The following is a 55,094-nucleotide window of genomic DNA, read 5'->3' as shown; positions in this document are numbered from 1 at the left end:
GTTATAACTATTTTCATTACTACCGTTATATAAACCCCCTGATGAGAAGTTACCGATTGCACTGTTAAAAATACCCTCAGCCGTACCTGAGAAAACGTTCTCGTCATTGGTTATGGTGTTATACAGACTGTAGTTCAAAATAGCCGCGTTTAAGGGTTTCATTCTTAGCAAATTGGGGCTAGTGATCTGCTGGCCACTTAAGTCGACTGAGTAACCCGTTAACATGTTCGATGGAACTTTTAAGTTTAAAGACTGCTCATTTTCGAGATATTTAAACTGGATTCCGTTTAGATCATTGATACACACCCACTGGTTATCTGGGATATGTTCATCTATTTTCAGTCTTAAAGTTCTTAAGTCACGAAAGCGGATATATAATTTTCTATCTTGCTCTTGCCGTACAGATATTAAGTCTTTTGAAACATTTGAATTAACAGAAATATTTAAAAATAGCTGTATATATCCTTTATCAGAACCAAATGCATGATAAGAAGAGTCCGTGATTTCTGGAATACTTGGCAAAACAGCATTGGTACTATCTTGTAAAGATTCAGCAAAAGCATGAGTCGGCAAGTATGTAAGACATAAGGCACTTACGAGATATTTCATGTGTGCCTCTTTAAAGAGATGCTTGCTTACCGTTAATATTCAAGGAAATATTATATTTATGTTCCGCTTGAAATTTAAAATCAGGACTAATATTAAAATTTCTTGCTTTGCCAGCAAGAATATAACCATTCACAGTATTTACTTTAATCGGATAACTTTTATTCGCTGTTGTATCAACAAGCATTAAATTATTTAAAAGCGCATGTCGATTACCAATGTTACTAATCGTCAGATAAGCATTATTTTGCTCTTGTTGTATTGACCAATTCAGTTTAGTAATCGCATCTTTATTCACTACAAATACAGGTAATGATGAGCGTAGAAGTACGTTTACTCCTTGAGATGCTTTACGACTATCAACAGGTTTTGGTAACTCATCAATAATAATACGATAAGTTTTTTCACCAGAAATAGGTTCTGGATTAATCCTAACTACACGCAAGTTATAAGAATCATTAGGTTGTAGTTTTAAAAATGGTGGACTAATGACAATCTCATCCGTAGGGACTAATTGATCTTGTCCAGCATTTTGCCTCCACTCAAATACACGCACCTGTAAATCAGCACTTTCATTTGACTGGTTATATAAACTAATTGAGGATGCGCTTTGATCATTTAACATCTCAACACTTACAGGTGAAAGGCGAATTGATGCAGCATTTAGCATACTAGGCAAAAACAACAATAAACTTGTAGCAACAAAGATATTTTTTTTCATGATTTGCCCAACAATACTTTTCTCAAATTGGGCTAGCTCTATTAAACAAGAGCTAGCAATGACACAATAAAACTTATTAAAAATTAGTAAGTCACTGTTACTGTCACAGTATCAAGATAGCTGCCTGCACTTGGTAAAGTTGTTCCTGCAGGAATACGACCATACACATTTACAGTTTGAACATTACCCGTTCCAGTTCCACTGTAAGCGGACGTTGCAATACCAATTGCTGTGGCACGCCCTGTGTCAGAAAAAAGGTTGTAAGGAATATATTCGTTGCTTGTTGCCCCACCAATCATACGGCGTTGTGTCGATTGCGCATTTTTCCCAGCATCGAAGGCTAAAGTCCATGGCACAGTGTTATTACATAACACTTTAATTGCCGTACCACCTGTCGTTGTGGTGTCTGCATCGACATTGCTAGCAAGAGAACTCAATGTCCCAAAATCCAGAACTGCATTAGCTGTTGTGCCTGTAGCTGACGTATTAAGTACGCAACTATTTGTGATTGTTGCTTTAACAGTTAATGTGCCTGTAGCTGTAGCTGCATTTGCAGCATTGATCGACATTAACCCCATAGCAACTGCTGATAAACAAATGAGAGACTTATTCATGGTTAAAAAAACCTTTTTACATTACGCCAATAAAATTAATAGATGTAAAAACTAGCCTTCCCCAATCCAATCACTAGCTTTTTTGACTGTTTTTTCAAAGCGTTATTTTTTTACTCTACTAGTCGCGCATAATACAAAAAAACAACAAAAATACTAATATTGATTTCATTCTAAATATCAATTAATAATTCAAGTTCTGATGAATTTCTCAATTATAGAAATTTTTATGATTTGCCTCCTTGTTAAATGTTTTTTTGATAATTTCTTTTCCATTTTTATTAGTTTTTCTAAAAAAATAATATTTTTTCATTAGTTAAAATTTACCATAGACTCTCATATTTTATATTTTTTTAAAGTTTGGTCAAAAAAATAAGTACAAAAAAGTAAGCTATTAATTGCTCTATATATTTTAAATGAATAAGAAAATAATATTTTATGAATAAGAAATCTAAGCTTTCTATCACATTTTCCTTTTTTCTTAGAAATTTCAGTGATTAGAGACGAATCTTTATAAATAACACCATGTATCTCTAACTCAACTATTTCTAAAAATTAAATGAAAAATCAAACCCAATAATCTTTGGATTTTGTTATACCGTCCTTAAGCTAACAATTCCATACTTGTGGTTTTAGTTCCTTCTTGGCAATGTATGTACCAGTAAAACATTAGGAATTTGTTCCAATATGGCGAGTCCAGCACAAATCATTCGACATAAATTTCTCAATACATTCTTTTCGCGCCATTCTCTCTGGTTTTTATGTATTCTTACCGCGCTCAGCATCACATGGTTTCGAACTGTATATACCCCTCATAGTATCTATTATTTTATTTCTGATACTCTCCTTAATGGTTTATGGGTAGTTACAGGTGCGCTAAGCTTATTAGGCCTCTATGATGTTTTGCAGAATAAACACTCTATTTTAAAAAATTACCCAATCATGGGACATTTCCGTTTTTTGTTTGAAGATATACGCCCCGAAATTCGTCAATACTTTATTGAAGCAGATCAAGATGCTCTACCTTTTTCTCGCATGCAACGAAGCTTAGTTTATCAACGCGCTAAAAACGAAAATGCAGATAAGCCTTTTGGTTCAATCATTGATGTCTATCAAGAGAATTACCGCTTTATTGTCCACTCAATAAGCCCTTGTCCACCAGCTGATCCAAAAAGCTTCCGCATTCAGGTGGGTAATGCGCAATGCCTTCAACCCTATAGCGCATCCATTATGAATATCTCCGCCATGAGCTTTGGTAGTTTAAGTGCCAATGCAATTCGTGCACTCAATAAAGGAGCACAATTAGGTGGGTTTTATCACGATACTGGTGAAGGTAGTTTAAGCCCTTATCATCTCGAAAATGGTGGAGATATTGTTTGGCAAATTGCCAGTGGTTATTTTGGTTGTCGTACCCTAGATGGGAAATTTGACGAGCAAAAATTTACTAAACAATCTCAATTGCCACAGATCAAAATGATCGAATTAAAGCTTTCACAAGGTGCAAAACCGGGCCATGGCGGTATCTTACCTAAGCATAAAATTACCGAAGAAATTGCCCAAATCCGTGGCGTTTCACGCGACCATGATTGTATTTCTCCTGCTAAGCATTCAAGTTTTTCTACCCCAATTGAAATGATGCATTTCTTACAGAAGTTGAGAACATTATCTGGCGGGAAGCCTGTTGGTTTTAAACTGTGTATTGGCCAACCTTGGCAATTTATGAGTATTGTTAAAGCAATGCTTGAAACAAAAATTGTTCCTGACTTTATTGTAGTTGATGGTTCTGAAGGTGGTACAGGTGCAGCACCAATTGAGTTTAGTGACAATATTGGCACCCCATTACGAGAGGGCTTACGCTTTGTCCATAACACTCTTGTCGGTGCAGGGCTGAGAGATCAAGTTAAAATTGGTGCTAGTGGTAAAATCATTAGTGCTTTTGATATTGCTAGTACTTTTGCCCTAGGTGCAGACTGGGTTAACTCCGCACGTGGTTTCATGTTTGCGGTTGGATGTATTCAGGCACAAAGTTGCCATACAAATCAATGCCCTGTAGGGGTAGCGACTCAAGACAAAGATCGTCAAAAAGCAATTGATGTACCGACTAAATCAGAACGAGTGTTTAATTTTCATAAAAATACTTTGCATGCGTTATCAGAAATGATTGCTGCTGCTGGTTTACGTCATCCTTCTGATATTAAAGCTCATCATTTGGCTCAGCGAGTGAATGATCGCGAAATTAAGAACTATGCTCAATTGCATTTTTTCTTGAAAGAAGGTGAGCTTTTACAATCTGAACTTAATAATGACGATGATAATTTTTATTATCGAATGTGGAACATGGCCGATGCCAATCATTTTTAATTTATATTAATTTTTATAAGTTGAGCATTACATTTATAATGTGATGCTCTTCCATATTTAAACCTAATATGTGATTTTTGCTTAAATTCCACTCCCCTTTTAATTTGTATTTAATAGATTTTTCACCTAATATAAAAGTATAAATAACGTACACATTTTAATTTTATTTAATAAAAATTTTTTTAATGCTTATAACAAGAAGGTACCTCATCATGTTGAAAAAAACATTCATCTCTTCTTTTGTTGCAATCGCTATAGGCTTAAGTAGCTATGCTGTTGCTTGTACACGCGCTGTCTATTTAGGTAATAACCAACATATTATTACCGCTCGCTCAATGGACTGGAAAGTTGATACGGGTACAAACTTATGGATTATGCCAAGCGGAGTTAGCCGTGATGGTAGTGCAGGCCCAAATTCAATAAAATGGACATCTAAATATGGAAGCGTGATTGCCACAGGCTATGAAGTTTCCACAACAGATGGAATGAATGAAGCAGGTTTAGTTGCTAATATTTTATGGTTAGTAGAATCTGAATACCCAGATGCAAAAAAGACGGATAAACCTTTATTAAGTATTGCAGCATGGGCTCAATATGTACTTGATAATTTTGCAACTGTAGATGAGGCCGTCAAGGCCTTAGAAAAAGAACCTTACACTATTATTACCGACAATGTTCCCGGCGAAACACGCTTGACTACCTTACATTTATCTATTTCTGATAAAACAGGTGATAGTGCAATTATTGAATATATTGGTGGAAAACAAGTGATTCACCACAGCAGAAGCTATCAGGTCATGACTAACTCGCCTACTTTCGATAAACAACTCGCACTTACTGAATATTGGAAGCAAATTGGCGGAACGATTATGCTACCCGGTACTAACAGAGCATCTGATCGCTTTGCACGGGCATCTTTTTACATTAACGCTATTCCTAAAAACGATAATACAAAACAAGCACAAGCCTCTGTATTTAGTGTGATTCGCAATGCATCTGTTCCTTACGGATTGAATACTCAAGAAGAACCTAATATCTCTTCAACTCGCTGGCGAACTGTTGCCGATCACAAACAAATGCTTTACTTTTTTGAATCTGCCCTCTCACCAAATGTATTTTGGGTCGACTTGAAAAAGATTAACTTTAAAGATGGTAAAACACGCAGACTTGATTTAGGACCCGATCAAAGCCATATCTATGCAGGTGATGCCACCTCTTCCTTTAAAATTGCAAAACCATTTGTATTTTTAGGTCCAACTACGCGTTAATTTATGTCAAAATTTATTACTCTTAGCATAAATAATATTAAACATACTATTTTGGAATTTATATGATGAAGAAATCTCTACTCTTATTGGGTTCATGTCTACTTACTGCGGCTTGTAGCACCACACAGCTTAGTACACCAGCTCCTAAAGAGGTAAAGACAGCTGGTCAACTAAACTGCTCACCAACTGAACTATGCCCAAGCTTATTGGTTAAATGGAACGAAAATCAAAAAAATCAGCTTCGAGTAGATGTTCATTTAAGTAGTAGTTATAACTTTTATGATATTAACGCTTTGACTTTTGATATTGATGGCAAACGATTCAATTATGAACCAGCTCAAGCCACTGAAAAAACCAATGTGAGCCGATTAGTGCCTAAACATTCAACCACTTACTTTGTTATTCCAAGTCAATTCTTGCAAGAATTTAAAAATGCTCAAAATGTGAATGTTTTAATCAAAACAGATAAAGGGACCATCGAGCGCAATATGTATAGTCCACAAAAGCAATCTTCGGTTTATAAAAACTTTATGCAGCTTTATCAAAATTCAAAATAAAATACAAAGATTAAGTCATGCATCTATCTAGAATTACTGGATAGATGCATTATTTTTAATAATAAAAATGTTTTGGCTTTGCATGCAAAAAAGCAGGAATCAACCCCGTTAAAGCCGCACGTATATCCGCACGCTCATTAATTAATTGATGAGATCCTTCTTCAAGCATTAACAATGTTTGGAGTCTAAATTTACGACGAATAAATTCAATGTTGTAACGCCAATCAACTGTCTGATCGAGAGCACCTTGTGCAAGCCAGACCGGGATACGGCAAGCAGGTCGCTCTTCCATTTCTTGCATCCATTTTGACATTGCCAAAATCCAATCCATGCCCATCATTCGAGGTTGCAAAGGATCCTTTAAACGAATAAAACGCAAAAATTCAGGATTATGATTATTACGTCTAAAATGCCTTGGTACCTGACGTTTAATACGGCGAATAATGCCTAATCCAACGGGGTTATGCCACCACGCGGTTTTTGCAGGGCGAATTAACGGAGAAAGCAAAAGTACTCGATCTACAATCGGATCTTGGCGTTTTTCAGCATATTCTAATAAGTGATGCATCCAAATTGCTCCACCCGTACTTTGACCAATACCGACCCATGGTTTAGGTAACTGATCTGCATGTTTCACATATTGATAAACAGCCATCAAAACTTGCTGGTAATGATCAAAGTTTTTAATGCTGGCTGGTGAACCATCACTTAATCCATGCCCCGGCAAATCATAAGTAATGATACTAAAGCCCTGCTCAAGAATTTCACGAATGATTGGCTGGTAAATACCACTATGCTCAAGATAACCATGCAATAGACAAACTGTACCTTGTATTTTTTCTACTTTAGGTTTGAAAACTTGCACATGCAAACGGAATAACGGCATTTGAACATAGCCTTGCCAATGGTCACATTCAAGTAAATGTAAACCATACAATTTGCGATAGGCCAGCAAATCACGAGAAGGTTCTTCTAATGTATTTAAATTGAGTGGACTCAAAACCTGCGGCGTAAGATCACGATTAGGAACCGGTAAATCTAATTGTTTTAATACGGCAGGATTGAGAAATGGAATATCTGACATTAAGGAACCTCTCGACAATCACTTGAGCCAAACAACATGTCACGAATTGTCGCAAGTAATTCATAATTTGCACGGCGGCTATGATCGTAATTTTGTACACTTGGTTGCCAACGTGTCAGTGGAGTTGGCATTGGAGCTACAACAGGAATAGTTTCTATACCATTTAAAGCAAACAGTCGGCGTGTACGCGGCATATGATATTCATCTGTAACCAACATGACCGTAGGTGCACCACCTTTTTTCTGAAGCAATAAAGAGCTAAAACGGGTATTTTCACAGGTATTCATACTACGCTTTTCTAATAGCTTTGCATCAACACCGCGCGCTTTTAACCAAGCTTGCATATAAGGTGCTTCTACACCGCTAAGCACAATAGGCAGATGATTTTGTTTTTCAACTTCTAAAGTTTTTTCTAATCGCAAACGCGTATAGCCATTAACTACAATATCCTTACCATTTTTATCTAAGGTTAATCCGCCCCCCAACACAACAATTGCATAAGGTTCTGATAACTTTTTAGGTTGTACAGGCAATGGATTTTTACGCACATACTCGACTTTTTGTTCAGGTTCACTGACAGCGTCTTGATGCTCTGGCACCACAGGTTTTCTGGCTAAAAACTCGGTATATTGTTCAGTAAGCGCTTTATTTTCAGAACTATTAATAAAGAGTGCTTCATCAACCGGACTACTCGCTTCGTCTGCAGCATCAATTTCTGAGTTTTTAGCGACTAAAGGAACCGTTACAGAGGCTGCTTGTTCTTCTGAATCCTGTTCCTTTTCTTCTAAAAGAATAATTTGCTGTAAGGCTTTATAATTCTCTTGAATATAGGTCAGATCAGATGTCTTTTTTTCACGTAACGCTTGCTCTGTCAGTTTTAAATAAGCCTGACGAGCAATCCATAAATTCGAACCCGGCTCTAAATTATCATGCTCACTTAATGCGGCTTGTCTCTGGCTTTCAGCTGCGACTTGATTAACATCAACAGGTACAAAATAGTTAAGCCCAGCTACAATAAGTTTTGAATAAAATGGTGAATATAAAAAAACCACGAAACAGCCTAATAGTACAAATAGTACGGTGACTACTTGTACTAAACGTACCATTAAGTGTACTTTTGGCATAAAATTATTCCGTATGATTTTCAATTAAACCTAAACTGTTATAAAGCACAGGCTCTGGTTCTAACATAATATGGAAACGCTGATCAACATCATGTTGAACAGCTTGATAAGTTTTCCTTACATCAGCTAGAGATGCATTGGCATAATTCACCAGAACTAATGCCTGTTTATGGAACATCCCTACCATATCGAGTTGCTTCCCTTTCCAACCCGCCTGATCAATTAACCATCCTGCTGCAATTTTAACGTTTCCGTTAGCTTGAGGATAATGTGGAATTGTTGAGAATTGTGTGATTAAACGTTCAAACTCTTGAGGTTTAACAATCGGATTTTTAAAGAAACTCCCGACATTTGGATATTCTTTTGGATCAGGGAGTTTACTTTGGCGGATATGGATGACCTGATTTTGTAAATTTTCGGCAGTCTGATTGTCTCCAACTGCTTGTTTCAAATCGCCGTAGTTTAGTTTTAAGTGAGGCTGTTTAAGCAATTTAAAAGTGACATGCGTGATAATGTAACGGTTCGGATCATCTTTAAAAATACTATGGCGGTAAGCAAAATGGCAGTCAGCCGCTAAAATTGTCTTAGTTTGCTTCAATTTACGGTCATACACTTGTACTGACTCAATAAACTCGCCTACCTCTACCCCATACGCCCCAATGTTTTGTACGGGTGAAGCACCGACTAAGCCTGGAATAAGGGCTAAATTTTGCAGACCAAACCAGTTCTGTTCAGTGCTGTATAAAACAAAATCATGCCAGACTTGGCCTGCGCCTACTTTAACTCGCACAAAATCATGATCGTTTGATAAAACTTCAATTCCCTGAATATCAAGATGAATCACCAAAGCATTGATCTGCTGCGGCAATAACATATTACTACCGCCCGATAGTACAAGTACATTTAACTGATGCTGCTCAGCAAACTCTAAAGCTGCTTCAATATCTTGAATATTGCCAACTTTAGTATAGTGAGAAACAGTTGCATCTAAACTTAAAGTATTGAATGGCTTAAGCTGTACTTGATTCTGAATTTGCATTGTATTGAAAAACCTATTCTTAAACATTCAATTGTTTTTTTAAAATATTAACCCACGCCAAACTACTGGACTCACATTGATTGAGTACACGTTCAAAACCATCAGCACCGCCATAATAAGGATCAGGCAACGCTTGTTGTGGATATTCAGGATCATGCTCACTCATTAAAGCTACTTTTGCACGAATTTGGTCTGCGCCAAATTGAGAAACGGCTCTTTGCAACACATCATGAATATCTTCAAAATTTTGATGATCCATTGCCAAAATCAAATCAAACTCTAAAAAGTCTTGGGTTGAAAGTTGTCTTGCACGTAAAGATGATAGGTCATAGCCCCTTTTCTGAGCATGCAACTGACTACGCTGATCTGGCGATTTATTTGGATGATAATTACTCGTTCCAGCTGAATCGACAACCACATTGAGTTGATGTGCGTCACAATAATGTCTGAAAACCACCTCAGCCGTGGGAGAACGGCAAATATTTCCTAAACAGACACATAACACCTTATATTGTGTTTCCATTAGAAATTACTTCCAAACATTTGAATTACATAAAAATAAACAGGATCATGCACAATCTTAACAGACTATAAGTTTGTGAGAACTGAATTGACCATTGTGACTTGTTGCATTTTGTCAAAACTCACTTGGGTTGAAAAGGAAAATAATGTTTATCAATAGATTAAAAGTTGATAAATCAGGCGATAAATTAGCTAATTTTGTATTTTTTTTAGTAATTAAATAAAGCTATCTAAACAGTGTTCTTTTGATTGCAACCTAAAGTTCATTAGACTGGATAAATTAAACAAATGTCTGTTAAATAAAAATGAAGCCCTAATTTATAGGGCTTTACATCACTTAGATGCGGTGATTAATTCTATCATTTCCTTCGTAGGCCTTAAGCTACCTAGTTGCCAATGCTCAGGAGGATGTTCGTCAATTCTGATCCATACATGTTCTCGAAAAGCAGGATTTCCCTTTCCTTCAATTTCTACAAATAAATCTGTTATTCGCTTAAAAAGCTCAGCCTTGCTATCTTTATCTAGTAAACCTTCTATAGTTTGTATATTTATAAATGGCATAATGCTACCTGAATTAATGCTAGGTCTAAATTATAGACTCATACTAATTGGAGCTCCCTCTGATGTCAAATCAAATTATTCCGGATCATAAATTTCCAGTAGATGTATGCGGGATCTTTAAAATTACAGAAATATTGAATGACAGATGGACGATCCTCTTGTTAAGAGAAGCCTTCTATGGGGTAACAAAATTTAATGATTTTCTAGAAAATACAGGTATATCAAAGCAAATTTTATCTAATCGTCTAAAGCACCTCATCCAATTAGAAATATTTGAACTGTCAATTTATAAAGAAGTTGGTGTGAGAGAGCGTAAAGAATACTTACTTACTAAAAAAGGCAAAAGTCTAAATATTGTTTTACTCGCCATGCTTGAATCTGGCGGTAATTTTATTGAAGCTGGTAAAGATGTGGTGAAAGTTTTTAATAAGAGTACTGATGATGAACTTAAATTAAAACTTGTTGATTCTTCTAATCAAGTTATAGATTTTAAGAATTTGGAACTTAAGCTCATTCATTGCAAAAAATAAATTTTTATAACTTAGCTACACTGATCATAAAGTCCTCAGCATGCTTTTAAAGTCCTCAGCATGCTTTTATAGATAAATAAAAAAAGCCTACTCTTTCAAGTAGGCTTTCCCCTTATGACTTTTGCGCTGATCATTAAGGTTTATTGTTGTTTAAAGCAACGGAAGGATCTTACAGAAATACTTAAGAATAAAAAAGCTTATTTACTTAACTGAATGTAAGTACTCATAGGCTCCTTTTTCATTACTTTCCAGCTTAATGACTGCATCTGTTTCATCATTTAGTGTCAGGTTAAATACTTTTTCACCATCATATGAAATTTGATGGCCCATACGAAACTCTGAATCAAGTGACTCAAGAATAATAAAATTTCCTTCGTTGTTCGAAGCAATATAGTAAGTGTTGTTCCGATGAACATATCTAATTGTGTACATCACTATTTAAATTCCACCTCAAAAATTATGTTTTTTCTTAATGATAAAAAGATCCTTTTTACCTTCTCAATCAGAAAAGGTTCTAGTGAAAAAAGGCATCTAACTGTAAAACTGGAAATATATATGCAGTCATATTTCCAACTTTATGATTGGATAACGCCTATACCTCTCAATATAAATAAAATTTAAAAACACATTAATTCAATAATTTAAAAGCTAAGAATCCCTTTAAAATATGTGCATTCAAAAAAACTAAACTCTCCCTTATTAATTGTTTACCCCGATAATTCAGCATTTTTATGCTTATACTATTAAATTGATATTACAGAAATACTTAATAATAAAAAACCCCGCCATTAGTCGATAGTTAGCGGGGGCTTTTGGGATTTAATTTTACTTTTATAGACTCATCTATCAGAGATATTTACCTCATTTCTGCAATAGAAAAATTATTTATTTTTAAAAAGCTTATCTGTCATAGTTCTATCAATTTTACTGCGATGCCCATTCTCAAAGTAGCGATCAACATGGCATAGTTTTGTTTTAGTATCACAGAACACACCATTTGAGAGCGTAAACGCGGATGTATCAAAATCACCTTGGGAGAATGCTCTATTCGCTTTATAAGTGCCTAAGTATTTAGCTGTAAGTTTTTTAGATACACCTTTTTTGTCAGCACAAATATATTTGTCACAAATTACGCCCTTTTTAGGCGAATAGATGCTAGAGCTAGTTTTCGCCATTGCTGCCGAACTAACCATGAAGCAAGCAAATCCAACAACACTGAGTAAAGTTTTAGAAATTTTCACTTTTTAGAACCGAATAAAATTATAAATTGTTAAAGTATTATATAAATTAGAGGCTTCACGGAAAATCTGTAGAGCCCTATAAATAACAAAAAGCCCACCTTTCAAACAGAGTTTTAATATCTTGACGGCCTTACTTACATTTCGAATCCTACAATCTAAAGAAGTTTATTTTGCACAGCACGAAGCATCAAGGAAAACATAATCACTTCAGAACTACTTTATTTTGAGGTGTCTTATGCTAAGTTATTTGAAGATCGAATCTTATAGAACCATTCAACAATAATGTTCAAAAATAAGGAAATAATGTATATGAGCCATTTTCAATTTCAAACCGTTCCAAATATCATCTCTGGCTTAGGCTCTATACAAGAATTACAAAATGTTTTGTCGTCAAAAGCTTACCGTAAGTTATTGCTAGTCACCGATGCAGGCATGGTTAAAAATCAATTACACCGTCCCATTCTTCAAATTTTAGATAACCTCAATATTGAATATGTCATCTATGCCGATGTGCAAGCTGATCCGCCTGAACAAGTAGTACTAGATGCAGCCAATTATGCAAAACAGCAAAATGTTGATGCCATTATTGGTTTTGGTGGTGGTAGTTCTCTAGATGTTGCAAAAGTTATTGCTTTACTCGCCCACCCTAACCAAACCCAAAATTTGCAAGAGATGTACGGCGTGAATCAGGTCACTACAGCTCGTCTTCCGCTTATTTTAATTCCAACAACAGCCGGAACAGGCTCAGAAGTAACACCTATCTCGATTGTCACCACAGGTGAAACGACAAAGATGGGGATTGTCTCTCCAGTACTGTACGCCGACACTGCAATTCTCGATGCTACTTTTACTCAAAATCTTCCATCACATATTACCGCCGCCACAGGTATTGATGCGATGGTACATGCCATTGAGGCATATACCTCTAAACATAAAAAAAATGTTTATACGGATATTTTAGCTAAGCATGCTTTGAAGTTGTTAAATCATAACTTACCAAAAGTTCTTAAAGATGGTAACGATTTAGAAGCACGTCAAAACATGCTTTTTGGTTCAATGCTCGCGGGACAAGCGTTTGCAAACTCGCCAGTTGCCGCGGTGCATGCTTTAGCTTACCCACTAGGTGGTCATTTTCATTTGTCGCACGGACATGCTAATGCCTTAGTGCTGGTTGAAGTATTAAAGTTTAATGCACCAAATGCAAAAAAATACTATGCAGAGCTTATGCAATGGCTTGATCCATATAGTAATGGCAGCACCGATGGTTTATGCGATCTGTTTATTGACCATATGCAGAATCATTTAGACCGTAGTGGTTTGACTTTAAGACTTAGTGATTTGGGTATTGAAGAGTCTAGCTTACCAAGGCTTGCTCAAGATGCCATGTTGCAAACCCGTTTACTACAAAATAACCCACGAGACATGACAGAAGCCGCTGCTTTGGCAATTTATCAGGCGATTCATTAATGACTAAACCAGTTTTAAAAACCCGTGATCAATTTAAGTTCTTTTTAGACATCCAAACTCGCTGGGCAGATAACGATATTTATGGTCATGTTAACAATGTGACTTACTATAGCTACTTCGATACAGCCGCCAATGCTTTGCTTATTCAAAAAACAGGTTTTGATATTCATGAAGCAAAATCAATTGGCTTAGTGGTCGATTCAGCTTGTAGTTTTTTTCAGGAATTATCATTTCCAGAAATTATTCAGGTAGGTGTTGCGATTGGTAAAATCGGTACCACTTCATTGCGCTATGAATTGGCAATCTTCAAACAAGGTCAGGACCAAGCCTCAGCTCAAGGACATTTTGTACATGTTTTTGTTGATCGCGAAACGCGTAAGACAGTGCCAATTTCCGAGACAGTTCGTGAGGTTTTAGAGAGTTATTTATTATAAAAAATGAGGCAAAAAGAAAATACACAGCTCTTTTTGCCTCGTCTTAGCTTACATCATTGCAGGATCACTAAAGGAATCTTTACCTGTTTCGACTCGGCCAGCAAAACGTCGGTAATAATATGGATCACTCTGACTGGTGATTTCAAAATCATACCAATGCCCAACATCAGCCAAAGCCCAATGTTGCTTAACAACCTGTCCCGCTTTTACGGTAATTTGTAACGGCGCATCTTGTCGATAGGCACAAGGTTTTACTGTCAATATTGCATCCTTAGTCCCTTCATTCATGAGTTCGACATAAACATCACCGTTCGCAATGTCATAGCACACTCGAATTTCAGGTTTAATACCACTATCGATAATACGTTGAATATCCCCTTTAAAATGGCGGTGGTAGCCATTTGGACCAAGTACCCATAGGTCATAACGGCCTAAGTTATCGTTTAAAGCATCCCATCCATCATCTAAAGTTTTATTCGGCTCGACAATATAACGCTTTGGAATACGGTCTAAATTGAGCTTGTCATATACATGAAAAACCGCTGCTTGCTGACCTGTATTAGAGAATATCAATTGTACTTTGCCGTCGGCTTTACAGCGTGCACTGGTATGCAACTCGTAAGGTAGCGCACGCGAAAGACGTATACCACTTTGCTGGATCGGTAACTTTACATCCGTGGGTACAGGAACAGCTGGCAGAGCTTCTTGATTTTCTCTTAGTGTATCTGCCTGCACACGTGTTTGTTTACCATTGAGTTGAGGTAAAACATCTGCATTTGGTGTTTTAAAGTTAAATGCACTGGTTAAATCGCCACATACTGCGCGGCGGTATGGACTGATATTCGGCTCTTTCACACCGAAACGTTTTTCTAAAAACATGAGCACGGAAGTATGGTCAAACACTTGTGAGTTCACCCAACCACCACGACTCCATGGAGAAATCACATATAAAGGAACACGAGGACCCGGACCATAAACGCGTCCATCAGGTGTAGGCTGAGAATGGCTTCCTTCAGGTGCAGCATGATCGAAATATTCGTCCTGCATATCGGCTCTACTTAATGTCGATTTACCCGCGTACTGGCCATTTTTGAGTCGAGATGGAGCTGATGGCGACGGTACATGGTCAAAGTAACCATCATTTTCATCGAAATTGATAATAAGTGCTGTTTTACTCCAAACCTCTGGCACGGCAGTTAAAGCATCAATAATTTCTTGAATAAACCATGCCCCTTGAACGGGGCTTGAAGGGTCTGGATGTTCGCAATAAATCGATGGCGCGTTAATCCAAGAGACTTGAGGTAACTTCCCTTCACGAATGTCGCGTTTAAAAGCGTCAAGATACTCTTCTGGTTTATTGCCCGGCAGCGTATTTGCAATGCCCTTATATAATGGATTTTTGGCATTATCCATTTCAGCATCATAGGCTTTATACGGTAGTTTTTGACCCGTATCCGCATACGGTTTATTCGGTTCGCCGCCACTTGCAACCGGATAACCAGATGCAATGTTGGCCTTTCTAAATGAACGAAATGCCCCAAGCATGTTATCGCCCCATTCATCCGGCATATTTTGATAACAAATCCAACTTACTCCTGCTTCTTCTAAGCGCTCAGCGTAAGTCTTCCATGTATAACCCCGGTCTGCCGTCGCTGGGTTACCATCAATCCAGTCCCACTCATTGTTTACAAATGAACGCTTGGTCGGTGTTGCACCATTTGTACCCGTTAAATGATAAGAACGGTTTGCATCTGTTCCAGTGTGCATAGAGCAATGGTAGGCATCACAAATCGTAAAAGCATTCGCAAGTGCAAACTGATATGGAATTTCTTTTTCTTTAAAATAACCCATAGATATATCAGTTTTGTGGGTTGGCCAGTTCGCCATACGCCCATTGTCCCAAGCCAGCTGACTGTCATCCCATGTGTGAGGCGTACCCTCTGCACGCTGTGCATTATTGGCTGTACCATCTAAGTGAAAAGGCGTTAGAACTTGCCCATTACTTCTAAGCTGCTCCCAAACACGGCGGCCACTTGGCAAAGGAATCGTAAAACGATCAGCAAACCCTCGAACGCCTTTTAATGTTCCGAAGTAATGGTCAAAAGATCGGTTTTCCTGCATTAAAATAATAACGTGTTCAACATCCTGAATGGTCCCAGTTTTATTATTTGCAGGAATTGCTAAAGCTTTTTGAATACTAGATGGGAACGCTGCCAATGCCGCAGCACCAAAACCCATATTTAAAGAGTAATTTAAAAATTTACGACGTGTAATCATGATTAGGTTCTTTTTATTATTTAAGTTTATGGAGCACAGCGCATCACAGGTTTTTTCCCTGTATCTGGTGTATTTGAATTATCATTTGCCGAGTCGTTACAACCACTCAGCAGAATCGCGCCGATTAATAAAAAATATGAATATTTAAAGGAAGTTATTCCTGAGCATTGCCTTTTCATGACGATATATAGTCCATTTAAAATCTAAAATGGCTAACATAGAAAAGTACAATGACAGTGACATGACCCCAATATTTCAATCCAGTGAAAAATATGAAAAGTCTATTATTTTCATATTCTGCACCAGATCAAAAATCAGATGAATTTAAGGCTTTAATTGAATATTTTGTAGTTCGCCATCAAAAATTTCTATGAGACTCTTAATAACTGGCTGTTGCTGTAATAGCTCAGCTGCTCTATGAAAGGCTTTTTCTTTACGTGCACTTTGAATGGTATAGGGAGTAGATGTATTTAAAGCACCATATTCAACTGTAAACTGAGTATTCGGCCATTGCTCATTTAATGCATCAATAAGGCCTTGTTGTAATTGGGTCAGCATATTTTCATATTCTTGAGGAATATGGAAAATAGTATTGCCACCAATTTCACCAGTCATCACACCATGTTGAGCAAGTTCTTGAACGGCTGGAGAAAGCTGACTGTTTCTAAACCAGTATTCCCATTTTTCAAGTGTCCACTCACCTTCTAAAACTTGAGGAGCCAGCTTCAAGATATCTTGAGGCATCAACTGACCGTGATCAGTTGCACTAGACTCTTCTACAACGGCAACTGTTTCAACAACAACTTCAGCCTGCACCAATGACTGCTGCTCAATAACAGGTTCAGAAGACAAATCAGGAGTTATAGGCGCATCTTGATCAAGAGAAAATTCAGCGCTAGATGTCTCAAACAAACCTTGAGGCTCAGTAGCAAAAGCTGGTTCTGGTTCAATTTGTTTTGCTTGGGTTTCTGCCTGAGCTTGTACTAACTTTTGTTCTGGTACCGGAATGAAATCTTCTTCCAGAACACTAACAGTCTCTTGAACAACTGCTGACTCAAGCCCAATCAACTCATGATGATTTGGGTCAAATACCATTAAATCCTGATTAGACTGCGGTTCAGGTTCAGGTTCAGGTTCAGGTTCAGGTTCAGGTTCAGGTTCAGGTTCAGGTTCAGGTTCAGGTTCAGGTTCAGGTTCAGGTTCAGGTTCAGGTTCAGGTTCAGGTTCAGGTTCAACCATAGCGGGCTGGTTAATAACTTCAACAGGTTGAACCGTATTTACTGGAGTAATCTCTTGGACCGTTGGCTGAGCTTGTGAATTTAGACCTACTTCTGCTTGTCCATTTTGTTGAACAGGATCTGACACCACAACTTCATTAGGCGCTAAAGGACGGAATGCCAATAAGCGTAAAACGCACATCTCAAAACCTTGCTCTTGCGTCACGGCAAGTTGCAAGTCTGAACGACCTTTACATGCGATTTGGTAATATAGCTGTAAATCTTGAGCAGAAATCAGCTTAGACAGTTGCATGATCTTGCGATTGATTTCATCGCTATATTTCAAACTCAAATCAGGTAGATATTGCAAAATTGCCAATTCATGCAATGTCGAAATCAACTGATCAAGCACAAGTGAAACATCTAGCGCTTGGTGTCTAAATTGTAATAAAAGCTGACTAACTTTCTCACGTTGGTTTTGATGAATCGCCAAAATCAAATCATAAATGATCGTACGGTCGATTAGACCAAGCATTTCTTTAACATCTTGGTGATGTACAGAACCCTGCCCGTAAGCAATGGCTTGATCAGTTAAAGATAATGCATCACGCAGTGAACCTTGAGCAGATTCAGCAATTTGCCAAATTGCATCTTGATCAGCATTAATTTGCTCTTTTTCAAGAATAGCGCCAAGATGCTTGGTAATTTCATCAACGGCTAAAGGTCGTAGAGTAAATTGCAAACAACGTGAAATGACCGTAATCGGTAGCTTTTGTGGGTCAGTCGTTGCAAACAGAAACTTAACGTGTTCTGGTGGTTCTTCTAGTGTTTTTAATAACGCATTAAAAGAATGCGTCGATAGCATATGTACTTCGTCAATCAGATAAACTTTAAAACGACCTTGCGTTGGCGCATAAGGAACGTTGTCTAAAAGTTCACGCGTATCTTCTACTTTGGTTCTTGAAGCAGCATCGATTTCAATTAGGTCAATAAAACGGCCTTCATTTACCGCTTTACATGTTGCACAGACTTCACATGGTGTGGAGGTCACACCCGTTTCGCAGTTCAAACACTTGGCTAAAATACGTGCAATTGTAGTTTTACCTACACCACGCGTTCCTGTAAATAAATAAGCATGGTGAAGACGACCGCGTTCCAATGCACTGCTTAATGCACGAGAAACGTGGTTTTGCCCCACTAACTCATTGAAATTACGTGGACGGTATTTTCTAGCAAGTACTTGATACATGTATGCTCCTTGTTACAGGCATAAGCATACTTTGTTTTTAAAAGAGTGTGAACGCATAAAGCTCATATCCGTACAGATAAACTGCGAACTGGCTTCTTTTCTCTACCAGAACCGTTTATTTGTCTAAGGATGATCATGGTGTAACTCCTGATCTGTAACACCCTCATCCATCGTTTGCACGAGCCCCACACCATCCTTAATTTCAGCCGAATAATTTCCCTTCTCGGTAAAAATTTGCATGATTGTATAGTGGTCTTTTTGACTTTGAGTAATGGTAAAGAAATTCTGATTCGGATCGCCCTGATCAAATTTACCGGTCCACCGAACAATATCTTGGTCAACGGGTTCAATCTCTACAATTTTGCCAGTGCGATTAATGCCATATTCCAACATTTGGAACTTAACAGTGTCACCCACTTTTTTAAGTTCAATCACATTTGGATCATATTTAATGACCATACCTTCTGCATTTTTAATTAGTGGAAAATTAACATTAGAAGGCAGTTGATCCTTTTCTATTTCATTAAAAATAATCTGTTGCTGAGACAATCTTTCTTTTTCGGACGGACTCAAATTCAGTATATTTTGACGAGCAAATTCATTCTGATTATCTGCCAGTTTTTGCCCAGTCCCTTGCCCATTTTCTGAAGACGACGTTAAAGCAGAAGAGCTTTGCTGTGAAAAGGCAAACCAGATTAAAACTGCTAACGCCACACAAGCGATAGCAGTTCCTATTAACAATTTATTTTTCTTCATTATTTACAGCTAAAAATAGAAATTAGTTATATAGAGAAATTTTCAGTGCATTCAGGTTAATAACACTGACCGCATCAATTTTTCCTTCTACACCTAAACGTACGCCATATTTCGGGTTGTATAGATATGGACTCGAATAGAAATTAATATTATTGCCACCCATTGCAGTACTTCCTAACGGATGGGCAAAACCTGAGCCAATATTAGTTGAACCATTATGGTACAGACCAAGATTGTGCCCGACTTCATGACGCATGGCCGCGAAAGAACAACCTGCAATATCATTTGCGCCAATCATGTTATAAGCAGAAGCATTAATCCAAGCCCAACCGCAACCACCATCACCTGGTTCATTACCTTGATAATAGACACCATCTGCCAATACACGTTTTCGCTCATTTTGTACCGTCGTGTCATCTCGTCCAGTAGAGATTGCTTCTTTTAACGTGGCAGCAGGAATTTTGTAAGTTAGGTAACCTACATCTCTTAAGTAAAAACGTGCATTCGAATTTTCAGCAGTTAAATTCGTTAAATTTACGCCTTCAATCATTCTAAGTTTTGCAGCGCTTTCTCCTAAAATTGAGTTTACCTCTGGGCTAGAAACCAACAACATATCGATTGTATAACTATCTACTGTCCAGCCTTGAGCGGTATATATAAAACGGCGATTTTCACCATTTTTAATTGCAGTAGACAAGCCATTAGCGGCATTAATATAGGTGTCTGCCGATGCATTAGACACAATAACAACTTTATCGCCGACTTGAGCTTTAGCAGGTAGTTGTAAGGTTGGCTGCCAATTTGATGTAGACAGTTTCACCTTTAAAGTGGGCTGAGTCATATTCGGTAAAGTTGCAGGGATTGTTGCTGTAGAATCAATCACCTTTGTTGGTGAAGAGATCAGCTGCCAATATCCTTTGTCACTTACATACATAAACTCATATTGATCACCTGTTTTAAGCGTTAAAGTCGCTTGGCTATTAATATTGGTATTATTAATTTTTGCAGACCAAGTCGCTGTAGACTTGATAATAATTCTATCCCTATCACTTGCAGTGGTCGGCAAAGTGAAATTGGAAACCCAATTTCCATCTCCAAATGAAACTTCGGTAAGTGGACTATTAACTGTCGCTAATGACGTTCCAATTTGCTGAACATTTAGCTTCTGAGGCTTTATATATTCTGGAACCCATTTTCCTAAAGCAGAATAATATTTAAACCAATATTCAGATCCATTTTTTAATGAGAAACTGCTCGGAAATAGTAAATTTGTTTTATCGATGTCCGAGCTTATACTTGCTGTAGAAACAACTTGTACGGTTGTTCCGTCACGTACGTCACTCGGTAAAGCAATGGTTTGTGCCCATTTGTCATTTTGAATGATTACTTTTTGCATAGATGCAGTTGTTAATGGAACGACTTCATAGGTCGCACCATTAGTAGGACTCACAGTCGCTAACTGAGCGATCCATTTATTTTGACTGCTATTAAAGATGAATTGATAAACATCTCCACTATTTATCTTTAATACTTCTAACGGAATATTGGTATTAGAAGTATCTAAATAACTACTATAAGCAGCACTAGAACGAATTGTAATTTTGTCCAAATTATTAGCGCTTGTTGGTAAAGTGAGGTTTTTGACCCAATTCCCATTTGCTAAAGAAAATTCTAAATCTGAATAACCAGATGGAATTGATCCACTATTATTATTCTGATTTGGTGAAAGTACAGTTGCGGCATATACAAGTGAAGACGCAACAATTGCTCCAATAATGAGTGATGTTTTTAATTTAAAATTCACAGCAGCCTCTTTTATTTGTTTTTAGATTTTTCGAATAGCAGGTTAGCAAACCATTTTTACGCAGTCAATTTCACAACAATTAATTTTTTATTAAATTTCAATTACATGACTACTGAATCATTTTGAAATAAAAATATGAACCTTTTTAAAGAATAGTTTGTTTATGAGAATTAAATAACCAATTTTTAATATGTAGAAAATATTAAAAAGATATTTAAGGATAAAAGAAAGGTGGTCTCTCTTTTTATCCTTTAGTTTTAATTTACTTTCTTTGGAAAGCTAAACCAGACAAATACAGTTAAAAGGAAGAAACAAATAGCTGAGATAGTAAGCACCCAACTATGCGCATAGCTAAAAGCTTGCTGCGCAACTACAATTAATTGCCCTCCCAAAGGCCTTTCAAGGTTAGAAGCTAATTGCATGGTTTCACCAATCGAGATACTCGCTTTTTCAATTAAGTTCGATGGAAGCTCTGCTGGTAAAATAATTGAGCGGCTATAAAACCAAGACAACATTAACCCGAAAATAGCGACGCCTAAACCAGCTCCAAGCTCATAGGCCATACCTTCAATCGCACCTGCTGCACTCGCCTTTTGCGGAGGTACAGATGACATAATCGCAGCAGTTGAAGCAAGTAAGGCAATCTCAATGCTAAAGCCTAAAAAGACCATACACGTCCATGCTAAAAAGTGATCGGTCGAAAAGTTAAGCTGGGCAAGCCCCCAGAGACTGAATCCACTTATTAAAATACCAACAGTAGATACAAGTCTAAGCCCCCATTTATTTAAACAAATTCCGGCTAATGGACCACCTAAACTAATCGCAATCATGAATGGAATAATAAACATGGCTGCCTGTAATGGTGAAAACCCATGTACAAACTGCAACTCTTGAGACAAGAGTAATTCAAAGCCAACCAAAGCAATCATGGAAACAACAGCCATAACAATGCTGGTAGAAATCACTGGATGTTTAAACAATTCCAAATCAATCATTGGCGTCGTAGCTCTTTTTTGGCTTCGAATGAAGTGGATTAAAGTACTTATGCCTACCACAAACATCACGACTGTAAGTACCGAGAAGTTATACATCGCCGATTTAATTGAATAGATCAGGCTTAAAATGGCTACAACCAAGATTAAAGCTTGTCCTAAATTAATTGGCTGATCAGTCTTCTCTTGTTGTTTAGGAATGATCATTACAATCATAACCAGAACCACTAAAATAATCGGGATATTGATGAGGAATACAGCTCCCCAATGGAAGTGTTCCAACACAAACCCACCCACTAATGGACCAAAAGCTGCTCCGCCACCACCCACTGTAGACCAAAGACCAAGTGCAAAATTTCTCTGCTTTTCTTCGGTAAAGGCATTACGGATGCCGGATAAAGTAGCAGGAATAAGCATCGCTGCCCCTAGCCCTAAGACAGCACGAGAAGCAATTAAGGCATAGGCAGTTGGAGAAAAAGCCGCAGCTAACGAACCAACACCAAAAACTGCGGTCCCAATAAATAATAATTTTTTAAAGCCAATACGATCACCGAGTGCACCCATCGGTAAAATCAAACCCGCCATAATCAGTGAATAAATATCAATGACCCATAAAAGCTGATTGGCAGTTAAATTCAATGCTGCACTTAAAGATGGTGTTGCAACATGCATCACCGTTGCATCAATCGTAACAGGTAAATAAATAAGGACGATAATTGTCAGGATTAACCATTTTTTTTGCATAACGCTCTTCAATATCCAAAACTTGGACATGTGTTCAAATTGTGGTTATTATATACACAATTGGACACTTGTCCAACTTTTAGTTTTAATGTAATTTGTGTCGAATTCAGTCAGGTGAAAGAAACATGGCCTATCTTAATCGCGATCAACGCAGAGAAATGATTCTGCAAGCTGCCATGCAAGTTGCTTTGGCTGAAGGTTTTACTGCCATGACGGTACGTAGAATCGCAACGGAGGCACAAACCTCAACCGGACAAGTTCATCACCATTTCTCTTCGGCATCTCATTTAAAAGCTGAAGCTTTTTTAAATCTCATGGAACAGCTTGATGAAATTGAAAAAACCCTAGAAACAACTAGCCAATTTCAAAGGGTCTTCATCCTATTGGGCGCAGAAAACATCGATAGACTTCAGCCCTACTTACGTTTATGGAATGAAGCTGAACTCTTGATTGAACAAGATGTTGAAATACGAAACGCTTATAACCTTGCCATGCAAAGTTGGCATGAAACAATTGTGCAAGCGATTGAATCTGGTAAAGAAGAAGGTGAATTTAAAAATAGATCAAATTCCACAGACATTGCATGGCGACTCATTGCCTTTGTTTGCGGCTTAGAAGGTATTTATAAACTTGGTTTACAAGGTTTAGCTGAGGATGATTTCAAGCGCCATACCGAAGCGATTATTCGCCTAGAATTGTTATAAATGTATAAGCTGGCATTGATTAGAATGCCAGCTTTAAAATACTAAAATTAGAACCAGCCTTTACGACCTTTTAAAATTTGATCGGTACAACGTAAGGCTTCTTGAGTCAGCCCCCACAAACGATAATCGCCTGTGATTGAACCAATTTGGAAGTTATGGGTGTAAGCAAAGCTGAGGTCGCGCTCAGGGTCACACCATGCGCCTGAACCATTGTAACCAATGTGTCCAAAGCCATTTTTAGCGCGTTTACCCATGGTAATAATGCGGTGATAGCCTAAACGCCAATTCATCGGAATTGGCATAACACGATCACGTGCATAACTTTGAATGGTACTAAGCTCTTTAAATACTTCTGGGCGAATGATTTGCTGTCCGTCCCATTCACCTTGATTTGCCAGCATCGCATAAATTTTAGCAAGACTATTTGCAGTAAATGTGCCGTTTGCTGCTGGAATGACTGCTTGCAACCCCTCGTCACTAAAGAAACTAAGATGTTTCATTCCTTTTGGAATCATTGCATCTTGAAAATCTTGAGGGTCTTGTCCAGTCCAAGTAATCATTTTTTCAGAGAGTGAGCTCTTGCGTGTCTGTGGCTTTTTAGGTTTTTCAACTTGAGTAGACGCTGGTTTTTCTGGTTTTGATTGAACTATTAAACGTGCTACACGATCCAACTCATTTGCAGGCGTTCCAAAATATGCTCCATCTAACTGTAACGGTTCAACAAGATAATTGCGCATGAGTTGATCTAAAGATTGACCAGTTGCTTTTTCAAGTACACCACCCACAAGCCAACCAAATGTTAAAGCTTGATAAGCATTACCCTCTCCTGCAAGGAATCTTGGCTTAGTCGCCGCGACCACATCTAACATATGTGACCAGTCGAGCATTTCTCGCGCACTTTCGATGATATTTCGCACATCAAACATGCCGCTTTGATGGCTTAGCACATGACGCAGTGTCATTTGCTCTTTTCCATTTTGAGCAAACTCAGGCCAATAAGTCGAAATTGGTTTGTCGTATTCTAAAAAACCTTCACTTACTAAAATATGCGCTAAAGTTGCAAATATACCCTTACCTGTAGAATAGCAAACTGCCAATGTGTCAGGTTGCCAAGCTTCAGTTTGTGATTTTAGACCAGTGTAGATATCTACAACTTTCTGACCTCTAAAATAAACCGCTAAAGCAGCTCCACCTTGTCCCGTTCTAGCATCTTGAAGACGGCTAAACTGGTGAGCTAAATCAATAAAACGTTCATCTAAAATACCGTGATAGTTATGGGTATCGGCCAGTAAAATTTCTTTAATCACATGAAGTTCCTTGCATTTTTTGTTATTTTGCTCAAAAGCAGCCCAAACCTCTGTTCAGGCTGCTGATATTTTTATAACTCTTTTACAGTTCCTGCAACATGCGGTTTTTGTGATTTGGCATTACGAATTAAGAAATCAGTCTTTTTATCTGTATTGGCAGTTAAAAACTCAACTTTTGATGGCAAGAACATTGGCAGCTTAAACCACACATCTGCTTCATAAGCATTTGGTAATTCAAGGTTTGCTAATGCTTTAGCTTTGCTCCACATACCATGTGCAATTGCTTGCTTAAAGCCAAATGCTTTTGCAGTAATGGCATGAATATGAATTAAGTTAAAATCACCAGACACTTTCGCATAACGGCGACCTGTGTTTTCTAAAATATTCCACTCTGCCTTTGGAACATAAGCTGGTGCTTGTTCTTCTTTGGCTTTCTCACCGACTCTTTTCTCGACTTTTTGGCGAGATAAATAAGTCGTTAAACCTTCCATCACCACTTCATTGCCAACTTTTGCCGTGGTAATAAAGTCAAACTGAACACCTTTATCATGCGGTTTTAGTTCCCCAAATTTACATGACAGAGTGAGTTTTTCAGTTACACCAATTGGTCTGGTTTGTTTAATCTGGTTACGGATATGCACTAAACCTAAAATTGGAAATGGAAAGGCTTCTGCTGTCATCATGTGCATTTGCAAACTTTGAGAAAGCACAGCCAAATAAATTGCAGGTACAAAGCCATTATTTTGAAAGCCACATACTTCGTTATAAGCTTTGAGGTGATTCTGATCAATTTCTAAAGTATCTACCACATATTCAACTTGCGGTAATATTTTTGGACCTTTCGGCTTTTTAAAAATTAAACCTTGCACAACTTTTGGATAAGCCAATGCCGCTTTTGGTAGCTGGCTAAAATGACGAGTATTCATACCTAACCTTTATAATTTATAGATTCTTGAATAAAAAAGGGATGCACAAGCACCCCTATTTTGCTAAAAGTGCTTAAGCGCCCAACAAGCTTTGACCACATACACGCACAACGTTGCCATTTACCCCTGTAGAAGCAGTTGATGCAAACCATGCAATCGTTTCTGCTACATCAACAGGTAAACCACCTTGTTGCATTGAGTTCATACGGCGACCAGCTTCGCGAATTGCAAATGGAATCGCAGCAGTCATTTGAGTCTCGATAAAACCAGGTGCTACTGCGTTAATAGTAATACCATTTTTTAAGATAGGCGCAGTAAATTTCACTAGACCAATCACACCAGCTTTTGACGCAGCATAGTTCGTTTGACCAAGGTTACCAGCAATACCACTAATTGATGATACACAAACAATACGGCCATTTGCATTTAGACCATCGTTTTCTAACAAGTAGTCATTTACACGTTCAGCAGCAGACAAGTTAATGTTAATTACCAAGTCCCAAAGCTCTGGCTTCATGTTTGCCAAAGTTTTGTCACGTGTAATACCTGCGTTATGAACGATAATATCTAAACCGCCTTGTTTTGCTGCAGCAGCTTTAATTTTTTCACCTGCATCGGCAGCTGTAATGTCAATTGCCAATGTAGAACCACCAATGTCAGCAGCTACACGGTCAAGGTCAGCTTGTTGTTGTGGTACGTCTAGACAAATAACATGCGCACCGTCACGCGCCAACACATGTGCAATTGCCTCACCAATACCTCGGCTTGCACCAGTTACTAACGCAGTTTTACCAGCAAGCGGTTTTGCCCAATCAATATCAACTACATCTGCTTTAGATACACGAATCACTTGACCAGATACATAAGCCGAACGTGGAGAAAGCAAGAAACGTAAAGTTGATTCAAGGTTTGCAGCAGCACCTTCATCTACATAAACAACTTGAGCGGTAATACCCTTTTTAAATTCTTTACCTACAGATTTAATAAAGCCTTCAAGTGCGCGCTGAGCAATCGCTTGTTTTACAGTTTTTGCAGTTTCAGGAGTTGTACCAATCACAATCACTCGACCAGAAGTCGCAACTTGACGTGCAATTGGGTTAAAGAATTTATAAAGTTCGTTTAACTGTTCTGAGTTTTGAATACCAGATGCATCAAATACAACTGCTTTGAATTTTGATTCTTTGTCGCCTGCATTGAACGGACGTAAATTTAAACCAACTTTTGCAGCTTCTTGTTGCAAAGCAACGTTATTGCCTACATAGCTATCTGCATGAACATTGCTAAGTACTTGTGCAATCGCACCAGACAATACACTTGACGGCGCTGCGCCAACCAATACTGCACCATTCACTACTGGCTGAGCACTTTCAAAACGCTCTAATACAACTGGCGATGGTAAACCCAGATTTTTAACAACGAATTTACCAATAGGAGATTGTGTAAATGCTTGGTATTGATCAGTCATGATTATTATCTCTCAAAGAAATGAATTTTCTACGACAGGCTTCATTATGTTATGAGATGGATAGAAACAATATGAAAGCAGTCGTTCATTAGAGTTACTCCAAATCATACTTGACTTCATCTTTGGATGTCTTGACCTGAATGCTATCTACAATGTCATTCTAGTCAATACAGGTCTATTTGAATTGTGTTAAGGTAGCTTACAAGAATATCGTTATTATGCTTGGAAAAGCCTTATGAGCAAAACAACTCAAGAAAATCCAGCAGTCGAGAATTCTGCTCAGGAAAAAGTGTCAAATACATCAAAGTCGGCTTCTAACACGGCTAAGCGTAACAGCACTACTCCTAAAGCAGCAACTAATACATCAAAAACGACACGTACTCGTTCAACGACTGCACCTGCACGTAGCCCTCGTACCAAGAGCGCTGCTTCAGAAACCTCGTCTACATCTTCAAATGTAGCTGCAGCACCAAAAGCAACAAAAACCAAAACTTCTGTTCAACAGGATAAAACCATGAGCCAAAACACTGTTCGCCGCGTTGCAATTATTGGTGGCAACCGTATTCCATTTGCACGTTCAAATACTGCTTATTTCAAAGCGTCAAATTCTGACATGCTGACAGCAGCATTGAATGGTTTGGTTGAACGCTTTAACTTACAAGGTAAGCGTATTGGTGAAGTCGTTGCTGGTGCTGTTTTAAAACACAGCCGTGACTTTAATATGACTCGTGAAGTTGTATTGAGCACAGATCTTGCTCCTGAAACCCCTGCTTATGACATTCAAATTGCTTGTGGTACAGGTTTACAAGCAGCTTTTGTTGTTGCAAACAAAATTGCACTTGGTCAAATCGACGTAGGTATTGCAGGTGGTGTAGATACAACTTCTGACGCGCCGATTGCTGTAGGTGATGGCTTACGTAAAGTTTTACTTGAGCTCAATGTTGCTAAGACTGGTAAAGACCGTCTTAAAGCATTAACAAAAATTGATTTTAAAAAGCTTCTTGATGCACCAAGCAATGGTGAACCACGTACTGGCCTTTCAATGGGTGAGCACCAAGCCATCACTGCTTTAGAATGGGGTATCACTCGCGAAGCACAAGATGAGTTAGCTGCTAGCAGCCATCAAAAACTTGCTGCTGCTTATGAACGTGGTTTCTTTGATGACTTAATGACTCCATTCTTAGGTCTTAACCGTGACAACAACTTACGCGCAGACAGCACAGTTGAAAAACTTGCTAAATTGAAGCCAGTTTTCGGTAAAGGCGAAACTGCAACAATGACAGCAGGTAACTCAACTCCGTTGACTGATGGCGCTTCTGTGGTATTGCTTGCTTCTGAAGAGTGGGCAAAAGAAAACGGTCATGAAGTTTTAGCTTACCTTTCTTTCTCTGAGACAGCAGCTGTTGACTTTATTGGTAAGAACGGTCCTAAAGAAGGTTTGTTAATGGCCCCTGCTTATGCGGTGCCTCGTATGCTTAAGCGTGCAAACCTTAAACTTCAAGACTTCGATTTCTACGAAATCCATGAAGCATTTGCATCCCAAGTGTTGTCTACTTTGAAAGCTTGGGAAGATGAAAAATTCTGTAAAGAACGTCTTGGTTTAGATGCACCTTTAGGTTCAATTGACCGCTCTAAACTAAACGTAAATGGTTCATCTTTAGGTGCAGGCCATCCATTTGCTGCAACTGGTGGTCGTATCTTAGCAACTGCTGCTAAATTGATTAATGAAAAAGGTTCAGGCCGTGCATTAATCTCGATCTGTACAGCAGGTGGTGAAGGTGTGGTTGCGATTGTAGAAAAATAATTTCTATTTATCGACCTAATAAAATAAGCACCCATTTGGGTGCTTATTTTCATTTCAATATATTAGCTTAATGAAGTGATGCAGCTTTTGCATCTGGGAAAAATTTATCTTCAATATGGTCATAGCACCACTGGAAAATAAAGGTATAAACCAAAATACATAAAGTTAAGCCAATGTCTAAAATAAATGCATCAATGACACTCATCTGGAGCATATAGGCAATCATCGGTACTGTTGCAAGCAACAACCCACCTTCAAAACCAATCGCATGTAAAATCCGTACAGGGATCGTTCTTTCCCAATTATATTTATGCTCTACTTTTTCAAAATAGTGGTTAAAAATCATATTCCAGAAAACTGAAACCACTGCCATAAACACGCCGAGTGTTCCGGTCACTTCCATCGGCATATCAAAAATAAAACTTAATGCAATCGCAATGATGACCAATAAAATTCCTTCATAACTGATTGCATGAATGAGTCTTCTCTTGGAAATCAACATTTTTAAATACTCAATAATAACTTGGATAATGTGCATTTTATTTTTATAATATTGATTAATCCAATCAGGTTCTTTCAGTTTTTTTGACAGATGAATATTAATCAAGAACAACTACTCATGTTTCAAGCCGTGATTGAGACTGGCTCTTTTTCTGCAGCAGCACGTAAACTTGGAAAAGTTCCTTCGGCTGTAAGCATGTCTATTGCCAACTTAGAAATTGATCTGAACCTGACTTTATTTGACCGTAAAGGCCGTGAACCCATCCCTACTGACGAGGCTCGGGTCTTATACGAAAAGACATCTCAGCTTTTGATTGAGATGAATCAATGGAAACAGCATGCTCACGCCTTAAGTACAGGGTTAGAAGCTAATTTAACTATTGTGATTGTGTCTGAACTTTTACACACCAATTGGACCGACTACATTTGTCTTTTAGAGAGTCGTTTCCCTGACCTACAAATCAATATTGTGTCTGCTCCACAAGAAGATGCTCTGCAAATGTTATTAGATGGGTCTGCTCAACTTGCACTCATGTTTGAACGCGAGCACCTAGACAACAGAGAACAATTTGTAGAACTTAAACGTGAGGCTCTAATTCCGGTTATTTCAAATAGCCATCCCCTCGCAAGCCAAAATCAGGTTACTTATGAACAAATTCTCACTACACGACAAATAGTAGTTGCAAGCCGAGATGAGACTTTAAAACCTGAATTGCTATTTTCAAAACACTATTGGCGCACCGATAACCACCACTCTGCTTGTTTAATGATCTTGCGCAATTTGGGTTGGGGTGTACTTCCTCAAGAAATGTTTAAAGAAAATCCTGAATTGAAAAATAAACTTAAAATATTGGATTTATTAGATTTCACTCCCCGATTTGAATATTATGTCGACTTGGTATGGAGTCGAGAAAGTGAACTCGGTGCCGCTGCTAGATTTTTGATTGAACATATCCGTAAGCAACGAATGCAACCACTACCTTAAAAATATTTCAAATTAGATGCAGAACCTAAACGTTTTTCTTTGAAATATAACAATTAATATATCGACAGCATGAATAGACTTTGTGCTATAAAGAAAAGATAAGATTTATTACCGAAGATGTTGAATATCAATGACTCATACAGCACTTGACCAATTAAAAACATTAACGACCGTTGTTGCCGACAGTAGTGACCTTGATGCAATTCGTAAATTCCGTCCATTAGACGCAACGACTAATCCTTCATTGATTACGGCAGCAGCAGAACAACCAGAAAGTAAAGAGCTCATTGAAGATGCTTATTATCAAGCCAAAGAAGAAGGCTATAGCAACGATGAGTTAATCGAAAGAACCATTGATATTTTAACTGTAAAATTTGGTGTAGAAATTTTAAAACTGATTGAAGGCCGTGTTTCAACTGAAGTTGATGCTGCTCTTTCATATGACACTGACGCAACCATTCAAAAAGCCCATGAATTATGTGAACTTTACAAAGGTTATGGTATTGATCAGTCTCGCATTCTGATTAAAATCGCGTCGACTTGGGAAGGTATTCAAGCTGCCAAAGTGCTCGAAGCTGAAGGAATTGCTTGTAACCTCACTCTCCTTTTCGGTTTGCATCAAGCCCAAGCGTGTGCAGATGCAAAAGTGACTTTAATCTCACCATTCGTAGGCCGTATCTTAGACTGGTACAAAAAAGCTGAAGGTGTAGACGCTTACCCAATCGAAAAAGACCCAGGTGTCGTTTCAGTTAAGAAAATCTACACTTACTACAAGCAGCAAAATATTCCAACTCAAGTGATGGGTGCGAGCTTCCGTAGTATAGATCAAGTGCTTGGTCTAGCTGGATGTGATTTGCTAACCATCTCACCAAGCTTACTTACCCAGCTTGAACAAGATAACCGTACAGTCGAGGCGGCACTTGATGCATCTCAAGCAAAACAAGCAGAAGCCATCGTTAGACCAGCTCAAGATGAACAAAGTTTTAAAGATGAACTTAACCATGACTTAATGGCATTCCAGCTTCTACAAGGCGGTGTTGATGGATTCATTAAAGCACGTGACCAATTAAGCCTTTTGTTACGTCAGTCTTTTGGAATTGATGCGGAAATAAAATCTTAAAAAACTGCACTTTTCATACAAAATTGCCGATTTTTGTTATCATGATAAAAATCGGTTTTTTATTGGGTTTCTCGTGTTCGGCATAACAGATTTAACAACATATATTATTGGTACATTCCTAATTGTGTTATTGCCGGGGCCCAATTCTCTTTATGTGATGTCAATCGCTTCGCGCTATGGTATTAAAACCGGATATATGGGTGCATTCGGTATTTTTACCGGTGACCTTATTTTAATGCTATGTACAGTACTCGGAGCTGCGTCTCTTCTTAAGGCATTCCCATGGGTATTTGTCATTCTTAAATTAACAGGTGCACTTTATTTATCTTATTTAGGTTTTAAACTGTTGCAAGGCAGTATTCAACGCTGGAAACAACGTAATCAAACTCAACCAGAAATGGCTGATTTACCTGCTTTAGATAAAGTTCATCCTTATAAAACAGCACTCAGTATTAGTTTACTCAACCCTAAAGCGATTTTATTTTTCCTCTCTTTCTTTGTTCAATTTGTTGAACCAGATTATGCTTATCCTGCTCTGAGCTTTTTAATTTTAGCAATTATTTTACAGATCATTAGCTTTAGTTATTTAACTGCATTAATCTTCTCTGGAATTAAACTCTCGGCATTTTTTAAAGAGAACCATAAAATTGCAGCAAGCGGTATCTTTTTAGTAGGAATTCTATTTTTTGGATTTGGTTTAAAACTAGCAACCTCAACGATTTAATTATTTTTACTCTAATAAGCTTTTGCATAGGAAAGTTAAAACATCATGAACTGCTAAAAGTCCAGCATGCCATCTGTTTTAACTTCATTAAGTACAAAAAAAGTTCTGACTTGTCTTACTCCAGGTAAGGCAATAATCTTTTCACTATGAAATCGGTTAAACGCAGCTAAATCTTTAACACGAATTTTTAGAAAATAATCGACTTCTCCCGCCACCAGATAACACTCTAAAACATTTTCCAAATCACCCGATGCTTGTTCAAATGCTTGAAAGCTGTCAGGGGTTGAACGGTCCAAAACCACACCAACTAACACCACAGTACCACGTTGAACCGTATTAGGATTGATCCGAGCACGGACATCTAAGATTGCTCCAATCTTAAAAAGACGCTGAGTATGATTCCAACAAGATGATGTACTAATACCTACAAGTTTTGCCAATTCAGCATTACTTAAACGCCCATTTTCCTGTAAGGCGCGCATAATTTTCAGTTCTAATGGTGTTAAATTTTCGGCTTTCTCTTCCATAAAATAATATTCTTGATTCATTGTTATTCATGAAATAAATAATAGCATTATTTGATAATTTTAAAAGATTATTTATTTTTTAACCTAAAAATAGAAAGCACCTTCTTAAAAAAAATTGTTAAATTCACCCCAACTGGAAGCAATGGCAGAAGCCTATTAATTTTTCTTGGATTTAGAACACGTATCATGCAAAAAATTCTTCAAGATTTTTCAATTCCAGCAGTATTTGCTGGTTTTATTACCTTTCTCATTGGTATTAGTGTTTCGGCCGTTTTAGTGATTCAGGCGGCTCAAGCTTTAGGTGCTTCACCTGAACAAATCACTTCATGGTTTTGGGCTTTGGGTTTGGGTATTGGCTTATCAGGACTCATTCTTTCTTGGAAATTTGAATATCCTGTAGCGACGGCGTGGTCAACCGCTGGTCTTGCTTTAATTATGGCAACAGGTAGTGGATATAGTTTAAATGAAGCGATTGGTGCTTTTTTAGTTGGTGGTTTACTAACAGCTATTTTAGGCTTTTCAGGTATTTTTCAAAAAGCGCTGTCATACATCCCTCAAAGTTTAACAAGTGCCATGCTTGCAGGCGTCCTCCTCAAATTTGGTATTTCACTTTTCGCAAGTTTACAAAATGATTGGGCATTTGTTTTGTCCTTACTTTGCATTTATGTCATTACAAAAAGATTATGGCCGCGTTATAGCATTGTATTTACCGTAATTGCAGGTATTGCCCTGTGCCCTATCTTTTTAGAATTTCATATGCCTACAGTTCAGTGGTCTTTAGCAAAACCTGTTTGGATTAGTCCTGACTTTAGCTGGTCAGCACTTTTGGGCTTAGCATTGCCACTGTTTGTGATTAGTATGGCTTCTCAATATTTACCGGGTATTGCCATGATCAAAAGTTATGGCTACAAACCACACGTGAATCAACTCATTGGCTGGACAGGTTTAACCCAAGTTGTGCTTGCACCGTTTGGCTGTTATAGCGTCAATATTGCTGCGATTAGTGCTGCCGTAAGCTTAGATGATCAAGTTCATCCTGACCCAAGCAAACGCTATATTGCAGGTATAAGCTGTGGTTTTTTCTACATCTTAATGGGTTTGTTTGCTGCAACACTCACAAGTTTATTGATGTCTTTTCCTCATATTTTTATTGTAGCTTTGGCTGGTATTGCATTACTTGGTACGATCAGCCACAACATTGCGATTGCTTTTGCTCAAATTGAAGAACGTGAAGCAGCGTTATTTACCTTTTTATGTAGTGCTTCGGGTATTCAATTCTTTGGGATCGGCTCAGCATTTTGGGGATTGGTTGTCGGAATTATTGTATTTATTATTCTCAAATTTAAAGCCAAAAAAAGCGAATAAAAAAAGCGTTCATAGCTCCATATTTTGAATGCTATGAACGCCTTTTATGATTTCTTATAATTCTCTTACTACAACTGTTTTTGCCATTTTGTCGTGCCAGCCTTGTTTTTTAGTGTCAAATGCCACCCAAAAAAGGCCAATACCAAATACTAAAATTGATGGAATATAGCCAATATATCGAATAATGCTCTGCATGACTGTGAGCTTATTACCTGTTTTTTCATCTAAAACTTTTAATCGCATCAAACGTTTGCCGGGTGTACCTGCAAAATACAACCAACATAAAATTGAATATAAAAAAGGAAATGCATAGTTCACAATTAAGTCGAACCAATAATTTTGTGGCTTACTACTTAAGCCAGTAGCAAATACTAAGTCATAATCTCCCCGATAAAAAATCCATGCGGCTGGAATAATTGCTAAACAAAGAATAAGACTATCAATAATCATTGCGCCAAATCTTAACCAGAATCCTGCATACTCATACTTATAAGTCATGCCTACCTCACTTTGTTATTGTTTAATAGCTAAAATGGTCTTACTACTTTACTTTTATCCTAAATGAAACTTTTTTATTTTTAAACACTTAAATGAAATTAAAATATTCTAATCAGACTTTTTTTGTAATTATTTTGATCAAATAATGGCTATTAAATATTCTATTAGGATAAAAAATAATTTAACTTTTAAAACTGACATTTCTTTATGTCAGTTATATTTAAATAATTTTATAAATAGACTAAATTACAAATAAATATTATATTTATTTCCAAAATAAAACATCTATTTTAAACTCTTTTTTTAATAAAAGTGCTGCAAATAACAGACCTAATCCAATAATAATTAAAAAAACACTTAAACTGATTACTCCACCAATAATAGCTAGTGTGCCTAATATAGCTAAAATATAAAATATAATTACACTGAATGTTGGCATTTCAATTTATTCCACTACTTAAAATAAAAGCAATTTATTCTATCGAGTTTATAAACGATTGCTGTTTTCAAATGTTGATTACACTATTAATTTGTATCTTCATACAATAATCATGTTATTAAACTTATTTAATGTTACTTTAGTTTAATAAACAGTGATGGAATTCACATAACTTTTATTTGATTTCAAAGTAATGCTTTTCAGTCACAAGTTTAATTTTTAGGTTTTTATATAAGCGTTCTTTTGAATCTTCTAGTGAAGGTACAACTTTTTCTGCAAATTTATCTTCAGTCATAAGTCTAGCATATGTTTTGTAACCAATAATTAACTTTTGGGGTTCGTTACCTGTTTGACGGAATTCTTCAATGAGTTTATTGACTTTCTTTGCTGTTAAATCTGCCATCTTCCTTAGTTCCCTTAATTTACTATTTTGTTATACGGCTTCTATGTGACAGAAATATGAACCGTAATTTTTTGTAATTTGCATGTAAATATTAACAATTATAGGTCTATAGCACACTCACTAGTTCACAAATAGCAAAGCAATCAACTCATTTACTTGATTTATATTTATTTTATTTAATTTCAATTACTTTTAATTGAATAGATGTCTCCAAAGAATGAAATATGTTAATCTTTAATTAATAAAGCTTCATACATATAACAACTGTAAATAAGAGGAATAAGATCATGAATTACCAACATATTATTGTACCAGTAGATGGTTCTGAGATTTCTTTAGCAGCAGCTCGACAAGCAGCTCATATTGCAAAGGCATTTGGTAGTAAATTGACCGCCATTAGCTTGGTTGCGGTAGATCCTTTTAGTGGCGTAGATTTTTATTACATCTCACCTGTTGTAAAAGATTATTTTGTTGAAGCACGTGCTAACGCAGAAAAAACACTCGCAAAAGTTAAAGCTTTATGTGCTGAAGAAGGTATTGATGCAGAGACTCAAATCATTCAAGGTGAAATTTCTTCAGATGGTATTTTGAAAGCCGTAGAAGACTTAGGTTCTGATTTGATTGTGATTGGTTCGCATGGCCGTAAAGGTTTCCAAAAACTAATTTTGGGAAGCTTTGCTCAAGATGTTTTAAATAGCACCAAGATTCAAGTTTTAGTCGTAAAAGAGTAAAACTCTTCAAAGATAAAAGCCCAATCTAATGTTTGGGCTTTTTAATAAAATAGCTTATAGAAATTTTACACCCACTAAAAAACTCTATAGAATAGTTCACTATTCCATCAATTTCGTGAGTCACGCCAATGAAGTAAGTCTTTTTTCTCATCAATTTTTTCTTTTTTTGATGTGCAAAATAGACTATTTTTGTGATTTACTGTCTCTATTAAAAATTATTATTCTCCTATTTTGTACATCCTGTATTTATGAGGTTTTTTATGACTCAGCAGGCATGTGTAATATCACAACTTACCTTAGAGTTCCCTTCAAAGGTAATGTTTAAGCATCTAAATTTTAGTCTTGAATCGAATCAGGTATCTGCCCTAATTGGTCGTAATGGTCAAGGCAAATCTTTGCTTATGCAACTGTTAAATCAAACGTTTAAATCAGATTCAGTTGTTACATCAGGGCAAATATCGTGGCATGTAAAACATGCTTATTTACCACAATTACATCGTTTGACAGCACTGACGATTGCTGAAGCCTTAGATATCTTAGATATTTACGACGCTTTTAAAAGAGTTGAACAAGGTAATGCCAACTTCGATGATTACGATTTATTGGAAGGTAAATGGGACCTACCCGCTTTATGGAACAACCTCTTAGAATCTGCTGGCCTACCAACAGATTTAGATTTCCCAGTTAAAAATTTAAGTGAAGGTCAAAAAACCAAGTTGGCTTTAAGCTGTTTATTTTTAAAATCAGACCACTATCTATTACTTGACGAGCCTAGTAATCATCTAGATCAGCAGTCTAGACAATGGTTAATTGATCATTTAAAAAAACACCCAGCAGGTAGTCTTCTCATTAGCCATGATCGGGCTTTATTAAATGAAGTTGACCATATTTATCATTTAAATGAACATGGCCTCCATCACACTACCGGAAGCTATGAAAAATTTTATGGGCAGTATCAAACAAATATTGCAGCTCTAGAACAATCTATTCAACAGAATCAACGTGAAGTTAAACACATGAAGCAAAAGCAACATGATGTATTAATGAAAGCTCAAAAACGTGAGCGTGCTGGCAATAAATTAAGAGAATCAAATTCTCAAGCCAAAGTTTTGCTCGACTTTAAAAAGGAACAAGCAGGCCAAAGCATTGCTACTATACAGTCTCAACATCAACGTCAAATTTCGAACAGTCAAAATGATTTAAAAGATAAGAAATTGCTTCTCGAAACGGTTAAATATCAACAGTTTTTCTTCCCTTCTTTTCATAAGAAATCTGGTGAAATTCTGCGGATTAAAAAATTGAAACTGAAACATGGTACTCAAAACCCCATCGATCTAGCTGTACAAGCAGCTCAAAAAATTCACATAAAAGGACAAAATGGTATTGGAAAATCAACTTTACTTAAGGCAATTCATGCACAGAACAATCAACTCTGTGACAGCATTCACCTATCTGTAGAATGTTTCTATCTAGACCAAAACTTTAGCTTTTTATGCGATGAAATGACTGTTATTGAAAATTTAACTCACATGAATAACGAGCTTTCAGAACTCGAATGGAGAAATTTGCTAGGTCAACTTCGAATCCGCGGTGATAAAGGCACTCAACTATTGTTTCAGTTAAGTGGTGGTGAAAAATTAAAAGTAGCTTTATTGGCCCTTAGCCAGATAAAACCAACACCAGAACTTCTGTTATTAGATGAACCCGAAAATCATTTGGATATTGAATCTAGAGAGTTACTTGCTAATGCTCTTCAAAGTTATGAAGGTGCGATATTGCTCGTTTCACACGATCAACTGTTTGTTGAAAGCTCGGGCATTAATGAGTCATTTTCCTTAACGAAATAGTTAGTAATATACCAGTTTTCAAATTTACTAGTTCTCATTTGAGAGCTAGTAAATTTCATCAGTTATTATTTTTTTACGTTATTTAATAATTCGAGATCTAAATTATATTTGACAGTTTTATTTTTACGAGCACTATTACGCATTTGATAAACCTGAATAATATAATCACCATCGGTTGGTAAAATAAGTTCTCCTTTAAAACCTACGGTTGAGCCAATCAATAATGCATTATCTTTACCAGGCTTTGTACCAGGTGCAAAAATATTAATGTATGCTAAATTACCAAGGCTATTAATATTAAATTTTAATATTTGGCCCTTTTTTGCATAAATTCTATACCGCACATCATTGTAGCCCTGAAATTGCCCAGTTAAAGTGGTATGCGGTGTACCTTGTAAAAAATTAACTTTTTGCTCAATATTTTTTGCGTAGATAGTAAATGAAGTAGCTGAAATGAGCGTGGATAGTAATAATGTTTTAATGATTTCTCTCAATTTCTTGACCCTCAAAATTATTTTTAAATAATTATATTAAAAACAATTTTCATAAAATTTTACTTTATGTATGAGTTTGATGAGTAATAGTTGCTTTTTATAACCAGTAACAAATAAAGTATGTTCAAAATCTAAATTACCTTTCTCTTTTAGAATAAGAATTTAAAAGTTAAAGCGTATGGTTAATCCATAAATCTGGAAGAATTTTTAATGGATATTATTATTCGTGATGAGCAAATTGAAGATATAGAAGCTATCGAAAAGCTAACTAAAGCAGCTTTCCAAAATGCTGAGCACACAAGTCATACAGAACATTTTATTGTTAATAGTTTAAGAAACCACGGACAACTCACCATTTCTCTAGTGGCAGTTGAAGATAGCTCTATTATTGGACATATTGCTATTTCTCCAGTTGAAATTAGCTCAGGTGAAATAGGTTGGTATGGTTTAGGCCCTATTTCAGTTCACCCAGATAAACAAGGATATGGTATTGGTTCCCTTCTGATGAAGGAATCACTAGAAAAGTTAAAGCAATTCGGAGCACAAGGATGCGTTCTATTAGGTGATCCACGCTATTACAGCCGATTTGGTTTTAAAAATTATCCTGAGCTGATTTTGCCTGATGTACCGAGTGAGTATTTTCAGGCTCTAACTTTCTCGGGCAATATTCCAAAAGCGAATGTCAAATACCATGAGGCTTTTAATGCGATGCAATAATAAAAACTTACTATCTTCAAAAGAAAACTCCTAAAAATAGGAGTTTTCTTTTTCATTGGTTTTTAAAATATCAGCTTTTATTTAACACACTCAATTTGGAAAACTTCAATATCGGTAGGCTTAACTCTATGCTTATCTACCTCACCAACAACACGTACTTTATCACCTGCTTTTAGTTCGAGAGGCTTCCATAAGTCATCATCAATATCAATTACGATTGAGCCTGTTGCATCTTTAAACTCAAAATGATCACCAGTAATATGCTTTACGATTGTACCCGTCAAAGTTACTCCAGATTCATCATCTAAAGTTTTTGCTTTAGACACTGTGACTACATTTTTTGTGGCTTCTTTTATTAATGTAGCATCGGCTTTAGCCATCACGGCACCACTACCTAACAAGGCAAATCCAGTGAATGCTACAAAGAATATTTTTTTCATTACTGTGACCTAATTTAATGTTCAATGTTCTTAGTTATATAAACAAATTCTTTTAAAGTTATAGATTTGGCTTTTGTGGTTTTTTGTATCTTATTAGAGTCTTTATTTAATGAAAATTAATGAGATATCAAATAATTTGTAGTTCTCTTTTCCAATAACTATTTTATTGCCTTTATTTTCGTGAATTTACTTAAGAAAGCTTTTTTCTTAAGTAAATTAAACTCAGCATTAAAATAACACGTAATTGTTAAGCAACGAGTTGTCCTAAATTCAATAAAATATTTATGGCTTCCGCCTCATCTGTTGTTTGCGTAACAATCATTCTGTCATATGAAATTCCACCAATCTGAATATAGATTTTCGGATGTGGAAGCTGTGGGATATAGACTTTTAGCGGCTGATAAAGAGCAAGAAGATAACCAAATGAATCATATGGATAATGATCATCTTTTAATGTCTTCTTTATGACGACATAATTGTTCAATATATTTAAAATAAAACCATATTCATTTTCAGAATGAAATTTAGCGTCCATACCTACCTCCTTGATTAATTAATATTTTTATAATCAAATTTAAAGGTTAAATTTCTGATCTGACGATATTTGAACCAATTCACTTTAAATATAGGGTTCTATTTAAAATAATTAGTGTCGAATTTTAATATATTTAAAACCTAGTGTATTAGTCAACATATTTTGAACAGTTCCATTAAAAATAAATATTTCGAGTTACAAATCACACTTTAAGATTAAAATAAAAAGATATAAAAAAAGCCCATCTTACGACAGGCTTTAACATTCATCTAGATTATGAGTCTTTATCCATTGAATGAGGAGTTGTGGTTTTATCTTGCTGCTTTGTGTCGTTTTCACCTTGGCAAGCACTCACACCTAAAGAAATAAAGGCGGCTAATCCCAAGGTCACTATAATTTTTGTCATGTTTCACCTCATGAATTGTTCAGATTGATGAGTTAATAAATACTTATTATTAGTTTTACGATCAGCATAAGTTTCTAGGCTTTTTTGTAGATTTAGCGCAAGAATGTAAAGCTATTTATTTTTACATTTAAATATTAGCTCACATCTAACTCGCAAATATCAAAGTTTCCTATATTAAGTAAATTAAACATTAACTGAATGTCTGAGCGTTTTAATGAGTAAATCATATAAGTGATCTACAGCTTTAGATTCTAATGATACCCTACTCCGATATACAGCAGCCTCCATCGGTTCTAAAGGTCCAAGACCATGATCAGCACCTAAAATAGTTAAATGCTCAGGTGCACTGCACTGCGTGAACACTGCAATTGCTAAACCACTTTCCACTGCTGCTATTTGACCCGCTAAACTTGAACTGTTGTATACCACACGATAACGGCGTCCTTGTAATGCTAAAGAATGGATAGCACTTTTTTTGGCTTGGCTGGTACTTTCATAAACTGCAATTGGGAGTGGATCTTCTCGCCAGAGTTCAAACTGTGGAGAACCCACCCATACCATTGGCTCATGGAATAAAAGTGTTCCTTGACGAGCGTTATCTCTCGAAATTAATGCCAGGTCTATATCCCCACTTTCTACGCGTGGTATTAACGAAGTAGACTGCTCACAGATTAATTCAATTTCAACACCTCCATAACGTGGAGCAAATCGCTTAAGCACAGGTGTTAAATATTTGGCAGCATAATCATCAGGTACTCCGAGACGTATACGCCCCTTCAGTTCATCTCCATGAAATGCCATTTGCGCCTCTGCATGCAAGTCAAGAATACGGCGTGCGTAGCCTAAAAGTAGTTGCCCTTGAGACGTTAATTCAATTTGCCGATGAGTTCGTATTAAAAGTTGGCAATGTAGCGCTTCTTCTAGTTTTTTTAATTGCATGCTAACAGCAGATTGTGAACGGTATAGCTCAGGTGCTGCGTTTGATAGCGAGCCTGTATCTACTACTGTGACAAAACACTTTAACCAGTCAATCTGTAGGTTTTTTAAATTCATTAGGATTTATCTATTCGATTTTCAAATAGTATATAAAAGAATTATGCGCTTTTCTTTATTTATTGTCTCTCTCATACTGAAAATAGAAGAAGTTAAAACAATTCATTTTTCTAAAAGAAGTTATCCGTGAATTGATTAATGTCTGAATAACACGTTAATAGCAATACTTACTAACAATTTCACCACTTCGTATTTCTTAGGTATTACGCACTAGGAGGAGGTTTTATGCGCCTAAATAAACAGATGCTTGCATCACAAAGTGCGACATCCATTTTCGTTTTACTTTGGGGAAGTGCTGCGATTTTTACTCGATGGGGACTCGATAATGCATCACCCATAGCATTATTGATGCTGCGTTTTGCCATAGCTTTGTTTGTTTTATTGTTAATTGCTATTTTTAGAAAAAGACTCTTACCTAAGCATGGAACTCGAAAGCAAGTTTTATTAGCTGGACTCCTCATTATTGCAGGTTATTCAATCTGTTATTTTAAAGCCATGGCTCACGGAGTCACCCCTGGTTTAATGGCCACAATCATGGGAATACAGCCAATCTTGACGCTTTGTCTTTTAGAAAAGAATTTACAAAAAGAAAGGCTATTCGGTTTACTCATTGCTTTAGCTGGACTCATACTTTTAGTGTGGAAAAGTCTGACCATGTCTTTTATCGCTCCAATCGGTATATTCTTTGCCTTGACCGCCCTAATCTGTATAACCTTCGGGGCCATAATGCAAAAGAACATCCAACAGGCCCCGACAGATGTCTTGCCATTACAATATATAGTCAGTCTTGTGGTCTGCTTGTTTATAGTTCCCTTTGAACATTTTGAAATAGCATGGAATTCACAACTGATCATTTCGGTCTTATTTCTTGGAGTTTTAATTTCTGTAGTTGCACAGCTTTTACTTTATCGGCTTTTAAATCAGGGCAATCTTGTAAATGTGACAAGCCTATTCTATTTAGTGCCTGTCGTTACTGCACTTTTAGATTTTTTAATTTTGAAAAACAAGCTGCCGCTTGCAGGCTTAATTGGAATGCTTGCAATTTTACTAGGCTTATTGCTTGTATTTAAAAAGAAATAACTCATACAAATAATATAATACCCTCAAATGAGGGTATTATATTGAGTGAAAATTTAATCTAAATTTTTCCATTCTGTACCAATTTGAGCTAATGCTGGAAGCTCATCGCTATTAAAAACATTAGAATTACGATCAATAGCAAATCGATAGACGGGCATAGAATCAGCTTCAGTTTTCTTAAAAAAACTGAAGTTTTCATTAAGATGATAATTACCACCCTCTGTAGATTTTATTGCTGTTCCTGAAGGTATATGAATATAACTTTCACATTCCACTTCAATATTATTTCCGGCAAGATCTTGGTAGGAAAATTTCATGTTTTAATCCTTTCTAAATTTTTATGATTGAGAAAAACTTAGCATGCTATCCGGATAGCTTATGGAGTTTTTTTTCAACTAATTGTTTAAGTGTGTATATTTAGTTAACACTAGAAAAATTTATAAAATAAAGCTGATTTCTGAAATGGATATATTTACAAATTTGCCTTACATCTAAACTAAATAGGATCTTTTATGCTGAGTAAAACAGCATTACTCGGAATACTTTTAAGTATTTTCTTTTGTTCTTTACGCCATTCTTTATAAAATTTTTTATCAGATTGTTCTGAAAAACTATCTCTCTGCTTGTGAGAGCAAGCATCGTCTGTATTTGCTGATTGAACAGATGGCCAATTATTTAATTGAGGTGTCAAAACAGCATTACTCATCAATGAAAGTTCTTTTAATCTAATCAAATTCATATCTACTTCCTTGCTTACATTCAGCACCAGACTCTTCAATATGTTCGTTCAAAACTTTATCTTGAATAATTTAGAGGCGGCTATTGTTCTATTTTCAAAGCCAATCCAATCAGGCCTACACACAAATACCACATACTTAAGAATGCAAAGTGCAAGTTTTGTGTCTTGATTTACCAATGATGTAACTTACTACATGCTTGAATAAATTAAGTTTAGGTAGAATAAGAAAGGTATTTTTACCCTTTCCTTCTCTGTTGCTCCAATTTCAGATATACTGACCTGAGTATGAGATGAGCCTTATATAGTTCATTGGTAGATCAATGAATGACTAAGCCCTTCGCTTTCGAGCAAGGGCTTTTTTAATGCGTATGATTTGGAAAAATTACTTTTATCTGACTCAGCAATTCAGCCCTCGGTTTGCCTTTACTGAGCAGGTCTGTTAGATTGGTCTTGTTCACCAACTCCTATTGTTGATGAATACTGAAGCCTGATTCGTAGCATCAGGCTTTTTTATGCCTAGATTTTATTAAAGATCGGAATGGCTTTTCTGATAAAACCCTATAAAGAATTAAAAAAACTACGAAGCTAAAAACAATTTCTTTTCAATTGCTCGGCGTCTAACCAATCCAGGCAGACGATTACCCCCTGCGTTTATCCATACATCAAACTGGTTCGCAGCCCCTTTATAATCTCCTGAATTTAACATTTTTAGTAAAGTCGAGTTTTTAAAAGCACTAACCCCTATATTATAAGTCAGAGAAACCAAGGCATCGAATTGATTCTGTTTTAAAGGAACTTTTACAGCGCTGTTGACTGCACGCTCAAATATTTTCAAATCATGTTTCATATATGCCTGTGCCTGCTCAAGAGTACATGTATCGCCTTTTTGAACCCTCGACCCATTTGGGTATCTGGTTGTACCATAACCAATACTCCAGACACCTACGCCATCATCATAAGCACTGAGCCTTAAATCTTCAAAATTACAGATTTGATTTAAGCCAACTTGACTGAGAGACAACTCATCAATTGCAAAACCAATTTCCTCATCGCTATTGTCTATTGCTGTAGCAATCGAGCTATTTGTCGCAACAGTTGACCTAGATTTGGCACTAAAAATCTTGCGGAGATAATCCAATATTTTTTGCATTTAATGCCCTACTATTTTATTTTTTCGGTAATACAAAGCGTATATCCTCTTGAAATAGGGAGTGTACATCCGCTCTATAGACAGCATAATTTACACTCATACCGTTAGGTAACTATTTAAGACACTAAAGATTAAAATGCCCAATATAAAATTGGGCTATGAATTATTCTTCAATTTCTATGGGATCACCATCCTCAGGGCGAATGTGTCGCTCACCATCATCGGCAGGATCTACGCTGGAACCATCTTTGGTAATGCTGTTATATAACTCATCCTCTTTTTTATCATCGATAAATTCTTCATCTGAAAAATCAAGAGGCTCTTCATCATCGTCAAAATTTAAGGTTTTTTCTTCATCTATCATGAGATTCATCCTTTATTTATTAACTAGTGTTATTCTATGCTCAGATAATTAGCAGATACATTCAACACGAAACAATCATCATTTATGTAACAGACATTTTAAGTTACATATCACTAAAAAAACCGCCTTTATAAGGCGGTTTTTTATTTCTAACCAGTTAGAAATAAAAGTACAGTGAACTTATAACTGGTTATATTTTAAGAAAGTAATTTATTATTTTTAATGTAGTCATCTGATTTAAAATAATTAACAATCATTTCTGCATTTTCTTCTTTTGCGGGTAAAGGATTTACTGGAATGCTTTCACTCCCCATACTAAAACCTTGAGGAATCAACTGAGAAATGGGAGGAAGATGAGCTTTACCTCCATCAGTGATTCTTTCAATAAATCCAGCAAGCCACAAAATAAACTCACCTTCATTTTCAAACTTAGGCATAAGGCTAAAATCAATTTTGACCGATGATTGCTCAAGGGGTTTGGTTAAGCAATCTTCAAAATTGATAAAATTATACTTTAATTTAAATTCAGTACCTTTTATCGCATTACGAATAAGACCAACTAAACAATTTAAATTTTCTATCACATCATCAGAAAACAAGTTGTCATTTTTAATTTTTTTATAAACCTTATCCGCTATAGCTAGATATTTTGGCATCATAACCTCCTATCTTCTCATGCGTATATTCATATACTTTTTTAATCTATTATTTTTTTATGTAATATAGGGTAAAACTCATAAACTAAATGTAAGAAGTACAAGGTTTTTGAAATTACATAATGAAGCACATCACACTTAACCCAATAAATGCCAATCAATTATCTTTATTTTACAAAATAGAAAGAGTTATTGAAAAATTTACTTTCAATTTTTATACCATTTAAAAATATTTCAAATAAAATCAGAGCACTACTTAATATAGATACTGATTTTGTTCAAAAATTTTATCTTTTATTATTTTCAAGATGGTACAAAATACTACTAATTTTTAAAAGTAAATAACCGAACAGTAAGCCATTAAATATAATAAAAAGCCCTATTGTTACCATTTGCGTAGACCAAACTTGAATAATGTCTAAATTATCATTTCTTGTTTCGACTTGCCCATACGATAAAATAAAGGCTATTCCCAAAACAATTCCAAATAAAATTACACACCACGCTACAACCTTTGCAGCTTTACTTTCATTATGAGGTTTCTTTGATTCACTCATATTTTTCTTAAAACTCTTATTGAATTATTTATTTTCTATAATAACTTCATAGTCTGTTAAAGTTTTATTTATGTTACCTTTTGATATTAATGTAACAAACTTTTATATTTTTTTAATTTATAAATAAAATGTCATACTCTATTTCTAGACTGAAATGTTGCCTTTTTCGGAGGGAGGAAAAATTTTCTTTTTAGGCTTTCTAGCCCATACTAATCCACTATTTCAATACTAAAAAGCTTCTAAAGAGCAAATTTAATTTCCATTAAAATTATAAATTTGCTCTTAGCATTTAAAAAGAACTCATTTATTTTACTTGAAATTTCATATTAAATTTCCTTGCTTGCTTTATTGCCTCAGGATTAGAAGGTAAATCAAATGGACTTGCACGCCATATTGCTTTTTCAATAGTAGTTTTAAATTTTTGTTCTTCTTTATCTAAAAAGATGATTTGCTCAATTTCACCACGATCACTTAAAAATATTTTAACACTCGCACTCATCCCTGAAGAAGATGTTGGAATCTCCCATAGTTTATAAATTTTCTTTTGATATTGTTTTTTATACTTTTCAGCTTCTGAAGCAATTTTATTTTCAGTCACTTGCACAGGAGTGATTTGTTTGTGACTAGTAGTACACCCAACCAATAAAAATAAAGAAGCAATAATAGTGAAGTTTTTCATTTAAAATACCTTGTTTTCAATAACTAAAATTTAACAGTTTAAAATTTAAAAAACCACCCAAAAGGTTGTATTAATCATTGATTATTATGAGTTAGCAAAGGTGTTAAGCCACCTTTGCTCCATCCTTTTTGGTTAATATTTTATTTTTCTTTAAAAAGGAACTTCATAACGAAAATTTAGATTCGAATTTTCTGATATATTTATATTATAGACATCTCGATCAGTAAAAATCCCGTGTTCAGGTGTTTTAAAACTATTAAAAGCTTTATTCTCTGGAACTATTGGAGGTTTATTCAAATAATTTTCTTGAGAATTATATGGAGATGAAGCACAACCAATCAGCCCAAAACCCAATAAAGATATAACTAAAAATGTCTTCATAAATTTTGTCCACTTTGATAAAAGCTACACAATTTAACAAATTGAACTGCTATTGTCACACCAGAATAATTTAGTTTAACTTAACAATAAATATATCGCATGTATTTTAAAAACAAATAATTAATTTCAACTTCGATAAAAACAAATAAAGCTGGCCCATATAAGTTTTCAAAACTGGATGTATTAAAGGCCCTATTCTACTTTTAATATTTTCTTGATTTTTAACCAATGATCTACCTATTAATGTTTAGATTTTAAGGATTGTTATGCGGTTACATTTTATTGTTCATGAAGATTTTGAAGCGCCTGGCGCATATGAAATTTGGGGCAAAATGAATAACTTCAAAATTACCTATTCAAGAGTGTATTTAAATGAAGTTTTGCCAACTTCTGTTGAAGACATCGACTTTCTTATTGTAATGGGTGGCCCACAAAGTCCCGATACTACATTAGATATGTGCCCTCACTTTAATTCATTAGCTGAACAAGCAATGCTTAAAAAAGCAATTGAAGCAAATAAAGTGGTTATTGGGGTATGCCTAGGATCTCAATTGATCGGTGAAGCTTTAGGTGCCAAATTTGAACATAGCCCTGAGCGAGAAATTGGTAAGTTTCCAATTATGCTTACAGAATACGGAATAACACATTCTAAGTTTTCTCACTTAGGAAAAATGACCGAAGTTGGCCATTGGCATAATGACATGCCGGGTTTAATTCCCAACGCAAAAATTATTGCTTTTAGTGCAGGCTGTCCAAGACAGATTATTGAATATTCCAAATTAGTTTATGGCCTACAATGTCATATGGAATTAACTTCAGAAGTAGTTGAATTGCTGATTCAACATTCAGAAGTCGAGTTAAATGACGCTCACAATTATAAATTTGTGAATACTCGTGAAGAATTACGAAATCACGACTATCAAGAAATGAATCAAAACCTCTTTATTTTTCTGGATAAATTGAAAGAAGAATATTCAAAACGACATTAAAAAAACGAGTGTAAAAAGCCTTTTAAATTGGCTTTTACGCTCCGCTACAGATCTTATTATTTACCAGTTGATCAAGCAGTTTTGAAGTCAAACCTTCAAAAAAATAAATTTTAATTTTATAATACAGTGATTTACTCAATTTCAATTGGACTTCCAAAGAAATGAATAGATTTTTATTAACTTTTTTATTTTTAAATATTGGGCTTTTTTCTTCTTCCGCATTTGCTGAAACAAACACATTTCAAATGAAACAAGAATATAACCGCCCTAAATTTAATCAGCATAAAAGTATGCTTGAAGTAAATGCTAACACTCAGAACCATCAGCTGACTGAACAGCTAAATTCATTTAATTCTCCTCATTCTCAAAACGTAGATTTTTTTGAAATTGCAAAACAATATCAAGAAAATGAAGCAAAGCCTTCTTCGTTTACTGATGAAACAGTGAATATGAGTGATCATGAGCGTAGCCTTTACTACATTAGAAATCATGATAATGTGGGTATTCAAAGAGAAATTCGTGGCCAACAGTTTAGATCGCTAAAACAACAGCGAGATAAAGGTGTTATTTCTAATGATGTATATAAAGAAAAGGTCTACAAAATCTTAAATCAACCTACTTTTAAATAGATTTGAAGCCCTCTTCGGAGGGCTTTTAATGTTATTTTGCAGCTTGTGGAGGATTTCTAAAACTAATCGCCATACGGTTATAAGCATTCATCAAACTAATGGCTATCGTCAAATCAACCAATTCTTTTTCTTCAAATACAGAATGAGCAAGTTGATAAACATCATCAGGTATTCCTGTCGTAGACACTTTAGTTACTGACTCTGCCCAAGCTAGAGCTGCCCTTTCTCTTTCATCAAAGAGATGACCACCCTCTTGCCAAGCCTGAACTAAAGCAAGTTTCTCAATTGCTACGCCTTTCTTGATTAAGTCTCTGGTATGCATATCCAAACAATATGCACAGTTATTAATCTGCGATATTCGTAGATAAACCAATTCAACTAATTCTGTTGGTAAACCGCTTTGCATCACATAGCTATACACACCACCTAGAGCTTTAACACCTGCTGGAGCGACCTGATTATAATCAATACGTTGAACCATAATAGACACCTATTCACTTTCAATTATTTTACTGGGGTAACTAATTCTTTATCGTCAGTATCAACAACAAATACTGCTAATAGCTTTGCTGGTTTAGTCTTACTTACATTACGACTAATAGAATGAACCGCTCCCGGTTCTTCAAACCAACTCTGACCTGCTTGATAAATTTTTGGCTTCTCATTATTCACTTTAGACTCAATACTGCCTTCTACTACATAGGCATATATAAAAGATGACTTCGCATGAGTATGAGGAATAGAGGCACCACCTGGTGGGTAATCGACTTCTAAAGCAATAAGCGACTTGCCCGGTATATTAGGAATTTTGTGTTCAAAATTAGGTGTAACTTTTTCAACTAATTCATGTGCCATAGAGGCTGTCATGCTTGCAAGCACTACAGCTAAACCTAAAAAGAATCTGTTTTTGATCTTTTCCATTTTAAATTAAACCTACATAAAGATAGGGGGTAGTTTTTATTTTATAGATCCGTGGTATAAATTCATGAACCAAAAAAGTACTAAAAGGCTGTACTACGCATGTACCAGCATCTAAAAATTAATTTAGATCGTAAATTGAAGACACCCTTAGCAGAACAAATACGGCTTGGGATTGAACAAGCCATTATTTCTGGAACACTACAACAAGGTGATCGTTTACCATCATGGGTAGATTTGGCCAGTCAGCTCGGCGTTTCTAGAGGTACTGTAAAAGTTGCATATGAAAGACTTGCCGATGGTCAATTTATCGTTGCATCTAGGTCACAAGGTACACGTGTTGCTTATCAAGCAGTTAAATTACACTCTACTCAAGAAGGTCATAAAAATAGTTCTTTTACACAGATGTATTTAGATATGACATCTGTGCAAGGTATTTTTCAATTAGGTATTCCCGCAAAGGAAATCTTTCCTGCAAAGTTATTTGCAAAAATCAGATCTAGATCTGTGCGTAATGAGTCAAGTGGATGGCCCAATTATCCTGATCCTCGAGGTGAATATGATCTTCGCCGAGAAATTGCTGCTTATTTGGCTTTATCAAGAGGAATTCAATGTACGCCAGATCAAGTATTTATTACTTCGGGTTTCTCTGGTGGGCTTGGTCTTACATTACACGTTTTAGGATTAGCAGAGAAAAAAGCTTGGGTTGAAGATCCAGGTTTTCCTTTTTCTAAGCATGCTCTTGAAATCGGAAGAATGGAGATATGTCCAATTCCTGTTGATCAGGATGGGATTGATGTAGAGTTCGCAATAAAAAGTGTACCAGATGCGTCTCTCGCACTAGTCACACCTGGGCAACAGGCACCTTTAGGAATGTCACTTTCTTTAGCTAGAAGATTAAAATTACTAGATTGGGCCCACAAAAATCAAAGCTGGATTATTGAAGATGATTATTTAGGAGAATTGCAATTAGATGGCCGAGCAGCACCTGCCTTATTTTCATTAGATACTGCTGGAAGAGTTATTCATCTGGGAAGCTTTAGTAAAACAATTAGTCCCAAATTGCGAATTGGATTTGCAGTTGTGCCTTTTCATATGATTAATCACTTTGCAGAAACGACAGCAACTTTAGTACCCGCTCCCTCTCCGTCTTTACAACTTTCAATCCAAGAGTTTATGCATGAGGGACATTTTTTAAGACATTTAAGACGAACAAAAAGAAATTATGGTGCTCAGCGCGATGAGTTAATTGAATCTTTAAAACGATTTAATCTATCAACCTATACGGCTGGCTTATCAGTAGTTATTAATTTACCGCCTTCTTTATCTGATCAAAAAATTGCTCATGAAGCATTAGCCTTCAATCTAGCTCCCGTTCCATTATCTCTTTGGTATCAAGACCCTAAAAAAGCTGTTTCAGGTTTAATGCTCGGTGTTGCCACATCACCTATATTGAAAATAAATCAGTCATGTGAAAAGTTAGTGGAAATTATCGAACAGCATAAAGTTCTGTTGTAGGTGCTTTTATTACAAACTTATCTTAGATAATGCGAATTAAAATTATGAGAGTAGAAATCTAATATTTTAGAAATTGTTTAGAATTCTAAGAAAAAACATAAACCATTTTATAAAATTTTGTTACTTTTTCGCTATAATGATTATAATTATCGTTTAGGATTTCGATACATAAACATGGACCGCTCAACCCCTCTTTCACTACCAAATTTTAAGTTCAAAGTTTCTACGCTTAGCTATGCAATCGGAATTGCTTGTACTTATCTCGCACTTCCTGCACATGCTGAAGATACAACGACTAGTGCATTACCGACTATTACCATTAAGGCACAAGGTAACTGGTTAGAAGAAGCAAACGCTGAAACTGTTCACAAACATGCTGGCGCTCGAACTATTATTGACCGTAAGCGTTTAGATGAAACGGCGGCAACTTCACTGCGCGAAGCTCTAAAGCAAGTTCCTGGAGTTCAGGCTCAAGACAGTAGTGGCACAGGTGGTAGTGATGTTTCACTCAATATTGGGGTTCGTGGTTTAGCATCCCGCCTATCACCTCGCTCAACAGTTCTTGTTGATGGTGTTCCACTTTCATTTGCACCGTATGGTCAGCCACAGTTATCTTTAGCACCTGTTTCAATTGGAAATATTGAATCAGTTGACGTTGTACGTGGTGCTGGGTCAGTTCGTTTTGGGCCTCAAAACGTAGGTGGAATTATTAACTTTGCTACTCGATCAATTCCTCAAGATTTTAGCGGAACTGTTAGCCTAACTTCAGAATATGCTTCTGGTAGTGACCAAGTAAAACTGAGCCCTAATTTATTTGTGGGGGGAACTTTAGACAATGGATTAGGCCTTGCCCTCTTATATTCAGGGACTAAAGGAAACGGTTATCGAGAAGCAAATAACAAGATTGATATCGATGATGTAATGCTAAAGTCTGCTTATCAATTTAATGATAAAGACTCAGTTGCTTTAAATTTGCATCATTATGAAGGTCGAGGCGAAATGCCAGAGGGTTTAACTCAGGTGCAATATGCTGAAAACCCTTATCAATCTTCTGGTGAAAAAAACTATTTTGCAGGACGACGTACTGATGTCTCTTTACGTTATAACCATAAAGATGAAAAAAATAACTTCGAAGTTTTGAGTTACTACATCGACTCTTTCCGTACTAGTAATCTTGAGACTACACTAGCGAATGGGCAAAAACGTCTCGACTCTGCTCCACGTGATTATAAAGTCTATGCAATTGAACCGCGTTACTCACGTATTTATGAGCTTGGTAATACTCAAAATGAAGTAACGGTTGGTTATCGCTATTTAAAAGAAGAAAGTTCTGAATTTGCGGGACGTACTGCGTCTTATGCAGCAGGTTCATCAGTGCCAGATTTTGCTCCGCGTAGTAGCAGCGAAGGTGGCACTAAAGCACATGCGTTATATATCGACAACCGTATGGAATTGGGCCGTTGGACCATCACACCGGGTGTCCGTTTCGAATCAATTGAAACCCATAATAACTTCACAGGTTATAACAAAGGACAAGCTAATACTGTTTATCCAAAAATTGATTCAGACGAATTTTTACCAAGTTTGTCTGTGATGTACTCAGCAAATGAGAACTGGAATATATTTGCAAACGCAGGCGTATCTTTCGGTCCACAGCAATACAGTCAATTAGCTCGTCTTGAAGGAACAACCGCAACGGCTACAACCGAAGGCTTACATCCTGAAAAGTCGAACAACTATGAAATTGGAACCAAATATTTGGGCAATGGTTTAAATGCCGAATTTACCGTGTTCTATTTAGACTTTGATAAAGAGCTTTCATTGGTTCGTGATGCTGCTAATAACGGGATCTGGACAGACTTAGGGGCAACCAGCCATAAAGGTGTCGAAACAGGTATTAGCTATGATTTCGGTCAATTGTCTGATGCACTGGAAGGCTTAAAAGTATATGGCAACTATACTTTCACCAAAGCAGTGGCTGAAGCGGGTCAGTTTAAAGATAAAGACCTACCGTTTTACTCACGTCATGTCGGTAATGTTGGGTTAGGTTACACAGTAGATAAATGGTCTTTAAATGCGGATATGTTTGCTCAATCTAAGCAGCATTCACCAGATCTTCCAGATAGTAATGTCTATCAAACAGAAGAAACTGCTGATGGTAAATATGGAGATATTCCAGGTTATACCACTTTTGCGCTACGTACCTCTTATGACTTAAGTTCACAAGTTAAAGGTTTAAAAATCGCTGGTGGAATCAAAAACGTCTTTGATAAGCAATATTTTACTCGCTCAACAGACTCTACAGGCGGTAAGTATGTAGGACTGCCACGTACGTTCTATCTACAAACCTCTTTTGATTTTTAAAGCCCAATTAAATTGAATAAAAAGCCCTCTTCAGAGGGCTTTTTTATAAGAATTAAACTTTAGAGTACTAACCTATCTAAGCGAGCATCGATATAAAATATTCTAATAATTTATCTCTTTCATCGATTTTATTTGCACTTAAAAGTTGGATCATTGCCCCATCAATCACAAACAAAAACATGTAGGCATCTTCAACTGTAGCAGTAACTTTTACGGTTAAAAGCAGCTTATAAATTTCATTTATGAACCACTTTCGATAGTCGCTGACGACCTTATAAGCTGCTGGATAAAGCTTTTCAATTTCAAAAATGGCTTTAAATGGCAAACGATAAAAGCCTCCTAAGTTTGCATGTAAAAAGTAAATTTTCTTGAGCTGATCGAAGGCCATAAGTTCACGGTACGAATGAGTAATTGAAAACACCTCATGTTTTAATGCATCTGTTTGAAAAGTTAAGCTCATCTGAATGAGCCTTTCTTTGGAATGAAAATAGTTATAAAAAGTGGCTTTGGGAATTTTGGCTTCCTCAATAATTCGGTCAATCCCGATGTAAAACCCATATTGATTAAACAAATCTCTTGCCGCGTGTAGCACGCGAAGTGCTCTAAATGATGCTTCTAAATTTGGCATTTTTATACCGTTTAAAATATTTTTTTGTTGTAAGTAAATGAGATAGAAATGCTGTCACTCTTAAATTGAGCGTTAAAAACAAGCATGCAAAAGCGGCACAAATAATGGTGTGCTCGCCTATCTCAGATTTATTGTTGCTATGATTTTTAGTCGTAACGATTCTTAAGGTGCGAAACCTAGAGTCGATTAAACCGTTTTAAAGACTGTTTACGTGGGATGAATAGAGAGATTTTGGCAGAGGCCAATAAAGAACTAGTACGCATGAGGACTCCTTTTGATTTAGAAG

Annotated in this window: 59 protein-coding genes and 1 pseudogene; 20 read left to right on the top strand and 40 right to left on the bottom strand. The window is 36.3% G+C overall.

Annotated elements, in window-relative coordinates; all coding sequences use genetic code 11:
- The 3 genes and pseudogenes from ACXM0J_RS16245 to ACXM0J_RS16235 form a co-directional block, all read right to left on the bottom strand.
- Positions 1-609 (bottom strand): annotated as a pseudogene (locus ACXM0J_RS16245) (fimbria/pilus outer membrane usher protein); the annotation flags it as partial.
- 10 nt (positions 610-619) lie between these two features.
- Positions 620-1,327 carry a fimbrial biogenesis chaperone gene (locus ACXM0J_RS16240; protein WP_086266296.1) on the bottom strand — a complete coding sequence of 236 codons (708 nt, stop codon included), beginning with the start codon at positions 1,325-1,327 and terminating at the stop codon, positions 620-622.
- Positions 1,328-1,410: 83 nt separating this feature from the next.
- Entirely contained in the window at positions 1,411-1,941 is a 531-nt protein-coding gene (locus tag ACXM0J_RS16235) for a Csu type fimbrial protein (RefSeq protein ID WP_213034478.1), read from the bottom strand.
- A gap of 684 nt (positions 1,942-2,625) precedes the next feature.
- Between ACXM0J_RS16235 and ACXM0J_RS16230 the strand changes: the two genes are divergently transcribed.
- The 3 genes from ACXM0J_RS16230 to ACXM0J_RS16220 all read left to right on the top strand — a co-directional run bounded on the left by ACXM0J_RS16230 (position 2,626) and on the right by ACXM0J_RS16220 (position 6,124).
- Complete coding sequence (locus tag ACXM0J_RS16230) at positions 2,626-4,299, top strand: FMN-binding glutamate synthase family protein (protein WP_213034477.1); 1,674 nt, start codon at positions 2,626-2,628, stop codon at positions 4,297-4,299.
- 212 nt (positions 4,300-4,511) lie between these two features.
- Positions 4,512-5,567 carry a linear amide C-N hydrolase gene (locus ACXM0J_RS16225; protein ID WP_057085676.1) on the top strand — a complete coding sequence of 352 codons (1,056 nt, stop codon included), beginning with the start codon at positions 4,512-4,514 and terminating at the stop codon, positions 5,565-5,567.
- A gap of 62 nt (positions 5,568-5,629) precedes the next feature.
- Positions 5,630-6,124 carry a hypothetical protein gene (locus tag ACXM0J_RS16220; protein ID WP_086266295.1) on the top strand — a complete coding sequence of 165 codons (495 nt, stop codon included), beginning with the start codon at positions 5,630-5,632 and terminating at the stop codon, positions 6,122-6,124.
- Between the two features lie 55 nt (positions 6,125-6,179).
- Here ACXM0J_RS16220 and ACXM0J_RS16215 read toward each other — a convergent pair whose 3' ends face one another.
- The 5 genes from ACXM0J_RS16215 to ACXM0J_RS16195 all read right to left on the bottom strand — a co-directional run bounded on the left by ACXM0J_RS16215 (position 6,180) and on the right by ACXM0J_RS16195 (position 10,454).
- On the bottom strand, positions 6,180-7,208 hold the full coding sequence (locus ACXM0J_RS16215; RefSeq protein ID WP_002115207.1) for an alpha/beta hydrolase: 1,029 nt from the start codon (positions 7,206-7,208) through the stop codon (positions 6,180-6,182).
- The gene (locus ACXM0J_RS16210; RefSeq protein ID WP_086266294.1) at positions 7,208-8,332 is read right to left on the bottom strand and encodes a YdcF family protein; all 1,125 of its coding nucleotides are present in this window, start codon (positions 8,330-8,332) and stop codon (positions 7,208-7,210) included. The genes ACXM0J_RS16215 and ACXM0J_RS16210 overlap by 1 nt, the downstream gene beginning before the upstream one ends.
- Positions 8,333-8,336: 4 nt before the next feature.
- Positions 8,337-9,371 carry a UDP-N-acetylmuramate dehydrogenase gene (murB, locus tag ACXM0J_RS16205; protein ID WP_086266293.1) on the bottom strand — a complete coding sequence of 345 codons (1,035 nt, stop codon included), beginning with the start codon at positions 9,369-9,371 and terminating at the stop codon, positions 8,337-8,339.
- A gap of 19 nt (positions 9,372-9,390) precedes the next feature.
- Positions 9,391-9,894, bottom strand: coding sequence for a low molecular weight protein-tyrosine-phosphatase (locus ACXM0J_RS16200; RefSeq protein WP_139841495.1), 504 nt, complete (start codon positions 9,892-9,894; stop codon positions 9,391-9,393).
- 332 nt (positions 9,895-10,226) lie between these two features.
- Positions 10,227-10,454, bottom strand: coding sequence for a tautomerase family protein (locus ACXM0J_RS16195; RefSeq protein WP_002115197.1), 228 nt, complete (start codon positions 10,452-10,454; stop codon positions 10,227-10,229).
- 62 nt (positions 10,455-10,516) lie between these two features.
- Between ACXM0J_RS16195 and ACXM0J_RS16190 the strand changes: the two genes are divergently transcribed.
- Entirely contained in the window at positions 10,517-10,984 is a 468-nt protein-coding gene (locus ACXM0J_RS16190) for a winged helix-turn-helix transcriptional regulator (RefSeq protein WP_086266336.1), read from the top strand.
- A gap of 201 nt (positions 10,985-11,185) precedes the next feature.
- Here the strand turns inward: ACXM0J_RS16190 and ACXM0J_RS16185 are convergent, their stop codons facing one another.
- Entirely contained in the window at positions 11,186-11,416 is a 231-nt protein-coding gene (locus ACXM0J_RS16185; protein WP_005068773.1) for a hypothetical protein, read from the bottom strand.
- A 449-nt stretch (positions 11,417-11,865) separates the two neighbouring features.
- On the bottom strand, positions 11,866-12,177 hold the full coding sequence (locus tag ACXM0J_RS16180; protein WP_086266337.1) for a YcgJ family protein: 312 nt from the start codon (positions 12,175-12,177) through the stop codon (positions 11,866-11,868).
- Between the two features lie 357 nt (positions 12,178-12,534).
- On the opposite strand from ACXM0J_RS16180, the gene ACXM0J_RS16175 reads away from it, so the two are divergent.
- Positions 12,535-13,692, top strand: a complete 1,158-nt coding sequence (locus ACXM0J_RS16175; RefSeq protein WP_086266338.1) for an iron-containing alcohol dehydrogenase — start codon at positions 12,535-12,537, stop codon at positions 13,690-13,692.
- Entirely contained in the window at positions 13,692-14,126 is a 435-nt protein-coding gene (locus tag ACXM0J_RS16170; protein WP_086266339.1) for an acyl-CoA thioesterase, read from the top strand. Before ACXM0J_RS16175 ends, ACXM0J_RS16170 begins: the two co-directional genes overlap by 1 nt.
- 48 nt (positions 14,127-14,174) lie before the next feature.
- Here the strand turns inward: ACXM0J_RS16170 and ACXM0J_RS16165 are convergent, their stop codons facing one another.
- From ACXM0J_RS16165 to amvA, 5 genes are all read right to left on the bottom strand, one after another.
- A complete protein-coding gene (locus ACXM0J_RS16165; protein ID WP_086266340.1) occupies positions 14,175-16,403 on the bottom strand; it encodes a phosphocholine-specific phospholipase C in 2,229 nt (742 codons plus the stop codon).
- Between the two features lie 324 nt (positions 16,404-16,727).
- Positions 16,728-18,869, bottom strand: coding sequence for a DNA polymerase III subunit gamma/tau (locus tag ACXM0J_RS16160; protein ID WP_479750651.1), 2,142 nt, complete (start codon positions 18,867-18,869; stop codon positions 16,728-16,730).
- A 123-nt stretch (positions 18,870-18,992) separates the two neighbouring features.
- On the bottom strand, positions 18,993-19,625 hold the full coding sequence (gene cpaB, locus ACXM0J_RS16155) for a metalloprotease secretion chaperone CpaB (protein WP_086266342.1): 633 nt from the start codon (positions 19,623-19,625) through the stop codon (positions 18,993-18,995).
- Between the two features lie 22 nt (positions 19,626-19,647).
- Positions 19,648-21,429 carry a metalloendopeptidase CpaA gene (gene cpaA / locus ACXM0J_RS16150; RefSeq protein ID WP_086266343.1) on the bottom strand — a complete coding sequence of 594 codons (1,782 nt, stop codon included), beginning with the start codon at positions 21,427-21,429 and terminating at the stop codon, positions 19,648-19,650.
- A gap of 257 nt (positions 21,430-21,686) precedes the next feature.
- The gene (gene amvA, locus ACXM0J_RS16145; protein ID WP_086266344.1) at positions 21,687-23,165 is read right to left on the bottom strand and encodes a multidrug efflux MFS transporter AmvA; all 1,479 of its coding nucleotides are present in this window, start codon (positions 23,163-23,165) and stop codon (positions 21,687-21,689) included.
- A 125-nt stretch (positions 23,166-23,290) separates the two neighbouring features.
- Here amvA and ACXM0J_RS16140 point away from each other — a divergent pair, with 125 nt between their 5' ends.
- Positions 23,291-23,869 carry a TetR family transcriptional regulator gene (locus tag ACXM0J_RS16140; RefSeq protein WP_086266345.1) on the top strand — a complete coding sequence of 193 codons (579 nt, stop codon included), beginning with the start codon at positions 23,291-23,293 and terminating at the stop codon, positions 23,867-23,869.
- A 47-nt stretch (positions 23,870-23,916) separates the two neighbouring features.
- Here the strand turns inward: ACXM0J_RS16140 and ACXM0J_RS16135 are convergent, their stop codons facing one another.
- The 3 genes from ACXM0J_RS16135 to ACXM0J_RS16125 form a co-directional block, all read right to left on the bottom strand.
- Positions 23,917-25,176 (bottom strand): serine hydrolase domain-containing protein, encoded by a 1,260-nt coding sequence (locus ACXM0J_RS16135; RefSeq protein WP_086266346.1) that lies wholly within the window; start codon positions 25,174-25,176, stop codon positions 23,917-23,919.
- Positions 25,177-25,247: 71 nt separating this feature from the next.
- A complete protein-coding gene (locus ACXM0J_RS16130) occupies positions 25,248-26,102 on the bottom strand; it encodes a MaoC family dehydratase (protein WP_086266347.1) in 855 nt (284 codons plus the stop codon).
- Between the two features lie 73 nt (positions 26,103-26,175).
- Positions 26,176-27,567, bottom strand: coding sequence for a 3-oxoacyl-ACP reductase (locus tag ACXM0J_RS16125; protein WP_086266348.1), 1,392 nt, complete (start codon positions 27,565-27,567; stop codon positions 26,176-26,178).
- 235 nt (positions 27,568-27,802) lie between these two features.
- On the opposite strand from ACXM0J_RS16125, the gene ACXM0J_RS16120 reads away from it, so the two are divergent.
- Positions 27,803-29,371 (top strand): acetyl-CoA C-acetyltransferase, encoded by a 1,569-nt coding sequence (locus tag ACXM0J_RS16120; RefSeq protein ID WP_005073803.1) that lies wholly within the window; start codon positions 27,803-27,805, stop codon positions 29,369-29,371.
- Between the two features lie 67 nt (positions 29,372-29,438).
- On the opposite strand, the gene aceI is transcribed toward ACXM0J_RS16120, so the two are convergent.
- Positions 29,439-29,873 carry a chlorhexidine efflux PACE transporter AceI gene (gene aceI / locus ACXM0J_RS16115; protein WP_139841498.1) on the bottom strand — a complete coding sequence of 145 codons (435 nt, stop codon included), beginning with the start codon at positions 29,871-29,873 and terminating at the stop codon, positions 29,439-29,441.
- A 90-nt stretch (positions 29,874-29,963) separates the two neighbouring features.
- Between aceI and aceR the strand changes: the two genes are divergently transcribed.
- The 3 genes from aceR (at position 29,964) to leuE (ending at position 32,701) form a co-directional block, all read left to right on the top strand.
- Positions 29,964-30,857 carry an HTH-type transcriptional regulator AceR gene (gene aceR, locus ACXM0J_RS16110; protein WP_086266349.1) on the top strand — a complete coding sequence of 298 codons (894 nt, stop codon included), beginning with the start codon at positions 29,964-29,966 and terminating at the stop codon, positions 30,855-30,857.
- Positions 30,858-30,987: 130 nt separating this feature from the next.
- Positions 30,988-31,977 (top strand): transaldolase, encoded by a 990-nt coding sequence (gene tal, locus ACXM0J_RS16105; RefSeq protein WP_086266350.1) that lies wholly within the window; start codon positions 30,988-30,990, stop codon positions 31,975-31,977.
- 73 nt (positions 31,978-32,050) lie between these two features.
- The gene (leuE, locus tag ACXM0J_RS16100) at positions 32,051-32,701 is read left to right on the top strand and encodes a leucine efflux protein LeuE (RefSeq protein WP_016803130.1); all 651 of its coding nucleotides are present in this window, start codon (positions 32,051-32,053) and stop codon (positions 32,699-32,701) included.
- 53 nt (positions 32,702-32,754) lie between these two features.
- On the opposite strand, the gene ACXM0J_RS16095 is transcribed toward leuE, so the two are convergent.
- A complete protein-coding gene (locus ACXM0J_RS16095; protein WP_046813037.1) occupies positions 32,755-33,228 on the bottom strand; it encodes an Lrp/AsnC family transcriptional regulator in 474 nt (157 codons plus the stop codon).
- A 186-nt stretch (positions 33,229-33,414) separates the two neighbouring features.
- On the opposite strand from ACXM0J_RS16095, the gene ACXM0J_RS16090 reads away from it, so the two are divergent.
- Positions 33,415-34,593 carry a benzoate/H(+) symporter BenE family transporter gene (locus ACXM0J_RS16090; RefSeq protein ID WP_086266351.1) on the top strand — a complete coding sequence of 393 codons (1,179 nt, stop codon included), beginning with the start codon at positions 33,415-33,417 and terminating at the stop codon, positions 34,591-34,593.
- A gap of 54 nt (positions 34,594-34,647) precedes the next feature.
- Here ACXM0J_RS16090 and ACXM0J_RS16085 read toward each other — a convergent pair whose 3' ends face one another.
- The 3 genes from ACXM0J_RS16085 to ACXM0J_RS16075 all read right to left on the bottom strand — a co-directional run bounded on the left by ACXM0J_RS16085 (position 34,648) and on the right by ACXM0J_RS16075 (position 35,933).
- On the bottom strand, positions 34,648-35,091 hold the full coding sequence (locus ACXM0J_RS16085; RefSeq protein ID WP_086266352.1) for an RDD family protein: 444 nt from the start codon (positions 35,089-35,091) through the stop codon (positions 34,648-34,650).
- 265 nt (positions 35,092-35,356) lie between these two features.
- On the bottom strand, positions 35,357-35,530 hold the full coding sequence (locus ACXM0J_RS16080; RefSeq protein WP_075384142.1) for a hypothetical protein: 174 nt from the start codon (positions 35,528-35,530) through the stop codon (positions 35,357-35,359).
- A 175-nt stretch (positions 35,531-35,705) separates the two neighbouring features.
- Positions 35,706-35,933, bottom strand: coding sequence for a hypothetical protein (locus ACXM0J_RS16075; RefSeq protein ID WP_017480910.1), 228 nt, complete (start codon positions 35,931-35,933; stop codon positions 35,706-35,708).
- A 287-nt stretch (positions 35,934-36,220) separates the two neighbouring features.
- On the opposite strand from ACXM0J_RS16075, the gene ACXM0J_RS16070 reads away from it, so the two are divergent.
- Together ACXM0J_RS16070 and ACXM0J_RS16065 are read left to right on the top strand one after the other, a co-directional pair.
- Positions 36,221-36,664 carry a universal stress protein gene (locus tag ACXM0J_RS16070; protein ID WP_002115225.1) on the top strand — a complete coding sequence of 148 codons (444 nt, stop codon included), beginning with the start codon at positions 36,221-36,223 and terminating at the stop codon, positions 36,662-36,664.
- A gap of 260 nt (positions 36,665-36,924) precedes the next feature.
- Positions 36,925-38,511: an ATP-binding cassette domain-containing protein gene (locus ACXM0J_RS16065; RefSeq protein ID WP_213034481.1), complete on the top strand. Its 1,587-nt coding sequence runs from the start codon at positions 36,925-36,927 to the stop codon at positions 38,509-38,511.
- A gap of 65 nt (positions 38,512-38,576) precedes the next feature.
- Here ACXM0J_RS16065 and ACXM0J_RS16060 read toward each other — a convergent pair whose 3' ends face one another.
- Both ACXM0J_RS16060 and ACXM0J_RS16055 read right to left on the bottom strand, forming a co-directional pair.
- Positions 38,577-39,005: a DNA breaking-rejoining protein gene (locus ACXM0J_RS16060; RefSeq protein ID WP_086266353.1), complete on the bottom strand. Its 429-nt coding sequence runs from the start codon at positions 39,003-39,005 to the stop codon at positions 38,577-38,579.
- 36 nt (positions 39,006-39,041) lie between these two features.
- On the bottom strand, positions 39,042-39,161 hold the full coding sequence (locus ACXM0J_RS16055; RefSeq protein WP_139841500.1) for a hypothetical protein: 120 nt from the start codon (positions 39,159-39,161) through the stop codon (positions 39,042-39,044).
- A gap of 54 nt (positions 39,162-39,215) precedes the next feature.
- Here ACXM0J_RS16055 and ACXM0J_RS16050 point away from each other — a divergent pair, with 54 nt between their 5' ends.
- Positions 39,216-39,722, top strand: coding sequence for a GNAT family N-acetyltransferase (locus ACXM0J_RS16050; protein WP_086266354.1), 507 nt, complete (start codon positions 39,216-39,218; stop codon positions 39,720-39,722).
- Between the two features lie 77 nt (positions 39,723-39,799).
- Here ACXM0J_RS16050 and ACXM0J_RS16045 read toward each other — a convergent pair whose 3' ends face one another.
- The 4 genes from ACXM0J_RS16045 to ACXM0J_RS16030 all read right to left on the bottom strand — a co-directional run bounded on the left by ACXM0J_RS16045 (position 39,800) and on the right by ACXM0J_RS16030 (position 42,156).
- Entirely contained in the window at positions 39,800-40,162 is a 363-nt protein-coding gene (locus ACXM0J_RS16045; protein ID WP_086266355.1) for a NirD/YgiW/YdeI family stress tolerance protein, read from the bottom strand.
- 247 nt (positions 40,163-40,409) lie between these two features.
- Positions 40,410-40,697 (bottom strand): hypothetical protein, encoded by a 288-nt coding sequence (locus ACXM0J_RS16040; RefSeq protein WP_086266356.1) that lies wholly within the window; start codon positions 40,695-40,697, stop codon positions 40,410-40,412.
- A gap of 274 nt (positions 40,698-40,971) precedes the next feature.
- A complete protein-coding gene (locus tag ACXM0J_RS16035) occupies positions 40,972-41,103 on the bottom strand; it encodes a hypothetical protein (protein ID WP_086266357.1) in 132 nt (43 codons plus the stop codon).
- 183 nt (positions 41,104-41,286) lie between these two features.
- On the bottom strand, positions 41,287-42,156 hold the full coding sequence (locus ACXM0J_RS16030) for a LysR family transcriptional regulator (protein WP_086266358.1): 870 nt from the start codon (positions 42,154-42,156) through the stop codon (positions 41,287-41,289).
- Positions 42,157-42,381: 225 nt separating this feature from the next.
- Here ACXM0J_RS16030 and ACXM0J_RS16025 point away from each other — a divergent pair, with 225 nt between their 5' ends.
- Positions 42,382-43,236 carry a DMT family transporter gene (locus ACXM0J_RS16025; RefSeq protein WP_086266359.1) on the top strand — a complete coding sequence of 285 codons (855 nt, stop codon included), beginning with the start codon at positions 42,382-42,384 and terminating at the stop codon, positions 43,234-43,236.
- Positions 43,237-43,289: 53 nt separating this feature from the next.
- Here ACXM0J_RS16025 and ACXM0J_RS16020 read toward each other — a convergent pair whose 3' ends face one another.
- From ACXM0J_RS16020 to ACXM0J_RS15985, 8 genes are all read right to left on the bottom strand, one after another.
- Positions 43,290-43,553, bottom strand: a complete 264-nt coding sequence (locus ACXM0J_RS16020; protein ID WP_086266360.1) for a hypothetical protein — start codon at positions 43,551-43,553, stop codon at positions 43,290-43,292.
- Positions 43,554-43,732: 179 nt separating this feature from the next.
- Entirely contained in the window at positions 43,733-43,975 is a 243-nt protein-coding gene (locus tag ACXM0J_RS16015; RefSeq protein ID WP_139841499.1) for a hypothetical protein, read from the bottom strand.
- 577 nt (positions 43,976-44,552) lie between these two features.
- On the bottom strand, positions 44,553-45,125 hold the full coding sequence (locus tag ACXM0J_RS16010; RefSeq protein ID WP_086266361.1) for a lysozyme: 573 nt from the start codon (positions 45,123-45,125) through the stop codon (positions 44,553-44,555).
- A gap of 163 nt (positions 45,126-45,288) precedes the next feature.
- A complete protein-coding gene (locus tag ACXM0J_RS16005) occupies positions 45,289-45,489 on the bottom strand; it encodes a hypothetical protein (RefSeq protein WP_086266362.1) in 201 nt (66 codons plus the stop codon).
- 197 nt (positions 45,490-45,686) lie between these two features.
- Complete coding sequence (locus ACXM0J_RS16000) at positions 45,687-46,145, bottom strand: hypothetical protein (protein WP_086266363.1); 459 nt, start codon at positions 46,143-46,145, stop codon at positions 45,687-45,689.
- Between the two features lie 287 nt (positions 46,146-46,432).
- Complete coding sequence (locus ACXM0J_RS15995) at positions 46,433-46,702, bottom strand: hypothetical protein (RefSeq protein ID WP_086266364.1); 270 nt, start codon at positions 46,700-46,702, stop codon at positions 46,433-46,435.
- Positions 46,703-47,006: 304 nt separating this feature from the next.
- Positions 47,007-47,381, bottom strand: coding sequence for a TonB C-terminal domain-containing protein (locus ACXM0J_RS15990; RefSeq protein WP_086266365.1), 375 nt, complete (start codon positions 47,379-47,381; stop codon positions 47,007-47,009).
- A gap of 150 nt (positions 47,382-47,531) precedes the next feature.
- Positions 47,532-47,762, bottom strand: coding sequence for a hypothetical protein (locus tag ACXM0J_RS15985; protein WP_005068685.1), 231 nt, complete (start codon positions 47,760-47,762; stop codon positions 47,532-47,534).
- A 266-nt stretch (positions 47,763-48,028) separates the two neighbouring features.
- Between ACXM0J_RS15985 and ACXM0J_RS15980 the strand changes: the two genes are divergently transcribed.
- Entirely contained in the window at positions 48,029-48,751 is a 723-nt protein-coding gene (locus ACXM0J_RS15980; RefSeq protein WP_086266366.1) for a type 1 glutamine amidotransferase, read from the top strand.
- Positions 48,752-48,912: 161 nt separating this feature from the next.
- Entirely contained in the window at positions 48,913-49,380 is a 468-nt protein-coding gene (locus ACXM0J_RS15975) for a hypothetical protein (RefSeq protein WP_086266367.1), read from the top strand.
- A gap of 31 nt (positions 49,381-49,411) precedes the next feature.
- On the opposite strand, the gene ACXM0J_RS15970 is transcribed toward ACXM0J_RS15975, so the two are convergent.
- Together ACXM0J_RS15970 and ACXM0J_RS15965 are read right to left on the bottom strand one after the other, a co-directional pair.
- Positions 49,412-49,861, bottom strand: coding sequence for a carboxymuconolactone decarboxylase family protein (locus tag ACXM0J_RS15970; RefSeq protein ID WP_086266368.1), 450 nt, complete (start codon positions 49,859-49,861; stop codon positions 49,412-49,414).
- Between the two features lie 23 nt (positions 49,862-49,884).
- Positions 49,885-50,301 carry a cupin domain-containing protein gene (locus ACXM0J_RS15965; protein WP_235823140.1) on the bottom strand — a complete coding sequence of 139 codons (417 nt, stop codon included), beginning with the start codon at positions 50,299-50,301 and terminating at the stop codon, positions 49,885-49,887.
- A gap of 99 nt (positions 50,302-50,400) precedes the next feature.
- Here ACXM0J_RS15965 and pdxR point away from each other — a divergent pair, with 99 nt between their 5' ends.
- Both pdxR and ACXM0J_RS15955 read left to right on the top strand, forming a co-directional pair.
- Complete coding sequence (gene pdxR / locus ACXM0J_RS15960; protein WP_086266369.1) at positions 50,401-51,816, top strand: MocR-like pyridoxine biosynthesis transcription factor PdxR; 1,416 nt, start codon at positions 50,401-50,403, stop codon at positions 51,814-51,816.
- Between the two features lie 174 nt (positions 51,817-51,990).
- Complete coding sequence (locus ACXM0J_RS15955) at positions 51,991-54,180, top strand: TonB-dependent receptor family protein (protein ID WP_086266370.1); 2,190 nt, start codon at positions 51,991-51,993, stop codon at positions 54,178-54,180.
- Between the two features lie 76 nt (positions 54,181-54,256).
- Here the strand turns inward: ACXM0J_RS15955 and ACXM0J_RS15950 are convergent, their stop codons facing one another.
- Complete coding sequence (locus tag ACXM0J_RS15950; protein WP_086266371.1) at positions 54,257-54,808, bottom strand: TetR/AcrR family transcriptional regulator; 552 nt, start codon at positions 54,806-54,808, stop codon at positions 54,257-54,259.
- Between the last annotated feature and the right edge of the window lie 286 nt (positions 54,809-55,094).

Source organism: Acinetobacter sp. GRABPA_MV_2 (genome assembly GCF_056725885.1).
This window is presented reverse-complemented; position numbering and strand designations above follow the sequence as displayed.

Bases quoted from the DNA above. Each gene is read 5' to 3' on its own strand.
- ACXM0J_RS16195 (WP_002115197.1), bottom strand. From the start codon at position 10,454: ATGCCATTTATAAATATACAAACTATAGAAGGTTTACTAGATAAAGAT.
- ACXM0J_RS16125 (WP_086266348.1), bottom strand. From the start codon at position 27,567: ATGACTGATCAATACCAAGCATTTACACAATCTCCTATTGGTAAATTC.
- murB (WP_086266293.1), bottom strand. From the start codon at position 9,371: ATGCAAATTCAGAATCAAGTACAGCTTAAGCCATTCAATACTTTAAGT.
- ACXM0J_RS16015 (WP_139841499.1), bottom strand. From the start codon at position 43,975: ATGAATTTGATTAGATTAAAAGAACTTTCATTGATGAGTAATGCTGTT.
- ACXM0J_RS16220 (WP_086266295.1), top strand. From the start codon at position 5,630: ATGATGAAGAAATCTCTACTCTTATTGGGTTCATGTCTACTTACTGCG.
- ACXM0J_RS16225 (WP_057085676.1), top strand. From the start codon at position 4,512: ATGTTGAAAAAAACATTCATCTCTTCTTTTGTTGCAATCGCTATAGGC.
- ACXM0J_RS16045 (WP_086266355.1), bottom strand. From the start codon at position 40,162: ATGAAAAAAATATTCTTTGTAGCATTCACTGGATTTGCCTTGTTAGGT.
- cpaB (WP_086266342.1), bottom strand. From the start codon at position 19,625: ATGAAGAAAAATAAATTGTTAATAGGAACTGCTATCGCTTGTGTGGCG.
- ACXM0J_RS16030 (WP_086266358.1), bottom strand. From the start codon at position 42,156: ATGAATTTAAAAAACCTACAGATTGACTGGTTAAAGTGTTTTGTCACA.
- tal (WP_086266350.1), top strand. From the start codon at position 30,988: ATGACTCATACAGCACTTGACCAATTAAAAACATTAACGACCGTTGTT.
- ACXM0J_RS15965 (WP_235823140.1), bottom strand. From the start codon at position 50,301: ATGGAAAAGATCAAAAACAGATTCTTTTTAGGTTTAGCTGTAGTGCTT.
- ACXM0J_RS16130 (WP_086266347.1), bottom strand. From the start codon at position 26,102: ATGAATACTCGTCATTTTAGCCAGCTACCAAAAGCGGCATTGGCTTAT.
- ACXM0J_RS16075 (WP_017480910.1), bottom strand. From the start codon at position 35,933: ATGGCAGATTTAACAGCAAAGAAAGTCAATAAACTCATTGAAGAATTC.
- amvA (WP_086266344.1), bottom strand. From the start codon at position 23,165: ATGCAAAAAAAATGGTTAATCCTGACAATTATCGTCCTTATTTATTTA.
- ACXM0J_RS16180 (WP_086266337.1), bottom strand. From the start codon at position 12,177: ATGGTTAGTTCGGCAGCAATGGCGAAAACTAGCTCTAGCATCTATTCG.
- ACXM0J_RS16065 (WP_213034481.1), top strand. From the start codon at position 36,925: ATGACTCAGCAGGCATGTGTAATATCACAACTTACCTTAGAGTTCCCT.
- ACXM0J_RS16080 (WP_075384142.1), bottom strand. From the start codon at position 35,530: ATGCCAACATTCAGTGTAATTATATTTTATATTTTAGCTATATTAGGC.
- ACXM0J_RS16190 (WP_086266336.1), top strand. From the start codon at position 10,517: ATGTCAAATCAAATTATTCCGGATCATAAATTTCCAGTAGATGTATGC.
- ACXM0J_RS16185 (WP_005068773.1), bottom strand. From the start codon at position 11,416: ATGTACACAATTAGATATGTTCATCGGAACAACACTTACTATATTGCT.
- ACXM0J_RS16240 (WP_086266296.1), bottom strand. From the start codon at position 1,327: ATGAAAAAAAATATCTTTGTTGCTACAAGTTTATTGTTGTTTTTGCCT.
- aceI (WP_139841498.1), bottom strand. From the start codon at position 29,873: ATGTTGATTTCCAAGAGAAGACTCATTCATGCAATCAGTTATGAAGGA.
- ACXM0J_RS16215 (WP_002115207.1), bottom strand. From the start codon at position 7,208: ATGTCAGATATTCCATTTCTCAATCCTGCCGTATTAAAACAATTAGAT.
- ACXM0J_RS16050 (WP_086266354.1), top strand. From the start codon at position 39,216: ATGGATATTATTATTCGTGATGAGCAAATTGAAGATATAGAAGCTATC.
- pdxR (WP_086266369.1), top strand. From the start codon at position 50,401: ATGTACCAGCATCTAAAAATTAATTTAGATCGTAAATTGAAGACACCC.
- ACXM0J_RS16235 (WP_213034478.1), bottom strand. From the start codon at position 1,941: ATGAATAAGTCTCTCATTTGTTTATCAGCAGTTGCTATGGGGTTAATG.
- ACXM0J_RS16070 (WP_002115225.1), top strand. From the start codon at position 36,221: ATGAATTACCAACATATTATTGTACCAGTAGATGGTTCTGAGATTTCT.
- ACXM0J_RS16210 (WP_086266294.1), bottom strand. From the start codon at position 8,332: ATGCCAAAAGTACACTTAATGGTACGTTTAGTACAAGTAGTCACCGTA.
- ACXM0J_RS16200 (WP_139841495.1), bottom strand. From the start codon at position 9,894: ATGGAAACACAATATAAGGTGTTATGTGTCTGTTTAGGAAATATTTGC.
- ACXM0J_RS16170 (WP_086266339.1), top strand. From the start codon at position 13,692: ATGACTAAACCAGTTTTAAAAACCCGTGATCAATTTAAGTTCTTTTTA.
- ACXM0J_RS16120 (WP_005073803.1), top strand. From the start codon at position 27,803: ATGAGCAAAACAACTCAAGAAAATCCAGCAGTCGAGAATTCTGCTCAG.
- ACXM0J_RS15980 (WP_086266366.1), top strand. From the start codon at position 48,029: ATGCGGTTACATTTTATTGTTCATGAAGATTTTGAAGCGCCTGGCGCA.
- ACXM0J_RS16005 (WP_086266362.1), bottom strand. From the start codon at position 45,489: ATGATAGATGAAGAAAAAACCTTAAATTTTGACGATGATGAAGAGCCT.
- ACXM0J_RS15950 (WP_086266371.1), bottom strand. From the start codon at position 54,808: ATGCCAAATTTAGAAGCATCATTTAGAGCACTTCGCGTGCTACACGCG.
- ACXM0J_RS16010 (WP_086266361.1), bottom strand. From the start codon at position 45,125: ATGCAAAAAATATTGGATTATCTCCGCAAGATTTTTAGTGCCAAATCT.
- ACXM0J_RS15975 (WP_086266367.1), top strand. From the start codon at position 48,913: ATGAATAGATTTTTATTAACTTTTTTATTTTTAAATATTGGGCTTTTT.
- ACXM0J_RS15985 (WP_005068685.1), bottom strand. From the start codon at position 47,762: ATGAAGACATTTTTAGTTATATCTTTATTGGGTTTTGGGCTGATTGGT.
- ACXM0J_RS15970 (WP_086266368.1), bottom strand. From the start codon at position 49,861: ATGGTTCAACGTATTGATTATAATCAGGTCGCTCCAGCAGGTGTTAAA.
- ACXM0J_RS16230 (WP_213034477.1), top strand. From the start codon at position 2,626: ATGGCGAGTCCAGCACAAATCATTCGACATAAATTTCTCAATACATTC.
- ACXM0J_RS15995 (WP_086266364.1), bottom strand. From the start codon at position 46,702: ATGAGTGAATCAAAGAAACCTCATAATGAAAGTAAAGCTGCAAAGGTT.
- ACXM0J_RS16000 (WP_086266363.1), bottom strand. From the start codon at position 46,145: ATGCCAAAATATCTAGCTATAGCGGATAAGGTTTATAAAAAAATTAAA.
- ACXM0J_RS16175 (WP_086266338.1), top strand. From the start codon at position 12,535: ATGAGCCATTTTCAATTTCAAACCGTTCCAAATATCATCTCTGGCTTA.
- ACXM0J_RS16025 (WP_086266359.1), top strand. From the start codon at position 42,382: ATGCGCCTAAATAAACAGATGCTTGCATCACAAAGTGCGACATCCATT.
- ACXM0J_RS15955 (WP_086266370.1), top strand. From the start codon at position 51,991: ATGGACCGCTCAACCCCTCTTTCACTACCAAATTTTAAGTTCAAAGTT.
- ACXM0J_RS16095 (WP_046813037.1), bottom strand. From the start codon at position 33,228: ATGGAAGAGAAAGCCGAAAATTTAACACCATTAGAACTGAAAATTATG.
- ACXM0J_RS16035 (WP_086266357.1), bottom strand. From the start codon at position 41,103: ATGACAAAAATTATAGTGACCTTGGGATTAGCCGCCTTTATTTCTTTA.
- ACXM0J_RS16090 (WP_086266351.1), top strand. From the start codon at position 33,415: ATGCAAAAAATTCTTCAAGATTTTTCAATTCCAGCAGTATTTGCTGGT.
- ACXM0J_RS16140 (WP_086266345.1), top strand. From the start codon at position 23,291: ATGGCCTATCTTAATCGCGATCAACGCAGAGAAATGATTCTGCAAGCT.
- ACXM0J_RS16020 (WP_086266360.1), bottom strand. From the start codon at position 43,553: ATGAAATTTTCCTACCAAGATCTTGCCGGAAATAATATTGAAGTGGAA.
- ACXM0J_RS16160 (WP_479750651.1), bottom strand. From the start codon at position 18,869: ATGTATCAAGTACTTGCTAGAAAATACCGTCCACGTAATTTCAATGAG.
- ACXM0J_RS15990 (WP_086266365.1), bottom strand. From the start codon at position 47,381: ATGAAAAACTTCACTATTATTGCTTCTTTATTTTTATTGGTTGGGTGT.
- ACXM0J_RS16085 (WP_086266352.1), bottom strand. From the start codon at position 35,091: ATGACTTATAAGTATGAGTATGCAGGATTCTGGTTAAGATTTGGCGCA.
- ACXM0J_RS16040 (WP_086266356.1), bottom strand. From the start codon at position 40,697: ATGGACGCTAAATTTCATTCTGAAAATGAATATGGTTTTATTTTAAAT.
- aceR (WP_086266349.1), top strand. From the start codon at position 29,964: ATGAATATTAATCAAGAACAACTACTCATGTTTCAAGCCGTGATTGAG.
- ACXM0J_RS16165 (WP_086266340.1), bottom strand. From the start codon at position 16,403: ATGATTACACGTCGTAAATTTTTAAATTACTCTTTAAATATGGGTTTT.